Raw genomic sequence first — 57671 nt, 5'->3', positions numbered from 1 at the left:
CGCGGTCGACGACGGTGGCGACGCCCACCGCGACCGCGACGAAGATCACCAGCATCACCAGGTTGCGCGGCTCGGCGATGGTGAACCGGTGCACCGGCGGCGTGAACCACCAGTTCAGGTGCGCGAAGCCCGCCAGGGCCGCGACCACGGCGGGCCATCGCCCGCCGACCATCGCGACCAGGACGGTCGCGGCCAGCAGGAGCATGCTGGCCAGCGGGAGCTGGCCGGAGATGGGGCCCTCGATGCCGTCGTTGTGCAGCAGCCACACCAGGCCCACCGGCACCAGGAGGGCACTGATCCAGCCCAGGGCCTGCCGGGTGCGGCTGAGCGGTGAGCCGAGGCCGCCCCGGACCCGTGCGCCACGGGCGATCTCGTCGTGGGTCACCAGATGGACGTCGATCGAACCGGCCGCGGTCGCGATCCGGTCACCCGTGGTGCCGGTGAAGAATCTCCGCAGGCGTCCGTGACGGGAGACGCCGACGATGATCATGGTGGCGTTGGCGCCGGTCGCGAAGTCGACGACGGCGGACGCCGCATCTTCGCCGACGACGCTGTGGAAGGTCCCGCCCAGCGACGCCGTCAGCGCCTGCACGCGTTCGATCGACCCGGCCTCCGGCCGGGTCAGCCCGTCGGCGGTGACCACGTGCACCGCCAGCAGCTCGGACCCCTTCGCCCGCTGGCACAGCCGGGCCGCTCGCCGCAGCAGCGTCTCCGACTCCGGGCCGCCGGTGACCGCGACGACGATCCGCTCCTTGGTCGGCCAGGGGTGCTCGATCTGATGCTCGCGCCGGTAGTCGCCGAGCGCGTCGTCGACCCGGTCGGCCAGCCACAGCAGGGCCAGCTCACGCAGCGCGGTCAGGTTGCCGACCCGGAAGTAGGAGGTCAGGCTCGCGTCGATGTTCTCCGGCTTGTAGACGTTGCCGTGGGCCATCCGCCGCCGCAGCGCGTCGGGCGCCATGTCGACGAGCTGGATCTGGTCGGCGGTGCGGACCACCTCGTCCGGTACGGTCTCCCGCTGGCGTACGCCGGTGATCCGCTCGACCTCGTCGTTGAGCGACTCCAGGTGCTGGATGTTGACGGTCGTGATCACGTCGATGCCCGCCGCCCGGATCTGCTCGACGTCCTGGGCCCGCTTGGTGTGGCGGCTGCCGGGGACGTTGGTGTGTGCGAGCTCGTCGATGCAGACGACCTTCGGGTCACGGGCGATCACCGCCTCCACGTCCAGCTCGGTGAAGGTCGTCCCGCGATAGCGGAGCTCCCGGCGCGGGATCAGCTCGAGTCCGTCCAGCATCTCCGCGGTGTGCACGCGGTCGTGGGTCTCCACGAACCCGACGACCACGTCGGTCCCGCGGGCCACCCGCCGCCTCGCCTCGCCCAGCATCGCGTACGTCTTCCCGACCCCCGGCGCCGCGCCGAGGTACACGGTGAGCCGGCCGCGCCTGGGCACGGCCGGCTTCTCCGTCCTGCGATCGATGCTCACGAGGATCAGTGTGCCGCCTGCTTCACCGCGATGTTGAGCAGGAGCACGTTGACGCGCGCCTCGCCGAGCACGCCCCACGTACGTCCCTCGGTGCTCTCCTCGACGAGCTCACGCACCTTCGCCTCGGGGAGGTCGTTGGCCTTGGCCACCCGTGCGACCTGGAGGGAGGCGTACGCCGGGGAGATGTGCGGGTCGAGGCCGGAGCCGGAGGCGGTCACCGCGTCGGCGGGCACCTCGTCGGCCGTGACGCCCTCGCGCGCGGCGATCTCGGCCTTGCGCTCCTTGATGGCGTCGATCAGCGCGGGCTCCTCGGGACCGAGGTTGGAGCCGTAGGAGGACATCGTGTCGTAGCCGTCACCGGCGGCCGAGGGCCGCGGGTAGAACAGCGCCGAGTCGTCGCTGACCTGCCCGAGCAGGGCAGAACCGGTGGCCTCGGAAGGGTCGGTCGTGTGGCTCCCCTCGGCCGTCACCAGCGAGCCGTTGGCCTGCCAGGGGAAGGCGACCTGGGCGACGCCGGTGACGAGGAGCGGATAGCCGAGACCGAGCAGGAGGGTGGCCGCGAGGAGCACCCGGAGCCCTGCCCAGGAGTGCCGCAGAAGGGCGTAGATGTCGTTCATGGCAGTGATCACAGTCCTGGGATGAGAGAGAGGACGAGGTCGAGGAGCTTGATGCCCACGAAGGGAGCGATCAGGCCGCCGACGCCGTAGAGGAGGATGTTGCGACGCAGCAGCTCGACCGCCGACGAGGGCCGGTAGCGCACGCCGCGCAGCGCCAGCGGGATCAGCGCGATGATGATCAGTGCGTTGAAGACGACCGCCGAGACGATGGCGGACTCCGGCGTGGAGAGCCGCATGACGTTGAGCACCTCGAGCTGCGGGAAGGCGACCACGAACATCGCCGGCAGGATCGCGAAGTACTTCGCGATGTCGTTGGCCACCGAGAAGGTGGTCAGCGCGCCTCGGGTGATGAGCAGCTGCTTGCCGATCTCGACCACGTCGATGAGCTTGGTCGGGTCGGAGTCGAGGTCCACCATGTTGCCGGCCTCCTTGGCCGCGGTGGTGCCGGTGTTCATCGCCACCCCGACGTCGGCCTGGGCGAGCGCGGGAGCGTCGTTGGTGCCGTCGCCGCACATCGCGACCATCCGGCCGCCACGCTGCTCCTTCCGGATCAGCGCCAGCTTGTCCTCCGGGGTCGCCTCGGCGAGGAAGTCGTCGACCCCCGCCTCCTTGGCGATGGCCGCGGCGGTGGCGGCGTTGTCGCCGGTGATCATCACCGTGCGGATGCCCATGGCGCGCATCTCGTCGAACCGCTCGCGGATGCCGTCCTTGACGACGTCCTTGAGGTGCACGATGCCAAGCACCCGCGCCCGCTCGCGGTCGCGCTGCTCGGCGACGACGAGCGGCGTACCGCCCTCGGCGCTGATGTCCCCCGCGATCACGTACGTCTCGGGCGGAACGGTGCCGCCGTTCTCCTCGACCCAGGCGGCCACGGCCGAGGCAGCGCCCTTGCGGATCTTGAGGTCGGGCGCGTCCAGGCCGCTCATCCGGGTGGTCGCGGAGAACTCGACCATCGTGGCGCCGGCCGGGCCGGCGGCGCTGCGCCCGACGAGGTGCAGGATGCTGCGCCCCTCCGGGGTCAGGTCCGCGAGGCTCGCCTGCACCGCGGCGTTCTCGACGGCGGTCAGGGTGACCCCGGTGACCGGGAGGATCTCGGTGGCCTGCCGGTTGCCGTAGGTGATCGTGCCCGTCTTGTCGAGCAGGAGGACGTCGACGTCACCGGCCGCCTCGACCGCCCTTCCTGACATCGCCAGGACGTTGCGGCGTACGAGCCGGTCCATGCCGGCGATGCCGATGGCGCTCAGCAGGGCGCCGATGGTGGTCGGGATCAGGCAGACCAGCAGGGCGATCAGCACCAGCCACGACTGGTGGGCACCGGAGTAGTCGGCGAGGAAGTAGAGCGTCCCGCAGACGACCACGAAGATCACCGTCAGGGTCGAGAGCAGCACGTTGAGCGCCATCTCGTTGGGCGTACGCTGCCGCTCCGAGCCCTCGACCAGCGCGATCATCCGGTCGACGAAGGAGTGACCGGGATCGGAGGTGATCCGCACGACGATCCGGTCGGAGAGCACCGTGGTGCCGCCGGTGACCGCGGACCGGTCGCCGCCCGACTCCCGGATCACCGGTGCGCTCTCGCCGGTGACCGCCGACTCGTCGACCGAGGCGACCCCCTCGATGATGTCGCCGTCGCCGGGGATCCGCTCCCCTGCGCTGACGACGACCGTGTCACCGGCCCTCAGCGACGTGGAGGGGACGGCCTCCTCGCTGCCGTCCGGGCGCAGCCTCCGGGCGGAGGTCTCGGTCTGCAGGGCGCGCAGGCTGGCCGCCTGGGCCTTGCCGCGGCCCTCGGCCACCGACTCGGCCAGGTTGCCGAAGACCACGGTCAGCCACAGCCAGGCCGTGACCAGCCAGCCCATGACGCTCGGGTCGAGGATCGACAGCACGGTGGTCACCGCGGCACCGATCTCGACCACCAGCATGACCGGGGTGGCGATCAGCAGGCGCGGGTCGAGCTTGCGGAAGGCGCCCGGCACCGCCTCCTTGATCTGGGCGAGCGAGAGCACCCCGCTCGCCGCCGGCACCGGGTGCCGCTCGTGGTGGTGCTCCTGGGCCTCGTCGGTGTCAGGAGTGGGGGAAAGAACGTTGAACTGGGTCATGACAGCGACTCCACGATCGGACCGAGGGCAAGAGCAGGGACGTACGTCAGGCCGACCACGACCAGCGCGACGCCGGTGAGCAGCGCGACGAAGAGCGGCCGGTGGGTGGGCAGCGTGCCGGCGCCGGCGGGCAGGTGCTGCGCGGTGGCGAAGCGACCGGCCAGGCCGAGCACGAAGACGATCGGCAGGAACCGCCCGAAGAGCATCAGCAGCCCGAGCAGGGTGTTCCAGAACGGGGTGCCCGCGGTCAGCCCACCGAAGGCGGAGCCGTTGTTGTTGGCGGCCGAGGTCACGGCGTACAGCGCCTCGGAGAAGCCGTGGGCGCCCGAGTTGAGCATGCCCGCCGGTCCGGCCGGAAAGCTGACCGCGATCGCGGCCCCGCCCAGCACGAGGATCGGCGTGGCCAGGATGTAGAGGGCGACCAGCACGATCTCGGGTCGACCGATCTTCTTGCCCAGGTACTCCGGCGTACGTCCCACCATCAGGCCGCACAGGAAGACCGTGACGACGGCCAGCATGAGCATCCCGTAGAGCCCGGAGCCGACGCCGCCGGGCGCCACCTCGCCGAGCATCATGTTGAACATCGCGATCCCGCCGCCCGGCGCGGTGAGGCTGTCGTGCATCGCGTTGACCGCGCCGGTCGAGGTGCCGGTCGTCGAGGACGCGAAGAGCGCCGAGGCGGCCTCGCCGAAGCGGGTCTCCTTGCCCTCCATCGCGCCACCGGCGAGCTGCGGGGCGGTGCCGGGTCCGGCCATCTCGGCCCAGGTCAGCAGGGCGACCGCACCGAGCCACAGCGTCGCCATCGTGGCGAGCACCGCGCCGCCCTGACGCCGGTCCTTCACGATCAGCCCGAACGCCCAGGCCATCGCGAACGGGATCACCAGGAGCAGGAAGATCTCGAGCAGGTTGGTGAACGGGGTCGGGTTCTCGAACGGGTGCGCCGAGTTCACGTTGTAGGGGCCGCCACCGTTGGTACCGAGCTCCTTGATCACCTCCTGGCTGGCGATCGCACCGGAGGTGAGGATCTGCTGCCCGCCGTCCAGCGTGGTCATCGCGAGGTCGGCGCGGAGGTTCTGGATCGCCCCGAAGCCCACGAGCACGAGCGCCCCGACGAACGAGATCGGCAGCAGGACGCGCAGGGTGGTGCGGACGAGGTCTGCCCAGAAGTTGCCGACGCGGCCGTTGCCGCGCCCACGGGCGAGCCCGCGCGCGAAGGCTGCCGCGACCGACATGCCGACGGCGGCGGAGACGAAGTTCTGCACGGTCAGGCCGGCCATCTGGAGCAGGTTGCCCGCGGCGGCCTCACCGGAGTACCACTGCCAGTTGGTGTTCGTCACGAACGAGACCGCGGTGTTCCAGGCGCCGTCGCTGGGGAACGGGTCGAAGCCGAGGCTCAACGGCAGCCACTGCTGCGTCCGCGTGAGGAGGTAGAGGAACAGCACCCCGACCAGGGAGAACCCGAGCACCGCGAGCGCGTACGAGCGCCAGCGCTGGTCCGCGTCGGGGTCGACGCGCAGCACCCGGTAGACCAGCGTCTCGACGCGCAGGTGCTTCTCGGATGTGTAGATGTGGGCGAGGTACCTGCCCAGGAACGGGACCGCGAGAGCCAGCGCGGCGATCAGGGCGACGATCTGCAGGACGGCGGCGGTGACGGCGTTCATCGGCCCACCGTCCGCGGCTCTGTCTCAGTGGGGGCGACGTCGGTGTCGGAGGGTTCGCCCAGTCGTCGGTCGATGACTCCGACCAACGCGGCGAGCCCGGCGAAGGACACCAGCGTGATGAGGATGTAGACGAGATCTAGCACGGCTCCATTGCATCCCCGCGCGTGGGCGTGGAGGCCCCGCCTTGACGGTTCCCTGACGGCGTACGCCGCGCGATTGACGCATCCTTGACCCGGTCGTCCCGGAACGAGCCGAGCGCCGGACATACCCGAGTACGTCCGGCGCTCGCGAGCTCTACGGCCTAGAGGACGACCAGCCGCATGAGCACGCTCAAGGCGGTGGCGACCAGTGCGGCGAGGGCGACCATCAGGGCTCCGCCGTACCCGGGCCCGGCGGTCATGCGGAGACCTTCTCGACGAGGGCGGCGGGCGAGCCGGGACGGCGGCGGGAGGCTGCGTGAGCCCCGCCGCCGTCCGGCCCTCCTCGGGTTCTTCGTGAGCGGTCGGCCGGTGCATCGTGGAACGGGACTCGTAGAGACACACCTGCGACGCTAGGCGCGGTGGGGCGCCGGATCCGTTCCGCTGACGCATCGCTGACGGTGACGGCGTCCGTGTTGATGGTTCCCTGATGCCTCCACGACTACCTGAGCCGAGCGTGCTGGACCTACGATGTCCCGGTGCGGACGTGGATCCGTACGAACGAGGCATCCGGGCTGCAGCCCCGCGAGCGAGGAAGAGAGAGGAGGTGGCCGGCATGGACGGTCAACCTCCGAGTACCACCTCGCCCTGACCGGTCCGGACACCTGGAGAACGTGCCCGGGCCGGCGCGACGCGTCTGTTCGTCGCCGTCCCGCTCGCTCGCAGCATCCAGGAGGCCACCATGTCCGAGCGCCCGTTCAAGTCCCTGCGCGCCCTCACCAAGCAGCGCCGCTCCGACCCGCCGAAGGTCCCGCCGACGACCTCGCCGCAGGGCGGAGGCGGTCGGTCCTCGATGCCGACGCCGGTGACTCGCGGCAGCATGATCGACAGCGCCGTCTACGTCGGCGGCGACCGCGTCGACTCACCCTCGACGTTGGCCGACACCTACCGCTCGCTCCACGAGCACGACGACGCGATGGCCTGGATCGGTCTCTACCAGCCCAACCAGCACGAGCTGGCCTCGCTGGCCGACGAGTTCGGCCTGCACGAGCTCGCCGTCGAGGATGCGATCCTGGCCCACCAGCGGCCGAAGATCGAGCGCTACGACGACACCCTGTTCGTGGTGCTGCGGGCGGCCTGGTACGTCGACGAGACCGAGGACATCGACTTCGGTGAGCTGCACCTCTTCGTCGGCCCCGACTTCGTGCTCACCGTGCGCCACGGCGCCCAGCCCGACCTCTCCCCCGTACGCCGCCGGATGGAGAGCAACCCGGATCTGCTCCGGCTCGGCCCGGAGGCGGTGCTGTACGCCATCCTCGACCGCGTCGTCGACGGCTACGCGCCGGTCGTGGCCGGGCTCGCCAACGACATCGACGAGATCGAGACCGAGATGTTCCGCGGCGACACCCAGGTCTCCCGCCGCATCTACGAGCTCTCCCGCGAGGTCGTCGAGTTCCAGCGGGCGACCCGTCCCCTGCTGGGCGTCGTACGCTCCCTGGCCGCCGGATTCTCCAAGTACCGCACCGACGAGGAGCTCCAGCGCTACCTGCGCGACGTCGAGGACCACGTGATCGGCACCGTCGAGCAGATCGACGAGTTCCGCAACCTGCTGCGCGACATCCTCACCGTCAACGCCACCCTGGTCGCCCAGCAGCAGAACGAGGAGATGAAGGCGCTCAGCGAGCTCAGCGTGCAGCAGAACGACGAGGTCAAGAAGATCTCCGGCTGGGCGGCCATCCTGTTCGCTCCCACGCTGGTCGGCACGGTCTACGGGATGAACTTCGACTTCATGCCCGAGCTGCAGTGGCGCTACGGCTACTTCATGGCGCTCGGGCTGATGCTGACCGTCAACGTCGTCCTCTATATCCTCTTTCGCCGCCGCAACTGGATCTGAGGAGAGGCTCCCCCACACATGTTGGTCTACGCCCTGCGCCCGACCGGTCTCACCGAACACCAGCCGAAGGAGGTGCCCGACCTGCTCGAGGAGGCGGACACCGTGGTGTGGATCGACGTGCCGGAGTGCGACGAAGCGGCATCCGAGCAGCTCGGACGTTGGTTTCCGTTCCACACTCTTGCCCTGGGCGACTGCCGGGCCCGCAACCACATCTCGAAGTTCCACTTCTACGACGACCACGTCTTCACCGTGCTGCACGCTCCGAAGCTCGGCACCGGCGGGCACGTGCACTACGTCGAGCTCGACCAGTTCATCGGTGCCGACTACCTGGTCACCGTGCACGGACCGGTCAACCCGGTCGTCGCACCCGAGGTGGCACACATCGACACCGACCATGTCCGTCGGCGGATCCTGAAGGGCGAGGTCGACATCCGTACGTCCTGGGACCTGTCCCACGCCATCGCCTCCTCGATGATCCGGCGCGAGACGCAGCTGGTCGCCGACCTCGCCCGCGAGTCGGGGCGGATCGAGCAGCAGGTCACCGACGACGACCCCGACGACGATCCCGCGACGCTGCTGGAGGAGCTGTTCCAGGTCGGGCACGCGCTGTTGGCCGTACGCACCATCGCCACGCACAGCGCGGAAACCTGCCGAGCGCTGGCCCGACGGCGTGATGCCGGGCCGGTCGTCGGCCTGGCAGCTCGCGCGGCCGAGCTGGCCGACCGGTTCGACATGGTGCGCACCATGGCCGACGGGCAGGGCGAGTTCGTCCGCGGGGTGATCGACTTCTACCAGGCACGCACCAGCACCCATCTGGCGTTGGCGACCGAGGAGCTGGCCGCCACCTCGGTACGGCAGAACGACGACATGCGGCGGATCTCGGCGTGGGTCGCGATCATCGCCGTGCCCACCCTGGTCACCGGCTTCTTCGGGCAGAACATCCCCTACCCCGGCTTCGGGCAGCTCAGCGGCTTCATCGTCTCCAGCGGCGTCATCGTGGTCGCCGTGGTCGTCCTGTACATGCTGCTCAAGGCGCGCCGCTGGCTGTGAACCGGGGTCGGGATCCGGCAGCGAGCGCGTAGGCAACAATGTGCCCCATGCTGAAGCTGCGGATCACCTCGCCGACGCACCTGACACCCTCGGTCCTCGAGATCCTCACCGCCGATCCCGCGGTCAGCGAGCTCTCGTCGCTGCCGGGGGCCTCGCTGCGCCCGGAGGGCGACGTGGTGCTCGCCGCGGTCGCCCGGGAGGCGGCCAACGACATCATCGACCGGCTCCGCGGGCTCGGCATCCCCCGGGAGGGCAGCCTTCACGTCGAGCCGGTGCAGACCTGGATGTCCGAGGCCGGCCTGGCCGCCGACCACCTCGCTCCGGGAAGCAGCGCCGACTCGGTGGTGTGGGCGGACGTGACCCAGCGGGCCTACGACGACACCGAGGCCAACTGGTCCTTCCTCAGCCTGATCAGCCTGGCCACGATGCTGGCGGGCATCGCGATCGTCCTCGACTCCCAGATCCTGGTCATCGGGGCGATGGTCATCGGGCCGGAGTTCGGCGCGATCGCCGCACTCGGGGTCGCCCTGGTACGCCGGCGCTTCGGGTTGCTCGGCCGGTCGCTGCGTACGTTGCTGGTGGGGTTCGCGGTCGGCATCGCCATGACCACGGCGGCCGCGCTCGTCGCCCGCGCACTGGGCTGGGTCACGGCCGCGCACGTCACCGCGGAGCGGCCCGGCACGGCCTTCATCTACACCCCCGACAAGTGGTCCTTCATCGTCGCGCTGATCGCGGCGGCCGCGGGCGTGCTCGCGGTGACCTCGGCCCGGGCCGGCAACCTGTCCGGGGTGTTCATCTCGGTGACCACGATCCCCGCGGCCGCCAACGTCGCGCTCGGGATCGCCTTCGGGCTCGGCGAGGAGATCTGGGGCAGCGCCCTGCAGCTCGTCGTCAACATCGCCGGGATGGCGCTCGCCGGATGGCTGACGCTCCTGATCCAGCAGTTCGTGTGGCAGCGCATCTCCGAACGTCGCGCGCTGCTGACGGCGCGGCTCAGGAAACGCTGACAAAGGTCCCGTTTCTCGACAACTGCCGCAAGCACTGAGAGGCTACTGGACTCAAGCACAACATTCTGCCGATCAGAGCCATCTCGGAGGGCGCATGCGGGCAATTCAGCGGGCCATCGTCGGAGTCGGGCTTGTCCTCGTCGCCGTGGTCGCGATGGCACTGCTCATCCCACGTCTGGCGGGACCGGACCCGTCCAGCCAACCCCCGGCGCAGGCCACCGGCCCGCAGGTTCCGCTCGCGGACGGACCCGCCGGACCGCCGGAGCCCGTCGACGCCGCCGAGGACACCTCGGTCGGGACGCTGCCTCCCCCGGACACCTCGCGCGCCACCGAGCTGGTCTCCCGTGACCTCCTCGCGCCGCCCGCCCCCGCTCAGGACTCGCGGGACGCCCAAGCGCCGAGCGACGACGAGTCGCTGAGCGCGCGGAAGGCGCGCCCGGCCGAGAAGCCGGCCGAGACCTCCGCCCCGGCGTTCCCCCAGCACGACTTCACGATCAGCCAGGACGGCTGGGAGTGGGGCGACTGGGACGGCCACGAGCGCGACGACAGCGACTGCCGGCGCGAGGACCGCTACGACCGCTACGACCGGTACGACCGCCGCTACGACTGCGACGACCACGACTGGCGCGACTGAGGCCTACAGCACGCTCTCGATGGCCGCGCGCACCTCGGCGCTCGGCTCGACGGCCTTCCCGGACGCCAGGTCGTAGAAGACCAGCGTGACCTGACCGCGGGCGAGCCTGAGGTCGCCGTCGGCGATCTCGGACTCGATCGTCATCGACTTGGTGCCCAGCCGGGAGACGTGGCTCCACACGTCGTACGGCTCGGAGCGGGCGAGGATCGGCGCGTGGTAGGAGACGTCGGTCTGGGCGACGACGACGGACGGCCAGGTGTCGAGGCCGTGGTGCGACCTGAGCCGCTGCATCAGCGCCACCCGCGACTCCTGGAAGTACTCGAAGTACTTCACGTTGTTCACGTGCCCGTAGGCGTCGACGTCGGAGAACCGGACGAAGAGCGGGAAGCGGCCCTGCTCGAGGCGCTTCGGCTCACCCAGGGCCAGCGGCTTCGGCGTCCAGCCGTCCGGATCGGTCTCGAGGTAGGGCTCGAGGTTGGCCTTCTCCTCCGGCTTGAGCCGGCGCGGCGACTCGGTGGAGAAGACGTACGGCGCCAGGACCGTGCTCGCCCGCAGGAAGACCGTGCGGGTGCCGTCCGGCGCGGTGCGGAAGATCTCGTAGGCCATCGTGAAGCTCGCCGCCCGGATCTCGGTCACCCAGGACTCCACGTAGACCGGCGTGAAGTCGAAGAGCAGCGGGGCGACGTACGTGACCTGGTGACTGGCCACCACGACACCCTCGGCCAGCCCCTGGGTCTGCGGGCTTCGGGCATGCGTGCGCAGCATGTCCACGCGCGCCTCTTGGAGGTAGTCGACGTAGACGACGTTGTTGACGTGGCCGAGCATGTCGAGGTCGGCCCAGCGCATGGGGCATTCGTAGAGGTGGCGCACGTGGCCGATCCTTCCAGACCATCTTGGGCACTGGGCCTGGTCACCACGGAGCGGGCGGGCGAGTATGGTGTCGACCACAGTCCTCTACTCATCAGTAACCGGGAGTCTTCATGCCTGAGGCAGTCATCGTCGCCGCCGCCCGCACCCCGATCGGGCGAGCCAACAAGGGATCTCTGAAGGACTTCCGTCCCGACGACCTCGCCGCCCTGATCACCAAGGAAGCCGTCGGGAAGGTAGAGGGTCTCGACCCCAACGACATCGACGACCTGCTGCTGGGCTGTGGTCTGCCGGGCGGTGAGTCCGGCAACAACATGGGCCGCGTGGTCTCCGTGCTCAACGGCTGGGACAAGGTGCCCAGTGCGACCATCACCCGCTACTGCTCCTCCTCGGTGCAGACGTCGCGGATGGCGCTGCACGCGATCAAGGCCGGCGAGGCCGACATCATCGTCTCGGCCGGTGTCGAGACCGTGTCCCGCTTCGTCAAGGGCACCTCCGACCACCTGCCCGACACCGTCAACCACCTCTTCGACGACGCCCAGTCGCGGACCGCCGCGACCGCCGCCTCCAACGAGAAGTGGCACGACCCGCGCGAGGACGGCCTGCTGCCCGACGTCTACATCGCCATGGGCCAGACCGCGGAGAACCTCGCCACCTCCCGCGGTATCTCCCGCCAGGAGATGGACGAGTTCGGCGTACGTTCGCAGAACCTCGCCGAGAAGGCCATCGCCGACGGCTTCTGGGCCCGCGAGATCACCCCGGTCACCACCCCCGACGGCACCGTCGTCTCGGCCGACGACGGCCCCCGCGCCGGCGTCACCCTGGAGGCCATCTCCGGGCTCAAGCCGGTCTTCCGCGAGGACGGCACCGTCACCGCCGGCAACTGCTGCGCCCTCAACGACGGCGCCGCCGCCGTCGTGGTCATGTCCGACACCAAGGCCGCCGAGCTCGGCGTCACCCCGCTGGCCCGGATCGTCTCCACCGGCGTCTCCGGCCTGTCCCCCGAGATCATGGGCCTCGGCCCGGTCGAGGCGACCCGCAACGCGCTGAAGTACGCCGGCATGTCGATCGGCGACATCGACCTGGTCGAGATCAACGAGGCCTTCGCGGCTCAGGTGATCCCGTCCTACCAGGACCTCGGCATCGACATCGACCGCCTCAACATCAACGGTGGCGCCATCGCCGTCGGTCACCCCTTCGGCATGACCGGCGCGCGCCTGCAGAACACCATGCTCAACAGCCTCGACTGGCACGACAAGACCACCGGTCTCATCACCATGTGCGTCGGCGGCGGCCAGGGCATGGCGATGATCCTCGAGCGCATCTGACAACCACGCCGACTCGGCGCGTCTGCCCCAGGCAAGCGCGCCGAGTCGGCGCGTCTGTCCCGGTTGTCAGCGCATCTCGATGCCGGGACGGTCGCTGATGAGGTGGTCCGAGACGGCGTTCATCACGCGCCCCAGCGCGGCGAAGTCCTCCGGGCTGACCAGATCGATGAGGTACTCGCGTACGCCGGTGACGTGGACGTGGGCCGCCTCTCGCAGCAGCGCGAAGCCACGGTCGCTCAGCGTGGCGACCACGCCCCGGCCGTCCTCGGCCGAGTTGCGGCGCTCGACCAGCCCCGCACGCTCCATCCGGGTGATCGTGTGGGTGACCCGGGAGCGCGAGTGAGCCAGGGAGTCGGCGAGCTGAGCCATCCGCATGGCACCGTCGTTCTCGGAGAGACGTACGAGGATCTCGTACTCCGGGAGCGAGATGTCGAAGCGGGCGCGTAGATCGGCATCCAGGCGGTCATCGAGCAGGGTCATCCCCATCATCAGCGCACGCCAGGAGCGCTGTTGCTCTTCGTCCAGCCACCGAGTCTCATCACCCACGGGGCATTACGTTAGCCCGGCGTCCGCACCGATCCATGCACTGGCACCCATTTAAGGGTCACGAAATCGTCACCGGACGCCCGATCGACACCTGGGACGAGAGCCCCGTCACGGTTGGGACCAAGGCCAGAACTCAGCCAGGACCTTAGCCCGCCCCAGCGGACGCGAGGCGCACTAAACAATTCGCCACCGATTCAGGTAAAGGCGAAGATTGTGCGGTGTCGACTCCCCCTGCTCTCGGACTCCGTGACTTTCTAGCCGCCCTTCCGCGCGAGGGCCGCTGGCTCCTGGCGACGGTCGCGATCCAGCTTCTCGGCCGCGGCATGACACTGCCGTTCACGATCATCTACCTGCACGAGGTACGCGGCTTCGACCTCGGCCTCGCCGGCACCTTGATGGGCCTGATCGCCATCGTCGGCTTCGTGGTCACCGGCCCGGCCGGCTCGCTGATCGACCGCTACGGAGCCCGTCCGGTGATCCTCGGCGGCCTGGTCTGCGCGATCGCCGGCGACATCATCCTCGCCTTCGCCGCCACACCGGTGCTCGCCGCGGCGGCGCTGGGCCTGCTGGGCGTCCAGGCCGGGGTGTCGTGGCCGGCCGCCAACGCGCTGGTCGCCACGGTGGTCGAGGGTGAGCTCCGACAGCGCTACTACGGCGTGAACTTCGCCCTGATCAACCTCGGCATCGGCGTCGGCGGCGTGATCGGTGGCCTCTTCATCGACGTGACCCAGCCCGAGACGTTCACCTACGCCTTCCTTGGCAACGCCGCCACCTTCACGATCCCGGCCCTCGTCCTGCTCGGTCCGCTGCGTCACCTGCACGGCCGCGCCGCGCGGCCCGCCGCCGACGAGCCCCACGCGACCGCGTCGTACGCCACGATCCTGCGCCGCCCCGAGGTCATCTGGCTGGTGGTGATCGGGGTGCTGCTCTCGACCCTCGGCTACGGCCAGATCGAGAGCGGGTTCCCGGCCTACTCGCGGCAGATCTCCGAGGTCTCCACGCGGGTCGTCGGGTTCGCGTTCGTGGTGAACTGCGCGGTGATCGTGCTCGCCCAGTTCTGGGTGATGAACCGGGTCAGCGGCCGGCGCCGCACCCGGGTGCTGATCGCCACCGCGGCAATCTGGGGCGTCGCCTGGGCGGTGTTCGGGGCGACCGGCCTGGTGCCGGGCTCGGTGGCCGCCATCGTCGGCGTCGTCGCCTTCCAGGGCCTGTTCTTCGCGCTGGGCGAGACGCTGATGCAGTCGGCGTTCCCGGCGCTGACCAACGAGATGGCTCCCGACCATCTGCGTGGGCGCTACAACGCGATCAACTCGGCGTCGTTCCAGACCGGGGCGATCGTCGGCCCGATCCTGGCCGGGTTCCTGCTCGAGCACGGCCAGTCGACGGTGTTCATCGCACTGATGGTGGTCGGCTGCCTCGGGATCGTCGCCGGCTCGCTGCGACTCGAGCGCCGGATCACTCCCGCCGTGAACGGCGTACGTCCCGCCCTGATCGCCGAGTCGGCTCGAACCGAACCCGACGCCGGCCGAGTCGGCTCGTCATAACGCGCCGACTCGGCACGGGGTTCGGTCACAACGCGTCGACTCGGCGCGTCCGTACGAGACAGACGCGCCGAGTCGGCAGGGATTTGATCAGTCGCGGGTGAGGCGACGGTGGGTGACGCGGTGGGGACGGGCGGCCTCAGGACCGAGACGCTCGATCTTGTTGGCCTCGTAGGACTCGAAGTTGCCCTCGAACCAGAACCACTCGCCCTCCTTCTCCTCGGTGCCTTCCCAGGCGAGGATGTGGGTGGCGACGCGGTCGAGGAACCACCGGTCGTGGGAGGTGACCACGGCGCAGCCGGGGAAGTCGAGCAGCGCGTCCTCGAGCGAGGAGAGCGTCTCGACGTCGAGGTCGTTGGTCGGCTCGTCGAGCAGCAGCATGTTGCCGCCCTGCTTCAGGGTGAGCGCCAGGTTGAGACGGTTGCGCTCACCACCGGAGAGCACGCCGGCCTTCTTCTGCTGGTCGGGACCCTTGAAGCCGAACGAGGCGACGTAGGCCCGCGAGTTCATCTCGAAGTTGGCGACCTTGATGAAGTCCAGGCCGTCGGAGACGACCTCCCAGACGTTCTTGTTGGGGTCGATGCCGCCGCGGCTCTGGTCGACGTAGGAGATCTTCACCGTCTGGCCGACGTTGAGCTCGCCGGCGTCGGGCGTCTCGGAGCCGGTGATCATCCGGAACAGGGTGGTCTTGCCGACACCGTTCGGGCCGACGACGCCGACGATGCCGGCGCGCGGGAGCGAGAACGAGATGTCGTCCCACAGCGTGCGACCTTCGAAGCCCTTGGTCAGGCCCTTGGCCTCCATCACCACGTCACCCAGGCGCGGGCCCGGCGGGATGTTGATGTCGGCGGTGTCGATCTTGCGGGCCTTGTCGGCCTCGGCGGCCAGCTCCTCGTAGCGAGCCAGACGCGACTTCGACTTGGTCTGGCGAGCCTTGGCGTTGGAGCGGACCCACTCCAGCTCCTTCTCGAGCATCCTGGCGCGCTTGGCGTCCTTGAGGCCCTCGACCTTGAGACGCTCCTTCTTGGTCTCCAGGTAGGTGGAGTAGTTGCCCTCGTAGCCGTGGATCGAGCCGCGGTCGACCTCGGCGATCCACTCGGCGACGTTGTCGAGGAAGTAGCGGTCGTGGGTGACGGCCAGGACGGCACCCTTGTAGGTCTTCAGGTGACCCTCCAGCCACTGCACCGACTCGGCGTCGAGGTGGTTGGTGGGCTCGTCGAGCAGCAGCAGGTCGGGCTCCTGCAGGAGCAGCTTGCACAGGGCGACCCGGCGGCGCTCACCACCGGAGAGGTTGTCGACGATCGCGTCGCCCGGAGGGCAGCGGAGCGCGTCCATCGCCTGCTCCAGCTTGGAGTCGATGTCCCACGCGTTGATGTTGTCCAGGTAGGTCTGGAGCTCACCCGTCTCCGCCATCAGGGCGTCCTGGTCGGCGTCGGGGTCGCCCATCTCCATGTAGGCGTCCTCGAGGCGCTTCATCTTCGACTTGATCTCGCCGACCGCCTCCTCCACGTTCTCGAGGACGGTCTTGCCCTCGGTCAGCGGCGGCTCCTGCTGGAGCATCCCGACGGTCGCGTCCTGGTCGCGGACGATGTCGCCGTTGTTGGGGTGGTCGAGCCCCGCCATCAGCTTGAGCAGCGAGGACTTACCCATGCCGTTCGGGCCGACGACGCCGATCTTGGCACCGTGCAGGAACGAGAGAGTGACGTTGTCGAGGACGACCTTGTCGCCATGGGCCTTGCGCACATTGCGCAGGGAGAGGATGTAGTCGGCCATGGGGCCCACCCTAATGAGGGAGAGGCACGCCGGTACAACCGGCGCACCCCGCCGCCGACCCGGCACGCGGCCCGACCCACCTCAGGCCGCCACGGAGCTTTCCGTCTCGGCGGTCTCCTCTGCGTCGTCGGCGGTCGCAGGCTTCTCCTCCCACGGGTCCGATCCGGGCGCACGCCAGTCGGCGATCGGGTCGTGCTCGGGGTCGTCGCCGGCTTCGGGGGCCGGAGCGGCGACCGCGGCCAACGAACGCGGGTTGCGCGAGAGGCTGGTCATGCCGCGGTTGAGATCGTGGCCGACGACGTTCGCCTCGACTTCGAAGGTGTTGACCTCGAGACCGTCCTTGTTGACGTAGCTGCGGGCCGTCAGCCGGCCCTGGACGACGACGGGGTCGCCCTTGCGCAGGGAGCGACCGACGTTCTCCCCCAGCTGGCGCCAGGCACTCACCGTGAACCATTGGGTCACGCCGTCGCTCCACTCCCCGGACGCCCGGTTGAACTTCCGCGGGGTGCACGCGATCCGGAAGTTGGCCACCGACACCTCACCGACGCTGCGCACGATGGGGTCGGCGCCGACGTAGCCGCGCAGGGTGATGATCGAGTCGTTCATCGTTGTCTCCTCAGTGTTCGCGCCCGCCTGGTGCGGGCCTCGGAGACAACCCTGCGCTCGACCACCGACAGTTCCGGGCGGCGTACGTCTGTCTGTGGACAACCCCGGATCGAACCGTCCCTGTGGACGGTGATCGGCCCGAACAAGAGGTCAGGCGGACCTACCCGCCCGACCTCCAGGTCAGCGCAGCGCCTTGGCCACCCCGTGCCGGAGCGCGGTGTAGGCCGCCAGCTCGGTCTCGATCGGGTCGACGACGAGCTCGCGAGAGACCTCGGCGACCGCCGTACGCAGCCGCGCATCGGCCACCCGCGCCCGCCGCCGGGCGGTGCTGATCACCAGCAGGTGACACACCCACCACAGCAGCACCCCGAGCCCGACGCCTCCGATGAGCATCACGTAGGGCAGCTCGACCCCGGCGACCGAAGGCGTCACCTCTCCGACCTGGGCGGCCCCGGAGAGCAGCAGCGCCACCGACCACACCAGCCCGACGCCGGCGACGATGATCAGCAGCCACTGGAGCGCCTTGACCAGCCCGGTCCACAGCGGCAGTCGCTCGGCGTTGAGGTCGACACCGCCGACCGAGGCGTCGAGCCTGTCGGCGAGGTCGCCCATCCGCGAGACCGAGGCCCGCCGGATCGCGTCGCGCCACGGCGAGGCGAGGCCGGCACCGGCCTCGTCGGCCAGCTGACGCACCTCGGTGTCGACCCTCGCCCGCTCGACCGCGGTGGTCTGCGGCAGCGAGGTCCGGGCGCGCCCGGCCAGCTGGGTCGCCTCCTCGCCCAGCGCGAGGTGAAGCCGCTTCAGCGGGTCCGGCTTCAGCCGGGAGACCCACGAGACCAGCGGCCATCCGGTGGCCGCACGGGCCCGGGTGCGTACGGAACGCTCGACCGCGTCGACCACGGTCGGCACTCCCGCGGCCTCCGCGATGGCGTCCTCGAGCGCCTCGACGCGCGGCTTGGCCAGGGAGCGCGGCTTGGCGTCGCCGGAGGCCTTGGCGAGCTTGACCGCGGCGGACCTGATGTCGGCCGAGAGCCGGGACTTGTTGGCGCGCTTCGCCGCGGCCCGCTGGGCGATCTCGGTCTTGAGCTGCGGGATCCCCCAGCCGAGCTTGGCCGAGACCGGGATCACCGGGACGTTGCGCAGCCCGTCCTGGTCCAGCAGCCGGCGTACGTCACCCAGCATCGACTCGCGACGGTCCTCGGGAACACGGTCGATGTGGTTGAGCACCACGACCATGATCTCGGAGTGGGTGCGGAGCGGCTGCAGGTAGCGGTCGTGGATGGCCGCGTCGGCGTACTTCTGCGGGTCGAGCACCCACACCAGCATGTCGGCGAGCTCGACCAGGCGGTCGACCTCGAGATGGTGGGAGACCTCGGTGGAGTCGTGGTCGGGGAGGTCGAGCAGCACGACGCCGTCGAGCTCGTGCCCCTCGCGGCGGGTGTCGAGCATCGAGTCGCGGGTGGTCTGGTGACGCTCGGGGATGCCCAGCCACTCGAGCAGCTCCTGAGCGCCCTCCGAACCCCACACGCACGCGGTCGCCCACGACGTGGTCGGCCGGCGGACGCCGACGGCGGAGAGCTCCAGCCCGGTCAGGGCGTTGAACGTGGACGACTTGCCCGACCCGGTCGCCCCGGCCACCCCGACGACCGTGTGGTCGGCGGAGAGCTTCAGGCGTCCCTGCGCCTTGTTGACCACGGTGCGCGCCTCCTCGACGAGCCCGTCGTCGAGGCGTCCCGTCGCGGCGGTGGTCGCAGCGGTCAGTCCGTCCAGTCGATCACCGAGGTCTCCACCCCGGCTGACCAGGTTCTTCGCACCTTCGAGCAGGCCGCTCAATGATCCCCCTTAAGTCCCTGACAAGTCTCAGTCGTCGCCGCGCTGGCTGGCGAACCGGGCGTCGCCGACCTTACGCGCGGCGTGCCGCAGTCGCTCCGGTGCACCCTGATCGATCTGCAGCGCGTCGACCTGTCCTGTGTAGCGCGCACGCTCCTCGTCGACGAGCCCCACGATGCGTACCTCCAGCGCCTTGCGCGCCTTGGAGGCCAGCCCGCGCACGGCCTGATCGCCGAAGACCGCCTCCAGCAGCTTCTGACCGAGGAGGAGCGTGCCGCCGGCGATGCCCACCTCGGCACCGACGAGCGCTCCTCCGGTCGAGGCGAAGACGACCACCATCAGCGCGACGCCGAGGCCGTTGACCCCGTAGGAGAGGAACTTCGCAGTCGTACGCTTGTCCTGGCCCTCGCTGCGGACCATGTCGAGCACGTCCTGCTGCCAGTCGCGCACCGCGCGCTCGGCCTTGGGCCGCAGCGCGCGCGAGGCCCGGCCGAGGTCGGCGGGGCCGGCTGCCAGGAGCCCGCGTCCCGCCGGGCTCATCTGCCAGGCGGCCTCGGCCCTCTCGGCGGCCGCCTCGCACTGCTCCAGGATCAGCATCTCCAGGCCACCCTGCACGGCCGCGGTCACCCGCTCGGCCTGCTGGGGCTTGCCCTTGATCGAGCCCAGGATCCGGTCGCGGATCATCCCGACCCGGCTCTCGAGCGCCTTGAGGATCTCGCCGGTGCCGACGAACTCCTGCCAGCGGGCGAGCACCTCGCCGCGCAGCAGCGTGCCGTCGGCGGTCGCCGCCATGATCGACCTGAGCGCCTCGTCGTAGGCCATGTCCGCATCCGTACGCAGCCGCCGCGCCGCCTCTCCCTGACCGTCCGCGGTGTCGGCGATCGGGTGGACCTCGAGGGTCAGCGCCCGCACCGCACCGTCGAGCGTCTGGGTGACGACCTGATGTCGGGCGGTGGCGTCGTCGGCGAGCATGTCGAGCCAGGCGCGTACCTCGGCGACGTGCTCGGCCGGCAGCAGCCCCTTCTCGGAGACCTCGCCCTCGTGGACGATGAAGAGCGGGGAGTCCTTGAGGCCGCGCGAGGCGAGCATCCGGGCCAGGTGGCCGGCGACGGTCTGGACGGCTTCGGTCGGGGTGCGGTCGAGCACCACGGCCACCGCGGTGGAGCGGTTGGCAGCGAGCTGCAGGAACTCCCACGGCACCTGGTCGGCGTAGCGCGCGGCCGAGGTGACGAAGATCCACAGGTCGGCCGCGGCGAGCAGCTCGGCCGCGAGCACCCGGTTGGCCTCCTCGACCGAGTCGACGTCGGGCGCGTCCAGGATCGCCAGGCCGGGGTGGAGCCGGTCGCTGGCGACCAGCTGCAGGGCACCGGGGTCGTTGGTCGGGTGGTCGACCCGCTCCAGCTCGGGAAGCAGGCGGTCCTGACCGAACCAGCGGCCGTCCTCCGGGTTGTGCACCAGCACCGGCGAGCGCGTCGTCGGCCGCAGCAGCCCCGGCGTGGTCACCTTGGCACCGACCAGCGAGTTGACCAGCGTGGACTTGCCGGCACCGGTGGAGCCACCCACGACCGCGAGCATGGGCGCGTCGATGGTCATCATCCGCGGGATGATGTAGTCCTCGAGCTGCTCGACCATGGTCTGCCGGGCCGCGCGCTGCTCCTCGGCGCCGGGCAGGTCCAGCGGGAGGGTGACCTCGGTCAGCGCCTGGTGGAGCTTCACCAGCGCGGTGACCATCCGATTGCTCTCGCCGCCGGCGGCCAGGATCGCCGCCCGGGCGGCCTCGAACTCGGTGGTCGGCTTCTCGGCGAGCATCCCCGCCGTCTGCGCCTCGTAGGCGGTCGGCCCCAGCCCCGGAGCGATGTCCGGAGCGATGTCCGGAGCGATGTCGTCGTGTGCCTGGTCCTCGGTCATCCTGTCATCACCTGTCCGCTCGGGAACGCGATGTGCGGACGTACCTCACTGATGCGGTCAACGTATGCCCTCCCCCGGGCGGCGAAGTCTGGCGGCGGGTTGCCGCGCAGGAATCGCCAGTGCAAGTATCCGAGCTCGATGGCAGCCTGCTGGTATTCACGCATCGCCGCAACCCCCTGAGCCCCTCCGTGGGTCGACGCGAACCTCCGCGCCTGCTCCCGCCGCCGCAGATCGACCACCCAGCCGATGTCGGTGTAGGGGATCAGCCCCCGCTGGGCCGCATCGGTCAGCGACCGGGTCAGCACGATGCGCTCGGACTTCCGGCGCCAGATCGCGAAGACCACCATCGACACGAACGCGGGCACCATCAGCACGACGTACGCCAGCAGGAAGCCGGCCCCGTCGAAGAGCAGCGTCGAGCCGTTCCAGGTGCCGTGGGTGAGCACCGCGACGGCGTAGCCCAGGAGCGGCGCGACCACCTTCAGCCAGCGCTTGCGGGTCACCACCGCGACGCCGATGCCGATGCCGGTGAAGGCGGTGAAGAGCGGGTGGGCGAACGGGCTGAACAGGCAGCGCATCACGAAGACGACGGTGAACTCACCGATGTGTCCGGCCGAGCTGTCGCCCATGCCGGGCGTGCCGTTGTAGGTGCCGCCGAGATAGAGGATGTTCTCGGTGAAGGCGAAGCCGATGCCGACCATGCCGGCGTAGACGATCCCGTCCAGCACGCCGTCGAGGAGATGGCGTCGCCAGAACAGCAGCACGAAGAGGAACAGCCCCTTGGCCGCCTCCTCGGTGACCGGCGCGACGATCGCCAGCTGGGTAGCCTCGCTCCACCCGGCGAGCAGCGCCCCGACGCTCTGCACGATCAGCGCCGCTGCCACCGCGATGAAGGCGCCCCACCCCAGGCCGAGCGCCAGCAGCGACTTCGGCTCGGGTTCGTAGCGGTCCAGCCACAGGAAGGCGTAGACCAGCGGCACCACCGGGACGGCCGCGAAGAGCACCCCGAGGATGGCGCCGGTCGGAGCGAGCTGGTCGTCGACCACGCTCGTGCTCAGCAGAACGACCCCGAGCACGGGCAACGAGGTCAGCACGACAAGCACGCCCACCACGATGGTGAACGTGCGGCTGCTTCTTGTCGGATCCTTCGGGATCGCCCCCATGCGCGCCAGACTATCGGGCGTCCGGCCCGCACGTGCGACCAGACACCGTTCGGACACCCTCACGGGCCCCGTGGCCAGGGAACTCACGAGCGTCGTCGGCACGGCGCGGCGTACGATTCCCATATGACGGACAACGGCGCCCCCACCCCTGCAGAAGACCACACCGAGAGCCACGACCAGCCGGTTCCGGAAGCTTGGTCCAACTTCATGAGGGAGGGCTGGGACGACCGCGAGGTCGAGGTTCCCGAGCATCCGATCACGCCGTGGGCGGCCGCGCGCCGGGAGCGGCTCGCGGGCATCTTCCCGGGCGAGCGCCTGGTCGTTCCGGCCGGCACCTACAAGGTCCGCGCCAACGACACCGACTACCGCTTCCGCGCCGACACCGCCCACGTGCACCTGACCGGCAACCAGACCTCCGACGCCGTCGTGGTGATCGAGCCCGACGGCAGCTCGGTGCTGTACGCCCGCCCGCGCAGCGGTCGCGACACCGACGAGTTCTTCCGCGACCGTCAGTACGGCGCGCTCTGGGCCGGTGCGCGTCCCTCGGCCCGTGAGCTCTCCGACTCGCTGGGCATCGAGGTACGCCACGTCGACCAGCTCGAGTCCGCGCTCTCCGGCAGCACCCCGACCCGAGTGCTCCGGGGCGTCTCGGCCGACGTCGACAAGCTGGTCGGCCCGGCCGGGGGCGGCCGCGACGAGGAGTTCGCCAAGGCGCTCTCCGAGCTGCGCCTGATCAAGGACGAGTGGGAGCTCGGCGAGCTGCAGGAGGCCTGCGACATCACCGTGCGCGGCTTCACCGACGCGGTCCGCGAGTGGGACCAGGTGCTGAAGCACGGCGAGCGCTGGATCGAGGGCACCTTCTTCCGCCGCGCGCGCGCCGAGGGCAACGACCTCGGCTACGACTCGATCGTCGGCGGCGGGTCGCACGCCACCACGCTCCACTGGATCGACAACGACGGCCCGATCGTCCCCGGCGAGCTGGTGCTGCTCGACATGGGTGTGGAGGGCCACAACCTCTACACCGCCGACATCACCCGCACGCTCCCCATCTCCGGGAAGTTCACGCCGCTGCAGCGCAACCTCTACGAGCTCGTCTACCAGGCCCAGCAGGCCGGCATCGAGGCGATCCGCCCCGGCGTGACCTTCCGGGCCGGCCACTTCGCCGCGATGGAGATCCTCGCCCACGGCCTCGACGACCTCGGTCTGCTGCCCGTCTCGGTCGACGAGGCGCTCTCCGAGGACAACAAGACCTACTCCCGCTGGACCCTGCACGGCGTCTCCCACATGCTCGGCCTCGACGTCCACGACTGCGCCTCCGCGTCGAAGGAGGCCTACATCGAGGGACCGCTGCAGGAGGGCATGGTCCTCACCGTCGAGCCGGGCCTCTACTTCCAGAAGGAGGACAAGCTCGTCCCCGAGGAGCTGCGCGGCATCGGCATCCGCATCGAGGACGACATCGTCGTCACCGCCGACGGTTCGGTGAACCTGTCCAAGGGCCTGCCCCGGACCGCCGACGACGTCGAGGCGTGGATGGGCCAGTATCTGTGACGTGAATGCTGACCGAGGCAACTCAGTCGAGCAGCACTGCCCTCGTGGAGTTCCACGAGGGCAGCGACTGCTCACCGAGGTGACTCGGTCAGCGGCCGCCGTGGCCGGCTGCATCGTCCTGGCATCGGCCCTGACGGCCTGCGGCCCCGGACGTACGCCACGACAGCAACCCGCCGCATCGGGGACGCCCAGCGCGTCGGCGTCCGAGTCCGCGTCCTCGGCTCCGGACGACGTCTTCGACGGCGCCGTGGTCGGGATCGACCCGGGCCACAACGGCGGCAACGCGAGCGCCCCCGAGGTGATCAACGAGCCGGTGTGGAACGGTCGCTCGAAGAGCCCGTGCAACACGACCGGCACCGCGACCGCGGACGGCTATCCGGAGACCGACTTCACCTGGGCCGTGGCGACCAAGCTCGCCGCCGACCTGCGCGAGTCCGGCGCGAAGGTGGTCATGACCCGGAACAGCAACGACGGGGTCGGGCCGTGCATCGACGAGCGGGCGAAGATCATCAACGACGCGAAGGCCGACGTCGCGATCGACATCCACGCCGACGGCGCTGCCGAGACCGAGCGCGGCTACTCGCTGCTGATCCCGGTGCCCTCCGGCACCAACGACGAGGTCGTCCAGCCGTCGCGGCGCTACGCCGAGCTGCTGCGTACCGAGATGCGGAGGACCGGGATGCCGCTGGCCTCCTACCTCGGCGAGGGCGGCTTCGTGGAGCGCGACGACCTGGCCGGGCTCAACCTCACCACGGTGCCGCAGGTGCTGCTCGAGACGGGCAACATGCGCAACGCCGAGGATGCGCGGCTGCTGAAGTCCGACCGGTTCCAGGAGCGGACGGCCGCCGCCATCAAACGGGCGATGGCGGCGTACCTCCGCTCACGCTGAGCTCCGCGCGGTCACGCCTTCGCTCGGCTCAGAGCTTCTTCCACTCGACGGGCTCGAGCCCGTACTCCTCCGCGATCGGGCCCCAGGCCTTGGCCGCCGCCTTCTTCGGGTCGTGGCTGGCCAGGCTGAGCGTGGTCGCCTTCTCCAGCTTGCCCTTGCCGCCGATGCACTCCCCGTCGGCGTTGATCCGGCGCTTCTCGCCCCAGGCGGCGAAGGCGAGATCGGCGTTCTGGGCCGTCATCCAGGCGGACTCGAGGTTCTTCACGAGCTTCCGCGAGCCCGGGAGGACGGCGGTGTCGATCTCGGCGACCTTCGTCGCCAGCTCCTTGCGGGACGCCGCGGCGTCCTCGAAGGTCTGGATCGCCTCCTCGATGTTCTCGCAGGCCTGGAGATCGGCCTGCGCGGCACCGATGGCCGCCTTGTCCTTGGCCGAGGTCTTGATGAGCTCGTCGATCTTCTTGGCCTCGGCGGCGGCACCGCCCTCGGTGGTGGTCGCGCCCTTCGTGGTGCCGGTCTCGGCGTTGGCGTCGCCGTTGCTGTTGATCAGGCCGATGACGAAGGCGATGATCGCGACCACGACGGCCAGCGCCACGACGATGATGCCCCAGCGCTTCAGGTTCAGGCCGGAGCCCTTGCCCTGACCCTGGCCGCGCTGCGGCTCGTAGCGGGCGTCGAAGGCGTTCCCGTAGGGGTCATAGCCCTGGGGCGCCATCGGAGGCGGCGCGGGCGTGTTCGGCCCACCACCGACCGGCGGCTGCCCCACGAGGGTGGCGTCGGAGTAGACGTTCTCGTAGGGGTCACCGTAAGGCTGGCCGAACTGGTCCTGGGACGGGTCCTGCGGCTGCCCGTAGGGCTGCTCGAACGCCTGGTCGTAGGACTGGTCGTAAGGCTGGTCGTAGGACTGCTCGTGAGGCTGGTCGTAGGACCCCTCGTAGGACGGCGACCACTGAGCCTGGTCCGGCTCCAGCTGCGGCGCGAGCGGGGCGTAGGAGGGATCGCCGTACGCCGGCGGCTGCTGACCCTGGTCGGCCTGACCGTCGTCGTAGCGCGCCTCGGGCGCGGGGGCGTCGAACTGACCCTGCGGCGGCGCGAACTGCTCGAACTCCTCGCGCGGCCGGGTGCCGCCCGCGGCCTCCTCCACGCCGTCGAACCGGGGGCTCATCGCGACCTGGGTGTTGTCCTGAGCCTGCCGGAAGGTCTCCTCCTGCTGGGGCGGCGCCGGCTGGCGTCGCTCGACCGGAGGCATCGCCTCGTGGGTCATCTCGGAGGCCGGGCCGCCCATCTGCGGCGCGGAGTCCACGAACGCCGGGTGCTCCGTGCTCTGGCTGTGTGCCGCAGCCGGGCGCTCGGGAAGCGGTGCCAACGGCTCGGTCGGACGCTCCGGCGCCTGCCGCTCCGGGAGCGGTGCCAGCGGCTCGGACACGGCGCGCTCGGGCGCCTGACGCTCCGGCAGCGGTGCCAACGGCTCGGACACGACGCGCTCCGGCGCCTGACGCTCCGGCAGCGGCGCCAGCGGCTCGGACACCGCGCGCTCGGGCGCCTGGCGCTCCGGCAGCGGCGCCAGCGGCTCTGAGTTCTGCGGCGGCTCGGGCCGCTGCGGCTCCGGCGCGGGCGCCTCAGGCGCCGGCCGCTCGGGCGCGGGCGCCTCGGCAGCAGGCTCCGGGGCCGGCTCGGCCTCCGCGACCTTCCTGCGCTTGGGCAGGAAGAGCGACTGCGACTGGGAGGCGAGCTCGGGCTCGAACTTCGGCGTACGCGCCGCCAGCCCGAACAGGCCACCACCGTCCGACCCGGCCGGCGGCGGAGCCATGCCGCCACCGAAGGCGGGCTGCTCACCGCTGGGCGCGGTCATGTTGAGCTGGGGCGCCATCGAGGCCCCCGGCGTACGTCGGACCTGCTCGAGCGGCAACGGGGCCGGCTCCGTGTCGGCCTCGGGCGCGGGCACAGAGGTTCCTTGCCCACGCCTCGGCAACGACAGACCACCCTGCTCAGGATCGGCACCCCTCTGCGGCAGTCGCGGGGGTGCGACCGGCTCCGGTGCACCCTGCGACGGCGGCTGATGAGCGCTTCTGACGGGGGTCCCACAACCTGTGCAGAAGCGCATACCGGTGACGGCTGCACCGCACGAGGTGCACATGGACTCCATAGTCATGACCGGGGACCTTACCGATGATCCGGTCGAGTCTCGAACCCTCGTAGTCCGCCCATCGGACACGCACGTCGACAGTGTGGGGACAGTGCACCCAAATACCCCCCACACCTTGGTAACACTCCGGTCAGCGTTTCGGATTCCGATGCACACATGGGATACGGGCACCGGTAAGATCGGCCGCGGCCTGCGCAAACCCCCTTCCGGCGGGGTGCTCCAGCGGGCCACGCCTCCGTAGCTCAGCTGGATAGAGCATCGGCCTTCTAATCCGACGGTCACAGGTTCGAATCCTGTCGGGGGCGCCCCAGTAATTTTGTGTGGGTTAAATCATGCGCCCGCGCGTGTTTCGGCGGGGACGGCGGTCGCGGCCGCCCTCCCGGCGTACACGGTCCGGAAGAACGGCAGGGTGCGGTGCACCATCGGACCGATGAGGAGTGCCTCGGCGACGGTGCCGATCCCGACGATCCCACCGAGGAGCCAGCCCGCCGCGAGCACGGTGATCTCGACGCCCGCACGGCAGATCCAGACCGGCGCGCCGGTCCGCTGGTGAAGACCGGTCATCAGGCCGTCGCGCGGACCGGGACCGAGGCCCGGCGCGATGTAGATCCCCGTCGCCGCGGCCAGCAGCAACAGGCCGCCTGCGAAGACCGCGACCTGCACGAACACACCGGAGACCGGCGGGATGAGCCACAGGCCGATGTCGGCCGAGGTGCCGACCAGGAGCACGTTGAGCACCGTCCCGATCCCGGGCCGCTGGCGCAGCGGGATCCAGATCAGCAGCACGCCCAGCCCGAGCAGATTGGTCATCAGGCCGAACGAGATGCCGGTGACCTCGACCAGACCCGAGGCCAGCACGTTCCACGGCCCGACGCCGAGCGAGGCACGCAGAAGCAGGGCGAGTGCGATGCCGTAGAGGAAGAGTCCAGTTATCAACCAGGAGAGCGACTTCACAGAGAGATCCTTCACGATTGCAAAGCCAATCACGGGTCCAATCGAAGGTAAAGAAGCCAATCAGCGTAAGGTGGCCTCATGCCTCGCGGAAGAATCGGTGCCACTGCGCTCGCTGGCCTGCTCGGTCAGTGGCAGGGAGAAGGCCCCGCCTACGAGAACCTCGCCGAGCGGATCCAGCTGCTGCTGATCGACGGGCGGCTCTCTGCCGACGTACGTCTCCCCTCCGAGCGCGAGCTCTCCGAACGGCTGATGCTGAGCCGCACCACGATCACCGCCGCCTACCGCCGCCTGCGGGAGCACGGCTACGCACTGAGCGTCCAGGGCTCGGGCACGACGACGAAGCTCCCGCCCACGGCGCCCGACTCCTTCACCGAGGGCGGCGAGATCGACCTGGTCAGGGCCACCCTGCCAGCCACCCGGCGACTCCCCGAGGCCGCCGTCGAGGCGACCCGGCGGCTGGCCGACCACATGACCGGTCCCGGCTACACGCTGTGGGGCATCGAGGAGCTCCGCGCGGAGATCGCGGCGCGCTACACCGACCGTGGCCTGCCGACGGACCCCGACCAGATCATGGTGACCACCGGCGGCCAGAGCGCGATCGCCCTGCTCGCCCGCACCGTGATCAGCCGCGGCGACCGGGCCTACGCCGAGAGCCCGTCCTACCCCAACGCGTACGACGCCCTGAGCCTCGCCGGAGCCCGGATCATCACCAGCCCGGTCACCACCGACGCCGGCTGGGACATGCCGGCGATGCAGGCGGCCATCGCCCGCACCACCCCGGTGATGGCGTACGTCATGCCCGACTTCCACAACCCGACGTCCCGCTCGATGTCGACCGAGGACCGGCTCCGCCTGCTGCACTCCGCCGCGAAGGTCGACACCCTCGTGGTGGCCGACGACACCACCGCCGAGCTGGACATCGACCGCCGCCAGAGCCACCCGCCGCTGGCAGCGATGGCCGGTGAGCACCAGGCCCGGGTCGTCCACATCGGCTCGGCGAGCAAGATGCTGTGGGGCGGGCTGCGGGTCGGCTGGATCCGGGCCGACCCGGTGCTGCTGACCCAGATCGCCAGCGGGCGCTCGGCGACCGACCTCGGCACCCCGATCTGGGAGCAGCTGGTCACCACCATCCTGTTCCAGCATCTTCCCGAGATCCTCGAGGAGCGCGCCGCACAGCTGGCCGCCGGCCGCGCCGCCCTCTACCAGGCGATGCGCGAGCACCTGCCCGACTGGGAGCTCCCGCCGCGCATCGACGGTGGTCTCTCCGCCTGGGTCGGCCTGCCCGCGCCGGTCAGCTCCCAGCTCACCCTCGCCGCCCGGCCCCACGGCCTGCTCGTCACCGCTGGCCCGCGGTTCGGCGTCGACGGCGCCTACGAGCGTCATCTGCGGCTGGCGATCACGCCGCGACCCGACCTCGTCCGGCGCGGCGTCGAGATCCTCGCCGAGGTCTGGCCCCGCGCCGCCTCCACCCCTGCCCTGGCCCTCACCACCTCGGAAGCGGTCGTCTGAGCCGCAAGAAGTTCGGGTGAACTCGTTGTGACGCGCGCCACGTTGGGTCACGATGTGCAGCATGCAAGGACTGATCCAGGACGCACCGCTGACCATCGACACGATCATCCGGCGCGCCGAGCGCGTCTTCCCGACGCGGGAGATCGTCACCAAGACCGCAACCGGTCTGGAACGCAGCACGTTCAAGGACCTGGCCGTGGAGGTACGCAAGCAGGCCGGTGTCCTCGACCGGCTCGGCATCTCCGAGGACGGCCGGGTGGCGAGCTTCGCGTGGAACACCCTGCGCCACCTGGCGCTCTACTACTCCGTCCCGTGCACCGGCCGGGTGCTGCACACCGGCAACATCCGCTACTTCCCCGAGCAGCTCGTCTACACGTTCAACCACGCCGAGGACGAGGCCGTCTTCATCGACCGCTCGCTGCTCGGCCTGCTGGCGCCGCTGCTCCCGCAGCTGACCACCCTCAAGCACGTCGTCGTGATGGACGACGGGGCGCCGACGCCGCTCCCGGACGACCCGCGGGTCGTCTCCTACGAGGAGCTGATGGCCGATGCCGAGGAGGCGGTGATCGACGGACGGGTCACCGACGAGCGCGCCGCCGCCGGGATCTGCTACACCTCCGGCACCACGGGAAACCCGAAGGGCGTCGTCTACACCCACCGCTCGCAGTACCTGCACGCGCTGGCTTCCCTGTCCGGCACCCTCTTCGGCACCAACGACCGTGACCGCGTGCTGCCGGTGGTGCCGTTCTTCCACGCCAACGGCTGGGGCTTCGCCCACTCCTCGCTGCTGGCCGGCGCCAACCTGATCCTGCCCGGCCCCGACCTCTCGCCCGCCGGCATCATCAAGCTCCTCGAGGCGGAGAAGGTGACGATCGCGGCCGGCGTACCGACGATCTGGATGGGCATGGTCCCGCTCCTCAAGGACGCCGACCTCTCCTCGCTGCGCGTGGTCATCTGCGGCGGCTCCGCGGTCCCGAAGTCGCTCTCGGAGGCCTGGCGCGAGGCGATCGGGCTGCCGATCACCCAGGCCTGGGGCATGACCGAGATGTCGCCGCTCGGCAGCGTCTTCAACGAGCGCGCCGAGATCGCCGACCTCTCCGAGGAGGAGAAGGCCGACTTCCGTACGTCGCCGGGCATCCCGGCCGTCGGTGTCGAGCTCCGCATCGTGGAGCCCGGCACCACCGACGAGCTCCCGTGGGACGGCGAGACCACGGGCGAGCTCGAGTGCCGCGGGCCGTGGATCGCGTCGGGCTACTACAAGGTCGACGCGGCCGGCTCGTTCTCGCCCGACGGCTGGCTGCGCACGGGTGACATCGCCGCGATCGAGCCGCTGGGCTACGTACGCATCGTCGACCGCACCAAGGACCTGGTGAAGTCCGGTGGCGAGTGGATCTCGACCGTCGCGATCGAGAACCTCATCATGGGCCACCCGAGCATCGCCGAGGCCGCGGTCGTCGCGGTGCCGCACCCGAAGTGGGGCGAGCGGCCGCTGGCGTTCGCCGTGGTGAAGGAGGGTGAGTCGGTGACCAAGGAGGAGCTGCTCGGCTACCTCGCCGACAACCTGGGCAAGTGGCAGGTGCCCGACGACGTGGTCTTCATCGACGAGGTGCCCAAGACCTCGGTCGGGAAGTTCTCCAAGAAGACCCTGCGCGAGGAGTACGCCGACTACAAGCTGCCCACGGTCTAGGCCGCGGATCAGCCCAGCTGCGCGAGGATCGAGTCGCACTCGACCCTCGCGCAGCGGGCGTCCTCGTGCTTGCCCAGGGCCGTACGCGTCTCGGCCAGGTGGCCGAGGGCGTCGGCCAGTCCTGGTAGGTCGCCGGCGGCACGCAGCTTGGTCACGGCCTCCTCGAAGTGGCCGGCCGCCTCGTCGAACGAGCCGAGCTGCTGGTGGATCCAGCCGATCGTGGCGACGACGTTGCCCTCGCTGCGGTTTCCGGGCGCCACCCGGCGCAGCCCGGCGAGCGCCGCCTTGCAATGCCGGAGCCCCGACGCGTAGTCGCCGTCGAGGGCCTCGTAGAGACCCAGCCGCCCGGTCGTCCAGGCCGCGCGGATGGGGTCGCCCGCCCGGGCGAAGACCTCCGCCGCCCGAGCAGCGTACGCAGCAGCCCCGGCGTGGTCGCCGGAGGCCGTGGCCACGGTGGCCAGCCGGTGCAGGGTCTTTCCCTCCGCCGCCAGGTCGGCCGACTCCATCGCCAGGTCGAGGGCGCGGCCGAGGTGGTCGAGGGCGTCCTCGACCCGCCCGAGCCGCCCACAGGCCGCCCCGGCGGCACGGTGCAGGACGCCGAGCCCGGCCGGGTCGCCACCCTGCGAGACGCTGCGGCGGATCCCTGGCAGCGCGGCCTCGGCCAGCGCGGCGAGCTCGATCCAGCGTCCCTGGAGGTCGAGCAGGCGCTCGAGGGCCGCGACGAGCAGGACGATCCGGTCGAGCGCGATGCTCCTGGCGACGGCCGCGTCGATCACGCGTGACATCACCGGCAGCTGGGTGGCGATCCAGACCAGCGCCTCGGCACTGTCTCCGACGACCTCGACGGCCACCCCGTCGCGGATCGGCTCGGTGGGATCGATGTGGCTCTGGTGGGGGTCGTAGGCGCTGTGCACGGACCGCGCGCTGAACACGTAGTGGTCGATCATCCGCAGCTCGGCCTCACGACGGACGTCGTCGGGCTCGTGGCTCGCGAGGTCGGCGGCGTACTCCCGGAGCAGGTCGTGCAGCACGAACCGGCCCGGTGCCACCTCGGTCAGCAGGTTGGCCTCGGTGAGCTCGTCGAGCAGGCGGCGGGCCCGCACGCGCGGGACCCCGGCCAGGCTGGCCGCGGCCAGGACCGTGAGCGTCGGCCCCGGGTGCAGACCGATCAGCCGGAAGAGCCGCGCAGCCGCGTCGGACAGGTGCCGTACGGACCACGAGAAGGTCGCCCGGAGATCGCCGCGTCCTCCGCCGAACCCGTCCAGGCGGGACTCACCGAGCTCGTCGGCGAGGTCGGCCAGGGCATACGCCGGCCGGGTGGCTGCGCGGGCAGCCACGACCGACAGCGTCAGCGGCAGCGAGGCGCACAGCTCGATGATCCGCTCCACCGCCTCCGGCTCGGCCAGGAGACGGTCCTCGCCGAGGCGCCCGGCCAGCAGCTCGTAGGCCTCGACGTCGTCGAGCAGCCCCAGCTCCATCGGCTTCGCGCCGGCCTCCGCGACCAGACCGGAGAGCCTGTTGCGGCTGGTCACCAGGGTCACGCAGCCGGGGCTGCCGGGTAGCAGGCTGCGGACCTGCTCGCTGTCGCGGGCGTTGTCGAGGACGAGCAGCACCCGCTTGTCGGCGAGCCTGCTGCGCAGCAGCCCGGCCCGGCCGTCGATGTCCTGGGGCTGGCGGGATCGTTCGACCCCGAACGCCTCGAGCACCACCCCGAGCGCGTCCAACGGGTCCAGCGCGTCGCGCGGGTCGAAGCCGCGCAGGTTCACGAACACCTGCCCGTCCGGGAAGTGGTGGGCGCTGCGATGGGCCCAGTAGAGCGCCAGGGTCGTCTTGCCGATCCCCGCCGTGCCGGCGATCGCCGAGATCACCACGGCCCTGCCCTCGTCCTCGGCGGCCAGCTCGTCGAGCATCGTCAGATGGTCCTCGCGGCCGGCGAAGGCGGCGACGACCGGCGGCAGCTGGCGCGGCACGATCTGCTCGTGAGCCGGTTCGGGCGTGGGCTCGGGATCGTCGCCGTCGAGGATCCGCAGGTGCAGGTCGCGTACGTCCTTGGACGGCTCGACCCCGAGCTCGTCGCGCAGGAGCCGGAAGAGGCGCTGGTAGGCGTCGAGGGCCTCGGCGGTGCGGCCGGAGTGCCACAGCGCAGTCATCAGCAGCAGCCACAGGCGCTCGCGCAGCGGGTTGTCCTGGACGAACGGCCCCAGGTCGCCCACCACCGCGGCCTGCCGGCCGAGCGCCAGATCGGCGGCGGCGCGCGATTCGACGGCGACCAGGCGCAGCTCGTCGAGCCGGGCGGCCTCGGTCGCGATCATCTGGGACTCGCCGACCCCGCCGTACGCACCCCCGGTCCACAACCCCAGCGCAGCATCGAAGAGCATGCTGGCCCGCTCGTGGTCCCCGGCGTCGGCGGAGGCACAGCCCTGCTCGACCAGCTCCTCGAAGCGGACCTGGTCGACGTCCGCGCCGACCAGCGCATAGCCGTTCGCACGGCGCTCCAGGTGGTGGCGGTGCTCACCGAGCGCACGGCGCAGGTCCCGGATGCGCTGGTGCAGGAGGTTCACCCCCGTCGCCGGGGGTGAACCTCTCCACAGCTCCTCGACCAGCAGGTCGGAGGAGACCGGCGCTCCGCGCGCGGCCACCAGCAGGGCGAGCAGCGTCCGCCGCGTACGCGACAGCTTCTGCACCGTGCCGTCGTCACAGATCAGCTCGACGGCGCCAAGGACCCGGACCCGCACCACACCTCCTGTTGACCACGCAGCATTACGTCCGAGACGACCTATCGTCTCATCACCACGCAGATGGTGACGCGGAATGCCGCCAGACGGTTGCCTGGAGGTTGGCTAAAATTTCGAGTTTACGGAACCCGCCACAGGCCGCTCTCGCCGCCCTTGTCGATCTGGAAAGCGACCTGCTTGATGTTCACCCCGACCGGGACGACGAACGGCACCAGGGCCGTCCGCTGGTCTCGCGGCTGCAACCCGAACGGGTTGGGGAACACCTCGCCGCCGTCGACCGTCACCGTGCTGGGCGCGCTCTTGTACTTCTTGCCCGAGGCGTCGATGACCGTCGTACCGGTCGCCGGGGTGTCGTTGAACACCCGCGACCCGGCGTTGACGACCTGGATCTCGACGGCCATCACCCGCGACCCCGGCGGGGTCTCGCTGCCGTCGGTGAACGACGTCTCGAAGACGTCCTGCACAGTCACCCTCAACAGGATTCCGGGTGCCTCGCCCTTGATGGTGCCCTCTGCCGTCAACCCCAGCTGCTGGTTCTGCTGGATCCTCTCGGTGCTGTCGACGGTGATCACCTTCTTCTCCATCGCGGGGTTCTCGCCATGGTTGTTGCTGTAGAACCCGTAGTCGATGGAACTGTCCGAACCGCAGCCGACCCCGGCCGCCGCGACGGCTCCCCCGAGGATCAGCATGGCCACACGACGCACACGCACTCCTTATGAAATTTGTTGCCATGGAAGGGTAATTGTTCCCCTTGATTTACCATGGCAACATGCCGGAGTCCAAGCAGTCGGCCTAGGGTCTAAGGTCCCAATCCCAGCACAAGTCTTCGGGGATCATTTCCACAGAACGAAGCGGTGGACGGGCCTGTCATCACCGGCTCGACGAGAAACCAGGGCGTGACCAGCGAAAGCTCGTCGATCGGGCTCGCGCCGGCCATCGCGATGTGCACGAGCGGACCCTACTCCGTCCCCACGGCCGGACGCTCGACGAGAGCGGCCAGCTTCGCCGGAGCCTGGATGCAGTAGGAGTCGGTGAGGAGCTCGGCGATCTCGTCCCAGTCGGTGTCCTCGTCGACGATCATCCCGACCACGTTGCCGCCCCAGCCGGCCTTGAAGTAGGGGTGGCCGAGATGCTCGAAGGCGATCACCTCGTCAGGCTCGGCCCGGAACACGATCCGGAAGAGCTGGTCCTCGCCGCCGAAGACGTGCGCGACCGTCGCCTGGCCGACCCGCCAGCGCACGCCGACCCAGGCGTCGTCCTCGAGACACTTCGGGAACGCGGCGAGGATCTCCCTCAGCCGCGCCACCATCGCCTCGGGAACCGCAGGACGCTCAGCCATGCTGCCGATCCTGCCAGGGACCACCGACATCATTAATTGCTATACATGTTTATGATCAACATGTACCGTTTCTGCCATGAAGAAGCAGACGATCGGATACGTCGTGTGGCGCCTCGCCATGCGTCTGCGGGTGTCGATGGACCGAGCTCTCGCGCCGCTGGGCCTCACCCACGCGCAGTACTCGCTGATCGCCTCCCTCCACGGCCTCCGCTCCTCGGAGGCCCCCACCCAGAAGCAGCTGGCCGACATCACCGGCTTGGAGCCGATGTACGTCTCCAAGCTCGCCCGTCAGCTCGAGACCAAGGGCTGGGTCGAGCGCGTCCGGGACACGAAGGACACCCGGGCAGTACGTCTCGCCATCACGCCCGCGGGCACCGAGGTCACCAGCGAGGCGATCGCGGTGACCGGCCGGCTGCTCGACCAGCTCATCGCACCCCTCGGCGGCCGCGACAGCCGTCAGGCGGCCGAGGCGCAGGCCGCGCTCGAGGCGATGCTCGCCGCACCCATCGACACCGATCCCACACCTGGAGATTGATCATGACCACCGCCACTCCCCCTGTTCCGGGCCCCGTCACCGGCGCCAACCTCGGCGTCGCCTACTTCGCGATCCGCAAGAACCTGCTCGAGGTGCTCGACGACTACGACCTGACCTTCGAGCAGTCGCTCCTGCTCAACTACCTGAGCCGAGGCGACACGCCGCGGGACGATCTGGTCGCGACGACCGCCGGCAACATCAAGGTCTCCGCGGCCGAGGTCGAGTCCCACCTCGACGCCGCGATCGCCCGCGGCCTGATCGCCGACGGTCTCACCCTGACCGCGGAGGGCGAGCGCCTCCAGCAGCAGATCACGGAGCGCAGTCAGCCGCTGACCAGGACGTTCTTCGCCGACATCCCGGCCGAGGACCTCGCCGCGACTGCGCGCGTCCTGGCCACCCTCACCGAACGGGCCAACGCCGCACTAGCTGCCTCCTAGTATCGGGGCCATGGCACAGGAGAAGTACGACGTAGTGGTGGCCGGCGGCGGTCACAACGGCCTCACCGCCGCCGCCTATCTGAGCCGGGCGGGCCTCTCCGTCCTCGTGCTGGAGCGGCTCGACCACGTCGGCGGCGCGGCGATCTCGGCGCAGGCGTTCGAGGGCTTCCCGACCCGGCTCTCGCGCTACTCCTACCTGGTCTCCCTGCTGCCCGAGCAGATCCGCACCGACCTCGGGCTCGACATCGAGCTCGCGTCGCGGCAGACCGCGTCGTACTCCCCCTTCCTCGACGGCTCCCGCGCCACCGGCCTCCTCGTGGAGACGCCGGAGGGCGAGGCCACCGCGGCAAGCTTCCGGGCGGTGACCGGGTCGGACGAGGAGTACGCCGCGTGGCAGTCGTTCTACGCCGAGGTCGCCGATCTCGCCCGGGTCGTCGCACCCACCCTCACCTCCCCGCTGCCGACCGCTGCCGCGATCCGCTCGCAAGTGGCAGCGCCGATCTGGCGCGACCTCGTCGAGCGGCCCCTGGGCGAGGCGATCGAGCGCCGGTTCACTGACGACCTGGTCCGCGGCGTGGTCGCCACCGACGCCCTGATCGGCACGTTCGCCGGCCTCGGCGAGGAGAGCCTGATCCAGAACCGCTGCTTCCTCTACCACCTGATCGGCAACGGCACCGGCGAGTGGCGCGTCCCCGTCGGCGGCATGGGCGCGGTCACCGGGGCGATCACGAAGGCGGCGTACGCAGGTGGCGCGGAGGTCCTCACCGACGCGACCGTCACCTCGATCCGCGGCGGTGCGGCCGGGGAGGGCGCCGAGGTCACCTGGACCGACTCCTCCGGCTCCCACACGGTGGCAGCCGACTTCGTGCTCGCCGGCCTGGCTCCGTACGTCCTCGACGGCCTCCTCGGCCGCACGCCTTCCCCCGCGGTCAAGCCGGTGGGTGCTCAGCTCAAGATCAACATGCTGCTCCAGCGCCTCCCCCGGCTGCGCTCGGGCGAGGACCCGAACGTCGCCTTCGCTGGCACGCTCCACCTCGGTGAGTCCTACTCGGAGCTCGAGAAGGCGTACGCCGAGGCCGCCGCCGGCTCGGTGCCCACCGAGATGCCCGGCGAGGTCTACTGCCACTCGCTGACCGACCCCTCCATCCTCGGAGACGTGCCGCCCGGCACCCAGACGCTCACCTACTTCGGCCTGCACGCCCCGGCGACCCTCTTCGACGACCCGGCCACGCGCGAGGAGCGCAAGGCCCAGGCGGTCGAGCGCGCCATCGCCTCCCTCGACAAGCACCTGCTCGACCCGATCTCCTCCGTCGTCGCGCGGAACGCCGACGGTGAGCCCTGCATCGAGGCCAAGATCCCCCAGGAGATCGAGGCCGACCTCGCCATGCCCGGCGGCCACATCTTCCACGGCGACCTCGCCTGGCCCTGGGCACCCGACGACGCCGACCTCACCACCCCCGCCGCCCGCTGGGGCGTCGCCACCGACGTCGGCAGCGTCCTGCTGTGCGGCTCCGGCGCCCGCCGCGGCGGCGCCGTCTCCGGCCTCGGCGGTCACAACGCCGCCCAGGCCGTCCTGGAGCTCCGCTGACCCGCTCCTCGATTTGGGCCGCATCCGAGCCCGCTGCTAATGTTCTTCTCGTCGCCGAGCGCGCCTGACGCGCGAAGGACATGCGCCATTAGCTCAATTGGCAGAGCAGCTGACTCTTAATCAGCGGGTTGTAGGTTCAAGTCCTACATGGCGTACATCGAAATCGGCCCCTGACCTGGTCAAACAGGTAAGGGGCCGATTCTCGTTTTGCGGTCGAAAGTCGCCACTTAGGACGAATACAAGGATGAATGGCTACGCTGCGCCCGCATTCTCATCACCTTCGGCGTCCCCCTTGCGACCGACTTTGTGAGCGTCCGGGTTGAGAGCTTCGAGAGCATCGAGGTTGCCCGCGTTCTTGGCCTTGCGGCCAAGGTAGACGTCCTGCGTCATCGAGACACGTGAGTGCCCCAACTGGTCAGCGATCGCGCGGGCACTCCGGCCGCCTTCGTCCAGCATCGTCGCGACCGTCTTTCGGTAGGTGTGCGTCGTCAGCCACTCGAAGTCGGTACCCTCCCGCACCTGCCGAATAGAGCGCTGCACGGCGTTCCGGTCGCGCCAGGTGCCCGCGCCACTCGGGAACACCGGGCTGTCGTCGGCGCGACGGCGCTCATGGCGCTCCTTGAGCATCGCGATGCACCACTGCGGCAGGAACAACGGCCGCTCCGACGTCTCCGACTTCACCTTCTTGGCAACCAGCCCTTTCCCCTTGACACGGATGATCGTCCGCTCGACGCGGACCATGCCCTTGACCAGGTCGACGTCAGCCCAAGTGACCCCGACCGCCTCACCGACGCGCAGCCCGGTAGCGAGCATGAAGCGCGCCAACTGCGGCAGATCCTGGCGGCAGGCGTATTCGCTGGCGTCGAGAGCATCGATCCACTTGCGCAGCTCCTCTACGTCGAGCGCCCGTGCCTTCTTCGTCTTCGCGGTGATCGGCGTCAGCTCGCGCATCGGGTTGTACGTCATACCTCCCTGCCGAACGGCCCAGCCGCAGGTGTTCGACACCACGGTCTTGCAGACCTTCGCGGTGGCCGGGCCCTTGTCCTTGAGCACGCCCTGAACGAACCGGTCGAGCAACGGCGTACGCAGCTCCCCTAGCCGAAGATCACCGATCGCGGGCAGGATCACGCGTTCCGCTTCTCCCGTGTAGAGGTCGAGGGAGGACTGAGACCGCTCCCCTGCCTCGACCTGGTCGGCGAACGTAGCGAGCCAACCCGCGTACGCCTCTCGGAAGCGGGTCGTTCTGGAGCGACCCCTTTGCCATACCCGCAGCAGCCACCGCGACGAGAGCCCGAGTATCCGCCCGCGCCCTACGCGCCGCGCTCGGAAGCGACCCGGGCCTATCGCGCTGCCTACGATCTCGGCGTACGCCACTTCGGCACTATGAGTTGGGACATCATCTCCCGCTACGAGGCTAGGCCTACGGCCCGGTTCACCCGAACAACACGGCTACCGCGGCGGGGTAACTGCGGCTTGGCGACGCCTGCAGACGTTGAAGGCCTTCGGCCGCGAAGTGGCCTGCCGCGATTACGCCGAGAGCCGCGAACAGCTCCGCAGCGAGGCGCAAGATGACCGTCCGTACTGAGCTCCGCGGTAGGGCAGTCAGGACAACCGGGGTCCGGCCGATTGGCCGATCCGTACCCAGTCTGGGGGTTGTGACCACACGGAACCATCAACGCGCGAGCCGCCGTAGTTCGAGACTGCTGCACGTGACCTCCGAGGACCTACCCAGGGAACCCCCAGCCGATGAGACGGATCCGCGCCTGGCGGCGCTCAGGGAGAGGCTCAACGACACCTTCTTGGATGTGAGTCACGGAGAGTACTTCCGCTCCCGCGTCCACGGCTGGGCCGCCTATCGAAGCAACGCCAACCTGTCTCTGCCTGAAGGAGTTGCCGAGCGACTGCCCGCGACCCTCACGTTTGGTCGGACCAGCGATGCAGAAGACATCTCTTCACTCGATGCTTTCGTGATCGCCTATCACGCTGCCGAGACTTACTGGCGATACCTCTTCGCCTTGCTGGACGGGGACGGCCCAACGGGCATGCCAGCCGTCGAAATGATGGAAGTGCGGGCAGGAGACCCGTTGTTCGACCGGATTACGGAGTACATCAGCCTCGATGATGCATACCTCACGCCTCGTCTCGACTTCCTCTTTCTTCCGCCCGAGCTTGCCGCGAAGTGGTCAGACGACCGTCCAAGCATCGACGGGATCCAGGAGTATCTACGCCAGTGGTGCCGAGAGCTTGGACGATTCCTTAATGACTTCCGCCGGGCGAACAACTCGGTCAAACATGGATTGGCTGTCGTGTCCCGCCCGGGGCAGCTCGCTTTCGTCCCCGCCGACGCTGCATTCGGACCTCCCGTGGATCTCATCAACGGCCCGACCTTGTCCACCATCGAGACCGACTTGGTCCTAGACGAGGACGGCAAGCCTCGCAAGGGTGCCAACGGGAAGAACCTGCGTAACTGGTTCTGGGTGGACCGTGCAATCGACCCAGAAGAACTCATTGCGCAGGCCATCGTCACTGCCGACCTTCTCGATTGGCTCAGGGCGATCGCGCAGATTCGCCTGCTCCGACCTGAAGGACTGCAAGCGCGCGGCATCCAGGTTGGATTCATGGTGCGATCAGAGCCGACACCGACCAGCATTCGGAAATCCCGACTGCCCGGCCGTACCTTTCGGCTCCCCTTCAATGCTGAGCCACTCCCCCCAGAAGCCGCCGCCGAGGTGCTGCGTCGACTCGACCTGGGCGATGACAACGAGGATGCCTAACTCGCGCGACCCTCCGACCCGACCCCTGCACCCTGCGCGATTGCGCACACAAACGACCACACATGCCCCACTGGTCCAGCCGATCTCCGAGGCCTTCCACAGTTGGGTAAATCTTTGGAGGCCGCTGCGAGCAGTGGCGGAGAATAGCAATGTTCGGACCGCGCGGAGCGAATAGGAGGCGCAGGGTTGTCTGACGCAGGGTCGGTACCTGATGCAGGACCGGAGAAAAAGCCCAAGAAGTCGTCACCCAAGACGGTACGGCCTGGGAAAGCGCCAACTGACGGTAAGCACGATCTTAGGATCGCAGTCGTCGCGGCTGTTTCAGCATTAGCTGGTGCGGCAGTAGGGGCAGGCGCGAGTATTTGGATTGCGCATGCGCAGATAGACGAACAACGCGCTACCGAGGCTCGCGAAAGGAAGGCTCAGGTTTATTCCGATTATTTGAATGCGGCAAACAACTTTAGCGTGGCGGCCGGGCGACTAACTGAGGAATTGAAGACGTCAACGCAGGCGGAGCGAGACAAACTCACGCCGAACACGCCCATAATAAAGAACTACTACGACGCAAGGTCCAACTATCAGGATCAAGTCAATCGTGTCTACGTCTACGGGAGTGACGAGGCCTGGAAGAGACACCGCACGATGGCTGGGGTACTGCCTCCTTCGCTCCAGTCTTATGACATCGAAAAGGTCGATTCCACGAAATTCCTTGCAGCCTACCAAGGGTTTCAGGAGATCCTCTGCGAAGAAGTGCCCGCCCAGCCCCGCGATGGGTGCAAGGATCATTGACTCTCGATTCATAGCCAGCGTCCATGGGAATGGAGAGCTTTTGGTGTCCCTGCCGGTGCGACTCCCGGCGCGTGGCCCAGGATGAATGTGTGTGGATGACAGCCGTGTAGTCCTGATCTACCACATATTGGGAACAGGTCACGGAAACGCGACGCACATGACGGGAACTCCTGTAGTTTCCGTTGAATGCTAATCCAAATTGCGTTCCTACTAGCGGGAGCCATCCTTGGGGTTCTCGCAACCAATCTATCCGAAGGTTTTGGCCTCAGTCAGCGTGCAGCCAGGACGAACAGGCGACGCGCACTTCGAAGGATAGACAAGCTTCGAGCCGAACTGGCAAGAATTAGCGAGTTTCACGAAGAGCCGACAAAACTCGTCGCATACTTGGCAGCGCGGATGTTCCTCTTTCAGATTCTATGGTTAGCAATTGGATCGGTCGACGCAGCGATAGGCCTGATCTTAAACGGCGCCAACGCAATGTCGCTATTTGCCGTCGCTCGACTCCCTACGGAAGAATTATCTACTGTAGGATTTGCGATCGCATCAGCGGTCTATCTGCTGTCTTCTCTTACGATCGTCTCATTCGGCACTGCTTGGTATCGAAATTGGAGGCGTGCTCAGTCGTTCGCGTCGTACAAGTTGCGCGTCATGGCACAAATTGGCCAACTTGAGGAAGTCGCGTCACCGACGAATCAACAGACAACTCCGGGCAGCAGCTCATCGGACTAAGTCGCTGACCACCTGGCTAAATATCAGGCGGACCGACAGGGGAAACACTTGTTCTCAGGATCACGCTCGTTGTGAGGCGAAATGAAGCCTCGATGGCTCCGTTAATCACTTCGCTCCAACCGTCGATCACTCGACCAGCAATCGATTGAGGCGGCTGGCGCGCCCCGGTTTCATCCTTTGTCACGCGAACCTCCGTCGGAGATCTTCCGGACCCAGCGTGACGGAGCGCGGACGACTCCCCGTCGCCTCACCAATCTTGGGGATGTCACGCGTACAATGGCGCTCAGCGAGGGGTAGCCGGGCACCAGACCCGATGGCGCGCTACTCGTCCGGAGTGAGGACGAATGCTGGGATGAATGCGCCACGACCCCGTACGAACAACCATGAACAACCAGAACCGCAAGACAGGCCATTGAGCGGGTCTTCGAACGAAAGCCGTGTAGTCCTGATCTATCAGCGGGTTGTAGGTTCAAGTCCTACATGGCGTACCAAACAAGACTCCTGACCAGCACAAACGGTCGGGAGTTTCTTGCATTTCAAGGCCCTGATACCCGGTGCGTAAGGAATGCGGTTCACGAGCCCGTCTCCCCGCCCTCGTCATTCTGGCCGGTTTCAGAGTCCTCAGCGTTCGCTACGCAACTCCTGAGGAACTCGACTCCTACGTCTTCCTGCCACTCGTCCCAACTCCCCTGCAGTCGCAGCATGTGCGACCTCACGCTGAAAGCCCGCTCCGACCATTTTCCCAAGCCCCCGCGTTGGGCGCTCGCGCGTACGACCTACCTCGCCAACTTCTTCAAACGCGTCAGGGTCCACTTGTCCGCGTGGACTACCCCTACGGTCTTGTGGCGCGGAAAGACCGGGCCGCGCTCGACAAGACTCAGGGCAGTACGTGCTGCATGTTGCACGGTCACATCGTCGCCCAATGCCTCGGCTATGCGGATGAGCGCCAGGTGCCAGCGGAAGAGCACATTCGGAAACTGAGACGTGCCTCGTTCGAAGAAAGAGTTCAGGAGTGCTTGAGCCTCGTTCACACTGGCTGCGTCGCCCTTTTCGATCAACACTTCAGCGAGGGCAATCTCGACCGTGCACGACGTCCCGTTGAGCGTCGGATGTTCGGCTAGCAGCCTGCGAAAGTACGCCTCGGCAGTTGCCGGATCGTCGTCCGTGTACGAGTCGCCGAGGTGCTCCAAGGCTGCCGCCTTCTGGGTGACGGCCAACTCATCAGTGCTCTGGAGAACCCGTTCCCACAACTCTCGAGCCCCGCGGATCTCGCCTGCGTCGCTCAGCGCAAGTCCTTTGATGCGCATGTACTGAGCGCGGTTGTTGGGCCGCGCACGCAAGACGCGCGCCTCGAAGTCGGCCTGAGCCGCGAGTGACCAGTCGGGAGAGCGGAACCAGTCTTTGGGCACCGAAACAGTGTGGCAGCCTGGTCGTCCCTCATGGCCAATCGCCTAGGATCAGGAACATGCAAGGGCTCCGGACACCGGCACCCGGGCGCGGGACGCGCCTGGCGCTGGCCGCTGTCGCGGTGGCGCTGTTCGGGCTGATGTCGATGCACGGCTGGGGATCGCACGTCGGTGCTCATCCGATGGGTGCCCCGCCCGAGAGCGCCGGGGTCATGGTCGTGATGGACCAGGGCGGCCCGCATGCATCCGGCCCGGTGACCGCGGCCGACAGCTCGGCAGGTCATCAGACCCAGGTCCCAGGCGACGACGAGGAAGGCGGGGGTCTCCTCGGCCTCTGCCTCGCGATCCTCACCGGACTGATCGTGGGCATCGTGCTGACCCTGGCGCGACGAGGCATCCGGATCCTCCGCAGCCTGCTGCCCGCCTGGCCGAGTGCCGGCTTCTCCGGGCGGGACCGTGACCCACCCGATCTGCTCCGACTCTGCGTGATCCGCTGCTGACAGGTCGTCGCCACGAGGCACCCACCCGGGTGGCTCGGGCTTTCGCCTGCCCAGATCACGATCACGTAGATGGAGTAACTCTCATGCGCAAGACCCTGACGGCCGCCGTGCTCGCGGCCGCGCTGCTCACGCTCGCTGCCTGCGGCGGTGAGGACGACAGCGACACGACCGCTGGACACAACGACGCCGACGTCACGTTCGCCCAGCAGATGATCCCGCACCACCAGCGGGCCATCGACATGGCCGAGGCCGCCGAGACGCGGGCCGAGAGCCAGGAGGTCAAGGATCTCGCCGCCGACATCGAGGCCGCACAGGATCCCGAGATCGAGACCATGACCGGCTGGCTGGAGTCGTGGGGCGAGGACGTACCCGACGGCGGCATGTCCGACATGGACCACGGCGACATGTCGGACGACATGAGCGGGATGATGTCGGAGGAGGACATGACCGCGCTGGAGAACGCGAGCGGCGCCGAGTTCGACCAGATGTTCCTCACGATGATGATCGAGCACCACGAGGGTGCCATCGAGATGGCCAAGACCGAGCAGGCCGACGGTGAGTTCGCCGACGCCAAGGCCCTGGCCGAGGACATCGAGACCGCTCAGACCGAGGAGATCCAGACGATGCAGGAACTGCTGAAGTCCTGACCGTCGTCCACGTGTGTTGGGCAGGCCCGGTGCCTGCCCGACACCTCCCTCGATTTCCGGAGCAACCCCATGAACCGAACCTCCCCCGTTGCCTTGACCATCGTCGCGGCAACGGCCCTTCTCTCGACCGCCTGCGGCGCGGATCCGCAGTCTGATCGACCGGCCGCCGACGGCGACACCGAGGACGCCACCGAGGTGGGTCACATCCACGGCCTCGGGGTCGATCCCGCCGACGACACCCTCTACGTCGCGACCCACTTCGGTCTCTTCCGCGTCGACGACGCCGGCGAAGCGGAGCGGGTCGCCGACCGGTGGCAGGACACCATGGGCTTCACCGTCGTCGGTCCCGGTCACTTCCTCGGCAGCGGGCACCCCGACCTGACCGAGGACCTCCCGCCGCACCTGGGACTGATCGAGTCCACCGACGCCGGGGAGAGCTGGACGCCGCTGGCCCTCCAGGGTGAGGCCGACTTCCACATCCTCGAGCAGGCAGGTGAGCTCCTCTATGCGTACGACGCCACCACCGGCCGCCTGCTCCGCACCGAGGACCGGAAGCAGTTCGAGGAGATCCTCACCGGCGACCTCGTCAGCATCGCCGCCACCGATGAGGCCGAGCAGCTCTACGCAACCACCGGCGACGGACAGCTCGTCAGCATCGATGCGTCCACCGGTCAGGCCCGGGAGCTCGGCGGTCCGGTCACCGCGTACGTCGACATCACGGCCGACGGCGACCTCGTCGGCATCGGTCCGGACGGCGTCGTCCGGGTCAGCGACGACTCGGGCGAGAGCTGGCAGGAGGCCGGTTCCATCGGCGGCCGGCCAGCGGCCTTCACGGTCACCGAGCAGGGCTGGTACGCCGCCACGGCCGAGGAGGCGTACCGCTCGAGCGACGACGGCGAAAGCTGGAAGCGGGTGCTGTAGAGCTCCTAGGAGCGGATAGGCGAATCTGCACCCGTCCGGGACGGCTCGCCTGCGGTTGCCGGAGCCGGCAACCGCAGGCGCCGCAGCAGGAGCGCGTTGACCGCGACCAGGGAGCTCGAACCCGACATCGAGAGGGCCGCGATCTCCGGGCGGAGCATCAGCCCGAACGCCGGTACGAACACGCCGGCCGCGATGGGCAGCGCGACGGCGTTGTAGCCGACCGCCCAGCCCAGGTTCTGACGCATCTTGCGCAGGGTGCCGCGGCCGATGAGCAGGGCGACGGGGACGTCGAGCGGGTCGGATCGCATGAGGACGACGTCCGCCGCCTCGATGGCCACATCGGTCCCGGCCCCGACCGCGATACCGACATCGGCCTGGACGAGCGAGGGTGAGTCGTTCACTCCGTCGCCCACCATCGCGACGACCCGGCCCTCGGCCTGCAGCTTCTCGACCTGCTCGGCCTTGTCCTGCGGCAGCACCTCGGCGATCACCGTGTCGATGCCGAGCTCCGCGGCGATCCGCTCCGCCGTGGCCCGGTTGTCGCCGGTGAGCATGACCACGTGGATGCCGGCCTCGTGCAAAGCTGCCACGGCAGCCGTTGAGGTCTCCCTGATGGCGTCGGCGATGCCGACCACGGCGACCGCGCGGCCGTCGACGGCCACGAAGATCGCGGTGCGCCCACCGGCGGCGATCTCGTCGCGCCGGCGACCCAGATCTGCCTCGTCGATGCCCTCGGACTCGAGCAGCCGACGATTGCCGACCGCGACCCGGTGCCCGTCGACCTCGGCGACGGCGCCGATACCCGTGACGTTGCGGAAGCCGGTCGCCCGCAACCGCGGGACAGCGGCCTCGTCGACGTACCGGACGACGGCGCGGGCCAGCGGGTGCTCGGACTCGCGCTCGACGGCACCGGCCAGCGCCAGCAGCCGCGTACGGTCGATGTCGCCGAGGACGACATCGGTCACCTCCGGCTCCCCCTTGGTGAGGGTGCCGGTCTTGTCCATGACGACGGTGTCGATACGTGCCGAGGTCTCGATCGCGGTGGCGTTCTTGAACAGGATCCCGCGCTTCGCGCCCAGTCCGGAGCCGACCATGATGGCGGTCGGCGTCGCGAGCCCGAGCGCGTCGGGGCAGGTGATCACCACGACCGTGATCGCGAACAGGAGCGCTGTCGTGACCGCGGCGCCGGTGGCCCACCAGACCAGGAAGGTGGCGGCTCCGCCGATCAGCGCGACGAGCACGAGCCAGAACGCCGCCCGGTCGGCCAGCCGCTGGCCGGGGGCCTTGGAGTTCTGCGCCTGCTGCACGAGCGCCACGATCTGCGCGAGCGCGGTGTCCGCGCCGACCTTCGCGGCTCGCACCCGCAGCGTCCCGCTCGCGTTGACGGTGGCGCCGGTGACCGCGTCGCCGGGCGCCTTGTGGATCGGCAGGCTCTCCCCGGTCACCATGGACTCGTCGACCTCGGACTCGCCCTCCTCCACGATGCCGTCGGTGGCTATCTTCGCGCCGGGACGTACGAGCAGCAGATCTCCGACCCTGACCTCCGAGGTCGGCATGTCGACAAATTGACCGTCCCGGATCACCGTCGCCCGGGGCGGGGCGAGGTCGAGCAGCGTACGGATGGCGTCGTTCGCCCCGCCGCGGGCGCGCATCTCGAACCAGTGGCCGAGCAGCACGAACGCCGCCAGCACCGTGGCAGCCTCGTAGAAGACCTCGCCACCGCCGGTCAGGGTGACCCCGAGGGAGTAGAGCCAGCCGGCACCGATGGCGACCGCGACCAGCACCATCATGTCGAGCGTGCGCGCCTTGAGCGCGCGCCAGGCTCCGTCGAAGAAGATCCACGACGAGTAGAAGACGACCGGGATCGACAGGATCAGGCTGAACATGTCGTCGCGCAGCCCGAACGGCGCCGGGGCGTCGAAGCCCAGGACCTCGCGCCCGATCGGCGACCAGAGCAGGATCGGGATGGAGAGCACCAGGGCCACCAGGAACCGGTTGCGCATGTCGGTGACCATGTCGGCCATCGACATGCCCTCGTGACCCCCGTGCCCCATCGCCTCATGCGGCGACATCGTGGGAGCGTGCTCGTGGTCCGCATGGGCCGCGTGGTCGCCATGGGCCGCGTGGTCGCCGGGAGACGCGAGCGGGTCGCAGATGTGGCCGGGCACCGACTGCCCGGAGCAGTGATAGCCGCACTCGCGGACCCAGTCGCGCAGCTGCGTCACGTCGGTACGCTCCGGATCGAACGTGACGGTCGCCGTCTGAGCGACCGGGTTGGCCTCCACGCCGAGGACGCCCGGCTGCCGCCCGAGAACGGACTCGGCCACCGCCTTGCTCGATGCCCAATGGACTCCCGAGACCTCCAAGACGACCGTTTCTTCTCTGACCATCCCCAAAGGATACCCCCTAGGGGTACGTCGGCAAGGCTCGAACGTCCTCCGCGCGAGGGGACCTTGGGACCTGTGACGACGTCCGTATTGCTCTCCTGCTGCCCGGTCCCGCTTGTGACGATGACCGAGAACCTGGCGGAGAGGACGGGGTCATGGGACGGTACGACCCGACGATCACGCGCCGTACCCTCCTGCTCGGCTCCCTGGGCACCCTGGGCGCCGGAGCCACGAGCTCCTGCACCGACAGCAGTCCCACGACATCCCGGCTCATCGGGCCGCGGTCGGACGAGGTTCGGGCTGCCGAGCGGTTGCGCCGTACGTCGGGGCAGCGTGCCGTGACCCGGAGCATCACCGCTCGACCCGGATCCGTCGACCTGGGCGGCAGGACGGTGTCGACCTGGACGTACGACGACGCCCTACCCGGGCCCGAGCTGCGGACGAGAGCCGGTGACCTGCTGCGGGTCGAGCTCACCAACGACCTCCCGGACGAGACGAGCATCCACTGGCACGGGCTGGCGTTGAGCAACGACATGGACGGCGTGCCGGGCCTGACCCAGGACCCGATCGGCGCCGGATCGAGGTTCGTCTACGAGTTCACCACCCCCGACCCCGGGACGTACTTCTTCCACCCGCACACCGGGGTCCAGCTCGATCGTGGCCTGTACGGCGTGCTGATCGTCGACGACCCCGCTGAGCCGGGTGACTACGACCAGGAGTGGGTCGTCGTCCTCGACGACTGGATCGACGGCACCGGAAGGACACCCGACGATGTGCTGGAGCGCCTGGCATCGAGCACGGGGCACGGCCGGATGATGGGCCGGACGATGCAGTCCGCACTGCTGGGAAGCGCCGGAGACGTCGACTACCCGCTCTACCTGATCAACGGACGCACCCCTCGGGCGCCGGTGACCTTGACCGGCCGCCCCGGGCAGCGGGCCCGGATCCGGATCGTCAACGCCGGCTCCGACACCGCCTTCCGGGTCGCTCTCGGCGACCATCGGCTCACGGTCACCCACTCGGACGGGTTTCCGGTGAGACCGGTCGCCACCGATGCCCTGCTGATCGGCATGGGCGAGCGGTACGACGTGATCGTCGATCTCGCGGACGGGGTGTTCCCGCTGGTCGCGCAGGCTGAGGGCAAGACCGGTGCCGGTCTGGCGCTCGTGCGCACCGGCGCAGGCGCCGCGCCAACGGCGGGGACAACTGTTCGCGAGCTCGACCGGCAGGTCCTGCTGGGCACCGATCTGGCAGCGGCGGACGGTGTGCGGCTCGGTTCGCGGAGCATCGACAGGAAGCTGGACGCCGTGCTCGGCGGCGGGATGATGTCCTACCGGTGGACGATCAACGGTGCGGCGTTCCCCGACACCGATCCGCTGGAGGTGGCGCAGGGCGAACGAGTCAGGCTCCGCGTACGGAACACCTCGATGATGTTCCACCCGATGCATCTGCACGGGCACACCTTCGCGCTGGCCGGGAGCGGCGTCCGCAAGGACACGGTGGTCGTGCGCCCCCATCAGAGCCTCGAGGTCGATCTCCAGGCCGACAACCCCGGCCAGTGGGCACTGCACTGCCACAACGTCTACCACGCCGAGACCGGCATGATGACCGTGCTCTCCTACCAGCGATGACCCGGCTCGCGAGAGGCCCTGGCCGAGGTCACAGGGCGCCCACGGCGCGGAGGACGAACTCCTCGATCCGCTCGGCCGGGAGGTTGCGGGTGCCGAGGACGGCGTGGACGAGGGCGAGGGTGGCGTCGACGTCGGTGACGACGAAGATGCCCTGGTCGGCGCCCTGCTCGAGGATCTCGGCGAGGACCTGCTCGACGGCCACGATGTGATCGCGGATCTCCTGGCGGGCCTCCTCCGGGAGCCCGCCGTAGACCTGGGGTCCGAAGCCCATGTGGAACTTCTCGCCCAGCGCGAGGTGGTTGCGTACGTAGATCCGCAGCCGCTCCGCCGGATGCTCGCTCGCGGCGAGCTGTGCCTGCAGGGACGCGACGTACTCCGAGGTCTCGTGGGTCGCGAACGCGACCATCACCGCATCACGGTCCTTGAAGTGGTGGTAGATCGCGGTGCGCCCGATGTCGGCGCGCTGGGCCAGCTTCGACATGGTGACGGCGTCATAGCTGCCCTCGGCCATCAGCTCCGCGAACGCCGCGAAGATCCGCTCGCGCACCAGCCTGCGGTGCTCGGCGACGTTCTCGGCGGCGATACGGGGCACGAGAACGAACCCTAGTTCACGTGCGATAGGTGTCGAGGCGAGCGCCGAGCTCCTCGAAGAGCGCCTGGTTGAGACCGAAGGCGACCTGGACCTCCTCGACGATGCGCATCTTCTCCGCCGGGTCGAGGTCCAGGGCGTCGAGGCGGGCGCGGTAGCCGTCCTTGTAGGGCTTCGGCTTCGGGATCTCGGCGAACTCGTAGAACGCCACCCCTTCGCCGTCGAGCTCGAAGAACCGGTCGAGCAGCCGGCCGATCGCCTGGCCACCGGAGAGGTCGCCGAGGTAGCGGGTGTAGTGGTGGGCCGCGTAGAGACCACCCCAGGCCCGGGTGGCCTCGATCCGGTCGGCGTACGCATCGGCAGCCGCCGACTCCACGCCGTCGCGCTCGACACCCGGCGCCCACACGGCCAGGTCGGCGTCGATCGCGGCCAGGCGCTCCAGCGCGAGGTCGTGGACGGCCGCGGCGATGGGGTCGGTGGCGGCCAGGTCACGACCCACCGACTCGAGCGCGACGTAGACCTTGCGCAGGCGCAGCAGGTAGTCGGCGTACCCCTGCTTGTTGACCCGTCCGGCCAACAGCTCCCCCATGAAGGAGGACGTCTCGGCAGCGGTGTGCTGGACCCGGGAGCCCTCGCGCATCAGCGCGGAGAGCGGAGCTCCGGAGGTCTCGTCGACAAGGAGGGCAGACATGTGTGCTCCAGAGAGGTCGGGGCGTCGGGCGGGCGGCGTTCCGAACAAAGATATTGACACACTGTCAGAAAGTCATCAAGGCCTTGGTTAGGTTACCCTAAGTAGCACTCGATCGTGATTGAGAACGAGTTTTTACAATCCGGACGGAAAAGAACAGCCCGGGCACAAGATCCATACGGCCGATCCATATCGAAGGCGACTTCCGGGACATTGGTCATTTCTGCCTCGGAATCGGCCCCGAGCACGACGTGTTACCAGCGAAGTTACGGGGAAATTCTGTGACCTCGGGTCTGGATTGAGCGCTGGGCGACGGCGAATCGACGTGGCTAGACTCCCCGCTTCGTCACGGCGAGTCACAGCAACCGGGGGGCTGCAGAGGCTGACTTCTACTCGTCGTGCCCTGTCATCGACAGTTATCAACACCATTGGAGAAGTCACTTGCGCTCCCCACTCTCGGTCCGCGGAGCCGCCCTTGTTGCGGCGACCGCGATGATCGGTCTTTCCGTGACCGCGGCCCCGGCGACTGCGTCGGCGGAGAAGCCCCAGGCCAAGGCGTCGTCGGTCGCGCTGACCGTCAACGTGTCTGACAAGGTCAAGGCGGACACCGGCCGCTACACCGCCACCTACAACGGCAAGAAGACCGTCAACTCCGGCACCAACAAGCCGGCCCTTCCCCTCCTCGAGGGCGAGCAGCAGCTGCTCTCCGTCGGCGTGTTCGCCCAGGACGCTGCCGCCGCACTCCGCAACGGCACCGTCTACTCCGGCGCCTGCTCGGCCCTGGCCGGCAAGGGCGCGACCCTGGTCTCCATCGGCGACGGCTCCAGCTGCGTCAAGCCGGGCGAGGCCGTCACGGTGAACCTGGCCGAGCTCGACCTGCAGAAGCTGGGCGCGACCACCGACTACGTGCTCAACGACGAGAGCAAGGACTTCCACGTCAAGCTCGGCCCGGTCAACGACCTGGTGCAGAACGTCGTCTCCGGCGTGCTCACCAAGGTCGGTGGCCTCTCGGTCGGCGTCGACCTCGACGCCGCGGAGAGCACCTGCGTGGCGAAGGGCAGCACATTCAAGGGCGACACCCAGCTCAAGAACGCCGCCGTCACCGTCAACATCCCCGGCAAGGGTGACATCAAGGTCGCCGACCTCCCGGCGAACCCGAAGAAGAACACGACGGTCGTCCCGGACCTCTCCCCGGTGACCGACGCCGTTCTCGGCCGCGTCGACACGCTGCTGCAGTCGGGCCTGAAGAGCCAGGCCGCGGGCGGCCTGGACATCTCCATCCGCGTCGACCTGATCGAGCACATCAAGGAGCAGCTCGCCGTGCTGCTCAAGGGTCTCGAGACCGACCTGGTGAAGCTCACCCTGAACAAGCAGACTCTGAACAAGCAGGCCGGGACCGCCAAGTCGCTCGAGGTGTCCGCCCTGGACATCAAGGTGCTCGACGCCGTGAAGAAGGTCGGCGTCCCGACCGCCGCCAAGGTCGCCATCGGCACCAGCACCTGCGGCACCAACGGCCTCACCGCCGCCGAGGAGAAGGCTGCGGCCACCGGCGACAAGAAGAACGTCGACGTCGTCGTCTCCGGCGACAAGTCCGACCCGGACACCAGCGTTCAGGCCAAGCCCGACAACGCCCCGGCCAACGCCGAGCTCAACCTGCTCTCGTCACCGGCCGCCAAGGGCGGGTTCGCCGCCGGTGCGCTCGTGCTGCTCGTCGCCGCCGCTGCCGCCACCCGGTGGTTCCTGCTGCGCCGCGCACACGCCTGATCCACTGATCAGCACCCCGTCCCGGGCCAAGGCTTCCAGCCTTGGCCCGGGATTCTTCTTGGGGTGAGCGACCGGGCGGCGCGCCTGCGTGCCGACCGCTGCAGGATCCGACAAAGTTGCGCCGCCCCCGATGCTCCCCAGAGCTCTTCCCCAACTCTCTGGAGTCCCCCCATGCTGCGCCCGTTGGCGACCGTGCTCGCCGTCGTACTCCTCTGCGCCGGTTGTGCCGAGATCTCCCCGCCCGACACCGCGGTCCAAGCCGGATACGGCGCCGAGAGCGGTGAGGAGGTCAGCCTCCCTCTGACCGAGGCCATCGCGAAGCTCCCGGTCGCCAAGGAGGTCACCTCCGGCTACGAGCGGGAGAAGTTCAACCACTGGGTCGACGCCGACGGCGACTGTCAGGACGCCCGCAACGAGGTGCTCCTCGAGGAGTCGAGGAAGAAAGTACGCGGCAGGTGCGAGGTGAGCCGGGGCACCTGGCTCTCCACGTACGACGGCGTCACCCTCAAACGCCCCGGCGGCCTCGACATCGACCACATGGTCCCGCTCAAGGAGAGCTGGGAGTCCGGCGCCGACGCGTGGAGCGACGAGCAGCGGGAGGCGTACGCCAACGACCTCGGCGACCCGCGCGCCCTCATCGCCGTCACCGCCGCGACCAACCGCAGCAAGGGCGACCAGGACCCGGCCGACTGGATGCCCGACGCCACGAGCTACCACTGCACGTACGTCGCCGACTGGGTCGCCGTGAAGATCCGCTGGAGCCTCTTCGTGGACCGTGCGGAGAAGGCCACGCTGAAGCGGATCGCGGCAGGCTGCGACAACCCCGTGATCACCGTACGTCTCGCCCGGGCCGAGCAGCCCGAGGGCGACCCCGGCGAGGGCGAGGTGCCCGCAGGCGGCACCGGCGAGGACCCCCGCTTCGACACCTGCGCCAAGGCGGCCGCGAAGGGCTACGGGCCCTACCGGAAGGGACGCGACACCGAGTACGAGTGGTATCGCGACGGCGACGGCGATGGCACCGTCTGCGACAGCTGATTCCGCCCTGCAGAAGCGGGCTACTCGCCCGTAACCCCGGTTGTCCCACCCCGTTGAGTGTGACGAAGGTCAAAGGGAGGGGAGAAGTACGTGCGCACAACACTCATCGCGCGAGGAGCCGCAGTCGCGGCCGCAGCTGCCATGGTTGCCTTGTCAGCCGCACCCGCGAGCGCCGCGACGGTGTCGCAGGCGTCCGCAACCGCGCTGAGCCTGGAGCTCGCCGGCACCGGGGCGAGGGACACCGGCACCTATGCCGTCACCAACAACGGCTCCACCGAGTCCGCCGAAGGCACCAACGAGCCGCTCATCACCGCGCTCGGCGGACAGAAGGCGATCCACGCCGGCACGCTGGCCCAGGACGCTGTTGCCACCAAGGACGCCACCTCGGCAGCCTGCTCGGGCCTGGCCGGAGACGGCGCGACCGTGGTCGCCGTGGGATCCGGCGACTGCCTCAGCGGCGGCGACAACATCTCGCTCGACGCGGCCAGCCTCGACTTCGCCGACGTCGAGCTCGTCTCGTCCGGTCTGTTCCAGGGCGTCGACCAGCAGCTGATCAGCGCGCTGAAGGAGGCGGGACTGAGCCAGACCGCGGTCACCGACCCGCTGTCGAAGGCGCTCAAGGATCTCCTCGCGGCGATGGGTGACCCCGGGCTGCACCTCGACCTCGGCGCCGTGCAGAGCAGCTGCACCGCCGACAAGGACAAGGCCTCCGGCGACAGCAGCCTGGCGAACAGCCGGGCCTACATCACCGTCCCGACGGTCGGCGACGTCACCCTGGTCGACCTTCCGGTCGACCCCGACGTCAACCAGAAGGTCGTCACCGACCTGACCGGGGTGACCGACGCGATTCTGGATGCCTTGCGCACCCAGTTCACCAAGGCCCTGAACGGCGCCCTGGCACCGGCCAACGGTGGGCTCGACCAGCTTCAGACGCAGGTGCTCGACACGGCCCTCGGCCAGATCGAGTCGCAGCTCGCGCCGCTGGAGGAGAACGTCCTCGACATCACCCTCAACGCCCAGACCACCTCGCCGGGCGCGATCACGGTGACCGCGCTCGACGCGAAGGTCCTCCCGGCCGCCCAGGAGTTCGTCGATGGCAGCCTGGCCCACCTGACCATCGGCACCAGCAGCTGCGGCCCGAACAGCCCGATCGCCAAGACGGTCAAGAACCCGCCGAAGGCGGACAACCCGCCGGCTTCGGTCCCGACCGTCGTGACCGCCGGGATGGAGAGCTACGACGACGGCAGCGCCGGTCGTATCGCCCTCGTCACCCTGCTGCTCCTCGCGGCCGCGGGCGCCGGCGTGGCGACGTACGTCCGCATGTTGCGGCGTGGCTGAGACTCACACCGACTCGTCGCCGCGGCTTGCCGCGGCGACGAGCAGCCTGTGGACCTCGCTGGTCGTACTCGCCGTGGCGATGGTGCTGGCCGGACTGGTGTGGCCCAGCGGCAGCGCCGCGGTGGAGGTGCCACCCGGCGCCCCGCAGCGCCTCGAGCTGCCCGGGCTGAACACGAAGGCCAAGGTCGTCCCGATCCGTCTCGACGGCGAGGTGCTCGACCCGCCGCGCAACCCGCGCGAGATCGGCTGGTGGGTCGGCAGCGCCAAGCCCGGCTCGGCACAGGGTCAGACGGTGGTCACCGGCCACACCGTGCACACCGGTGGCGGCAGCCTCAACAAGCTCGACCACATCGAGGAGGGGCAGGAGGTCGACATCGTCACCAAGGACGGGACCTTCCAGCACCAGGTCGACTCCGTCGAGGTGCTCAGCCGCAAGGAGCTCGCCGAGCAGGCCCAGCGGATCTTCGGCCAGGACCACGGCGACGGCCGGCTGGTGATCATCACCTGCACCGACTGGAACGGCTCGTCCTACGACAGCAACATCGTCGTGATGGCGCACCGGTTCAACGCATTGCCCAAGGCGCAGAGGAAGAGCTAGAGGTAGAGGCCCGTCGACTCGTCGGCGATCCGCTCGGCAGCAACGGCGTGCACGTCACGCTCGCGCATCAGGACGTAGACCTCGCCGGCGACCTCGACCTCGGGCTTGTCGTCGGCGTCGAAGAGGACCCGGTCACCGATCTCGACGGCCCGCGCGTGCGGGCCGACCGCGACCACGCGTGACCAGGTGAGCCGCCGGGCCGCGCCCATGGCGGCCGTGGCCGGGATGACGATGCCGCCCGAGGAGCGACGCTCCCCGGCGTCGGACCCGACCTCGACCAGCACCCGGTCGTGGAGCATCTTGATAGGGGTCTTGTCGGTCACGTTCCGTCTTGCCTTGCCGGTGGGGGGATGGGTCAGTTGACCTTGGTGATCTTACGCAGCGTCGCCATGAGCAGGACGGTGCCCACCACTCCGCCCACGGTCTTGGCGATGTTGCCCATCCTCGGCTCGCCGGAGACCGGGTCGACGTAGACCGCCTTCACGGCCGCCACCTGGCGCTGAACGATCGTCTTCGGGCTGCCCCGGTAGATCAGCTCGTCGATGGTGCCCGCGAGCCGCTCGCGGATCTCTTCGATCTCGGACTCGAGCGAGGAAGTCTGGTCCTTGGACATGCCCAGACCTTAGCAACCGGCGTACGTCCACTGCGTGCTCCACCGCTGCGGTTCGCTCGATCTCTTGGGTAGGTTGTCGACATGACGCGTCTCGAGCCGGGCGATGTTGCCCCCGACTTCACTCTTCCCGACGACACCGGAGCGGAGGTCTCGCTCAGCAGCCTCCGCGGCCGCAAGGTGATCGTCTACTTCTACCCCGCCGCGATGACCCCCGGCTGCACCAAGCAGGCCTGCGACTTCACCGACTCGATCGACTCGTTGAAGGCCGCCGGTTACGAGGTCGTCGGCATCTCGAAGGACAAGCCCGCCAAGCTCGCGAAGTTCCGCGAGCGTGACGGGCTCACCATCACCCTGGCCTCCGACGAGGACCTCTCGGTGCACAAGGCGTACGACGCCTACGGCGAGAAGAAGCTCTACGGCAAGGTCGTCGAGGGCGTGATCCGCTCGACGTTCGTGGTCGACGAGGAGGGCAAGATCGAGGTCGCGCAGTACAACGTCAAGGCGACCGGTCACGTCGCCAAGCTCCGCCGCGACCTCAACCTGGTGGGGTAGGCCTACTGCTGGTCGTCGGGCTTCTGGAAGTCCGGCGGAGGAGGTACGTCCCCCGGGATCTCCTTGGGAGGATCGACGACCACGGGGCCGGTGCCGGCGCTCCACTTGGCACCGGTCTCCTTCAACCACTCGCCCGCGTGGGCGGCGACCTCGGTGGCGGCCGCGCCGACCTGGAGCAGGCCGGAGATCGCCTGGTTGCGCGGCGAGTCGGCGTCGGGAGCCGACGCCATCTCGGCCCGCTTGGCCTCGATCTGCGCCTTGAACTCGCCGGCCTTCTCGATGGTCTTCTCGCCGCCGGTGACAAGGTGAGGCGCCGACTTCACCTTGGCGTCCTCAACTGCGGGCTTGGCGCCTTCGACGCCCTTCTGGACGCCATCGCGCCAGTTGGACGCGCTGTCCTTGAACGACATGACTTCATCCCTCTCTGGATGGGGTGTTGTTCTTCCATCCTTGAGGGTCAGGTACCCGTTGTCCATGGGGATCGCCCCTGGTCTGCCCCGGGCCGTACCCGGACTCTGTGTGCCGAAGGCGGGACTTGAACCCGCACGCCCTGGGGCACAGCATCCTAAGTGCTGCGTGTCTGCCAATTCCACCACTTCGGCCGAGCGGCGATCAGTCTAGAGACTGATCGCCGCTCGTGGTTAGCCGCCGGTCAGGCGACGTTGTACTTGTCGCCCTCGGCATTCTCCGGGAGCGCCCAGAAGACGATCAGCACGATGACGCCGACGCAGGTCAGGTAGAGCAGCTGCCACCAGCCGGAGCGGCCGGTGTCGTGCAGGCGGCGGGCGCCGACGGAGAGCTGCGGGACCAGGATGGCGAGCGCGAAGAGCGACCCGACGATGGTGCCGGCGGTCGAGTCGGCGCCGAGGATCAGGTTGATCGCCATGTTCACGACAAAGGTGAACAGGATCGCCCACCAGAACTCGGACCGGCTGGCGCGGCCCTCGAAGGAGGCATACTTCTTGAAGAAGCGCACGATGGCGTCGCGGGGCGACGCGCCGCGGAGCGGCTGGCTCAGTGAAACTTCCCCCACGGGGCCAGCGCCGTACGGCTGCTGCGGGGGCGGGGGCGGCGGGTAATCCGTCACGTCGGATTTCTCCTCGTTGAGATGGGTTGGATGTGCGAAACCTAGTCGGGACGGACACCGAGGTAAAGGACCCTTACCCCTAGGGTGGAGCCATGACCACGCTGGTCCTCGCCTCCAAGTC

51 protein-coding genes and 4 tRNA genes (2 of these 55 cut by a window edge) are annotated in these 57671 nt (G+C 69.1%); 28 read left to right on the top strand and 27 right to left on the bottom strand.

What is annotated here, in order from left to right; translation table 11 throughout:
* The 4 genes in view from ACWZJV_RS19715 to kdpA are tightly spaced (at most 8 nt apart) and all read right to left on the bottom strand, a layout consistent with a single transcriptional unit that may run on beyond the window.
* On the bottom strand, positions 1-1480 hold the 5' portion of the coding sequence (locus tag ACWZJV_RS19715) for a DUF4118 domain-containing protein (protein ID WP_457178039.1). It extends 1070 nt beyond the left edge of the window; only the first 1480 of its 2550 coding nucleotides appear in the window; its start codon is at positions 1478-1480; the stop codon falls past the left edge of the window.
* Positions 1481-1485: 5 nt separating this feature from the next.
* Positions 1486-2097, bottom strand: a complete 612-nt coding sequence (gene kdpC / locus ACWZJV_RS19710; protein WP_457178037.1) for a potassium-transporting ATPase subunit KdpC — start codon at positions 2095-2097, stop codon at positions 1486-1488.
* 8 nt (positions 2098-2105) lie between these two features.
* Positions 2106-4193, bottom strand: coding sequence for a potassium-transporting ATPase subunit KdpB (gene kdpB / locus ACWZJV_RS19705; protein ID WP_231380398.1), 2088 nt, complete (start codon positions 4191-4193; stop codon positions 2106-2108).
* Entirely contained in the window at positions 4190-5854 is a 1665-nt protein-coding gene (gene kdpA, locus ACWZJV_RS19700) for a potassium-transporting ATPase subunit KdpA (RefSeq protein ID WP_196875380.1), read from the bottom strand. Before kdpA ends, kdpB begins: the two co-directional genes overlap by 4 nt.
* Positions 5855-6733: 879 nt before the next feature.
* Here kdpA and corA point away from each other — a divergent pair.
* From corA to ACWZJV_RS19680, 4 genes are all read left to right on the top strand, one after another.
* Complete coding sequence (gene corA, locus ACWZJV_RS19695; RefSeq protein ID WP_008363443.1) at positions 6734-7885, top strand: magnesium/cobalt transporter CorA; 1152 nt, start codon at positions 6734-6736, stop codon at positions 7883-7885.
* 18 nt (positions 7886-7903) lie between these two features.
* Complete coding sequence (locus ACWZJV_RS19690) at positions 7904-8935, top strand: CorA family divalent cation transporter (RefSeq protein ID WP_008363441.1); 1032 nt, start codon at positions 7904-7906, stop codon at positions 8933-8935.
* 47 nt (positions 8936-8982) lie between these two features.
* Positions 8983-9942, top strand: coding sequence for a DUF389 domain-containing protein (locus ACWZJV_RS19685; RefSeq protein ID WP_457178034.1), 960 nt, complete (start codon positions 8983-8985; stop codon positions 9940-9942).
* Between the two features lie 94 nt (positions 9943-10036).
* Positions 10037-10576: a hypothetical protein gene (locus ACWZJV_RS19680; protein WP_457178032.1), complete on the top strand. Its 540-nt coding sequence runs from the start codon at positions 10037-10039 to the stop codon at positions 10574-10576.
* A gap of 3 nt (positions 10577-10579) precedes the next feature.
* Here ACWZJV_RS19680 and ACWZJV_RS19675 read toward each other — a convergent pair whose 3' ends face one another.
* A complete protein-coding gene (locus ACWZJV_RS19675) occupies positions 10580-11422 on the bottom strand; it encodes an acyl-CoA thioesterase (protein WP_457178030.1) in 843 nt (280 codons plus the stop codon).
* A gap of 134 nt (positions 11423-11556) precedes the next feature.
* Here ACWZJV_RS19675 and ACWZJV_RS19670 point away from each other — a divergent pair, with 134 nt between their 5' ends.
* Complete coding sequence (locus ACWZJV_RS19670; protein WP_457178028.1) at positions 11557-12771, top strand: acetyl-CoA C-acetyltransferase; 1215 nt, start codon at positions 11557-11559, stop codon at positions 12769-12771.
* Between the two features lie 66 nt (positions 12772-12837).
* On the opposite strand, the gene ACWZJV_RS19665 is transcribed toward ACWZJV_RS19670, so the two are convergent.
* Entirely contained in the window at positions 12838-13317 is a 480-nt protein-coding gene (locus ACWZJV_RS19665) for a MarR family winged helix-turn-helix transcriptional regulator (RefSeq protein WP_008363436.1), read from the bottom strand.
* 218 nt (positions 13318-13535) lie between these two features.
* Between ACWZJV_RS19665 and ACWZJV_RS19660 the strand changes: the two genes are divergently transcribed.
* Positions 13536-14861 (top strand): MFS transporter, encoded by a 1326-nt coding sequence (locus tag ACWZJV_RS19660; RefSeq protein ID WP_457178026.1) that lies wholly within the window; start codon positions 13536-13538, stop codon positions 14859-14861.
* 87 nt (positions 14862-14948) lie between these two features.
* Here the strand turns inward: ACWZJV_RS19660 and ettA are convergent, their stop codons facing one another.
* From ettA to ACWZJV_RS19635, 5 genes are all read right to left on the bottom strand, one after another.
* Positions 14949-16631, bottom strand: coding sequence for an energy-dependent translational throttle protein EttA (ettA, locus tag ACWZJV_RS19655; protein ID WP_196875386.1), 1683 nt, complete (start codon positions 16629-16631; stop codon positions 14949-14951).
* A gap of 81 nt (positions 16632-16712) precedes the next feature.
* On the bottom strand, positions 16713-17237 hold the full coding sequence (ssb, locus tag ACWZJV_RS19650) for a single-stranded DNA-binding protein (protein WP_457178023.1): 525 nt from the start codon (positions 17235-17237) through the stop codon (positions 16713-16715).
* Between the two features lie 180 nt (positions 17238-17417).
* Positions 17418-19070 (bottom strand): GTPase family protein, encoded by a 1653-nt coding sequence (locus ACWZJV_RS19645; RefSeq protein ID WP_008363432.1) that lies wholly within the window; start codon positions 19068-19070, stop codon positions 17418-17420.
* 27 nt (positions 19071-19097) lie between these two features.
* Positions 19098-20975, bottom strand: a complete 1878-nt coding sequence (locus ACWZJV_RS19640) for an ABC transporter (RefSeq protein ID WP_457178021.1) — start codon at positions 20973-20975, stop codon at positions 19098-19100.
* Positions 20972-22138: a PrsW family intramembrane metalloprotease gene (locus ACWZJV_RS19635; RefSeq protein WP_457178019.1), complete on the bottom strand. Its 1167-nt coding sequence runs from the start codon at positions 22136-22138 to the stop codon at positions 20972-20974. Before ACWZJV_RS19635 ends, ACWZJV_RS19640 begins: the two co-directional genes overlap by 4 nt.
* Before the next feature lie 123 nt (positions 22139-22261).
* On the opposite strand from ACWZJV_RS19635, the gene ACWZJV_RS19630 reads away from it, so the two are divergent.
* Positions 22262-23686, top strand: coding sequence for an aminopeptidase P family protein (locus tag ACWZJV_RS19630; RefSeq protein ID WP_457178018.1), 1425 nt, complete (start codon positions 22262-22264; stop codon positions 23684-23686).
* A 79-nt stretch (positions 23687-23765) separates the two neighbouring features.
* The gene (locus ACWZJV_RS19625) at positions 23766-24575 is read left to right on the top strand and encodes an N-acetylmuramoyl-L-alanine amidase (RefSeq protein ID WP_457178016.1); all 810 of its coding nucleotides are present in this window, start codon (positions 23766-23768) and stop codon (positions 24573-24575) included.
* 28 nt (positions 24576-24603) lie between these two features.
* Here the strand turns inward: ACWZJV_RS19625 and ACWZJV_RS19620 are convergent, their stop codons facing one another.
* Entirely contained in the window at positions 24604-26517 is a 1914-nt protein-coding gene (locus ACWZJV_RS19620; protein WP_457178014.1) for a hypothetical protein, read from the bottom strand.
* 432 nt (positions 26518-26949) lie between these two features.
* Here ACWZJV_RS19620 and ACWZJV_RS19615 point away from each other — a divergent pair.
* A tRNA-Arg gene (locus ACWZJV_RS19615) sits at positions 26950-27023 on the top strand.
* A gap of 25 nt (positions 27024-27048) precedes the next feature.
* On the opposite strand, the gene yczE is transcribed toward ACWZJV_RS19615, so the two are convergent.
* Complete coding sequence (yczE, locus tag ACWZJV_RS19610) at positions 27049-27672, bottom strand: membrane protein YczE (RefSeq protein ID WP_008363419.1); 624 nt, start codon at positions 27670-27672, stop codon at positions 27049-27051.
* A gap of 78 nt (positions 27673-27750) precedes the next feature.
* On the opposite strand from yczE, the gene yczR reads away from it, so the two are divergent.
* Entirely contained in the window at positions 27751-29181 is a 1431-nt protein-coding gene (gene yczR, locus ACWZJV_RS19605) for a MocR-like transcription factor YczR (RefSeq protein WP_457178012.1), read from the top strand.
* A gap of 61 nt (positions 29182-29242) precedes the next feature.
* Positions 29243-30868 (top strand): long-chain fatty acid--CoA ligase, encoded by a 1626-nt coding sequence (locus ACWZJV_RS19600; RefSeq protein ID WP_457178010.1) that lies wholly within the window; start codon positions 29243-29245, stop codon positions 30866-30868.
* Positions 30869-30876: 8 nt separating this feature from the next.
* On the opposite strand, the gene ACWZJV_RS19595 is transcribed toward ACWZJV_RS19600, so the two are convergent.
* The 4 genes from ACWZJV_RS19595 to ACWZJV_RS19580 all read right to left on the bottom strand — a co-directional run bounded on the left by ACWZJV_RS19595 (position 30877) and on the right by ACWZJV_RS19580 (position 34942).
* Positions 30877-33603 (bottom strand): BTAD domain-containing putative transcriptional regulator, encoded by a 2727-nt coding sequence (locus tag ACWZJV_RS19595; RefSeq protein WP_457178008.1) that lies wholly within the window; start codon positions 33601-33603, stop codon positions 30877-30879.
* 119 nt (positions 33604-33722) lie between these two features.
* On the bottom strand, positions 33723-34307 hold the full coding sequence (locus tag ACWZJV_RS19590) for a hypothetical protein (protein WP_008363411.1): 585 nt from the start codon (positions 34305-34307) through the stop codon (positions 33723-33725).
* A 95-nt stretch (positions 34308-34402) separates the two neighbouring features.
* Positions 34403-34552 (bottom strand): hypothetical protein, encoded by a 150-nt coding sequence (locus ACWZJV_RS19585; RefSeq protein ID WP_457178006.1) that lies wholly within the window; start codon positions 34550-34552, stop codon positions 34403-34405.
* 9 nt (positions 34553-34561) lie between these two features.
* On the bottom strand, positions 34562-34942 hold the full coding sequence (locus ACWZJV_RS19580; protein WP_457178004.1) for an MmcQ/YjbR family DNA-binding protein: 381 nt from the start codon (positions 34940-34942) through the stop codon (positions 34562-34564).
* Positions 34943-35018: 76 nt separating this feature from the next.
* On the opposite strand from ACWZJV_RS19580, the gene ACWZJV_RS19575 reads away from it, so the two are divergent.
* The 4 genes from ACWZJV_RS19575 to ACWZJV_RS19560 all read left to right on the top strand — a co-directional run bounded on the left by ACWZJV_RS19575 (position 35019) and on the right by ACWZJV_RS19560 (position 37657).
* On the top strand, positions 35019-35477 hold the full coding sequence (locus ACWZJV_RS19575) for a MarR family winged helix-turn-helix transcriptional regulator (protein WP_457178002.1): 459 nt from the start codon (positions 35019-35021) through the stop codon (positions 35475-35477).
* Between the two features lie 2 nt (positions 35478-35479).
* The gene (locus ACWZJV_RS19570) at positions 35480-35914 is read left to right on the top strand and encodes a MarR family winged helix-turn-helix transcriptional regulator (protein WP_457178000.1); all 435 of its coding nucleotides are present in this window, start codon (positions 35480-35482) and stop codon (positions 35912-35914) included.
* A 10-nt stretch (positions 35915-35924) separates the two neighbouring features.
* Complete coding sequence (locus tag ACWZJV_RS19565) at positions 35925-37502, top strand: phytoene desaturase family protein (RefSeq protein WP_457177998.1); 1578 nt, start codon at positions 35925-35927, stop codon at positions 37500-37502.
* Positions 37503-37584: 82 nt separating this feature from the next.
* Positions 37585-37657, top strand: a tRNA-Lys gene (locus ACWZJV_RS19560).
* Positions 37658-37754: 97 nt separating this feature from the next.
* Here ACWZJV_RS19560 and ACWZJV_RS19555 read toward each other — a convergent pair.
* Positions 37755-38630, bottom strand: coding sequence for a tyrosine-type recombinase/integrase (locus ACWZJV_RS19555; RefSeq protein ID WP_457177996.1), 876 nt, complete (start codon positions 38628-38630; stop codon positions 37755-37757).
* Positions 38631-39211: 581 nt separating this feature from the next.
* On the opposite strand from ACWZJV_RS19555, the gene ACWZJV_RS19550 reads away from it, so the two are divergent.
* From ACWZJV_RS19550 to ACWZJV_RS19540, 3 genes are all read left to right on the top strand, one after another.
* The gene (locus ACWZJV_RS19550; protein WP_457177995.1) at positions 39212-40276 is read left to right on the top strand and encodes a hypothetical protein; all 1065 of its coding nucleotides are present in this window, start codon (positions 39212-39214) and stop codon (positions 40274-40276) included.
* Positions 40277-40462: 186 nt separating this feature from the next.
* Positions 40463-41065 (top strand): hypothetical protein, encoded by a 603-nt coding sequence (locus ACWZJV_RS19545; RefSeq protein ID WP_457177993.1) that lies wholly within the window; start codon positions 40463-40465, stop codon positions 41063-41065.
* 1135 nt (positions 41066-42200) lie between these two features.
* Positions 42201-42285: transfer RNA gene (locus ACWZJV_RS19540), tRNA-Leu, on the top strand.
* Between the two features lie 285 nt (positions 42286-42570).
* On the opposite strand, the gene ACWZJV_RS19535 is transcribed toward ACWZJV_RS19540, so the two are convergent.
* Positions 42571-43203 (bottom strand): hypothetical protein, encoded by a 633-nt coding sequence (locus ACWZJV_RS19535; protein ID WP_008363398.1) that lies wholly within the window; start codon positions 43201-43203, stop codon positions 42571-42573.
* 56 nt (positions 43204-43259) lie between these two features.
* On the opposite strand from ACWZJV_RS19535, the gene ACWZJV_RS19530 reads away from it, so the two are divergent.
* The 3 genes from ACWZJV_RS19530 to ACWZJV_RS19520 all read left to right on the top strand — a co-directional run bounded on the left by ACWZJV_RS19530 (position 43260) and on the right by ACWZJV_RS19520 (position 45268).
* Positions 43260-43700, top strand: coding sequence for a DUF6153 family protein (locus ACWZJV_RS19530; protein ID WP_457177991.1), 441 nt, complete (start codon positions 43260-43262; stop codon positions 43698-43700).
* An 83-nt stretch (positions 43701-43783) separates the two neighbouring features.
* Positions 43784-44347 carry a DUF305 domain-containing protein gene (locus ACWZJV_RS19525; protein ID WP_457177989.1) on the top strand — a complete coding sequence of 188 codons (564 nt, stop codon included), beginning with the start codon at positions 43784-43786 and terminating at the stop codon, positions 44345-44347.
* Positions 44348-44416: 69 nt separating this feature from the next.
* Positions 44417-45268, top strand: a complete 852-nt coding sequence (locus ACWZJV_RS19520; protein ID WP_457177987.1) for a F510_1955 family glycosylhydrolase — start codon at positions 44417-44419, stop codon at positions 45266-45268.
* Positions 45269-45273: 5 nt separating this feature from the next.
* Here the strand turns inward: ACWZJV_RS19520 and ACWZJV_RS19515 are convergent, their stop codons facing one another.
* Complete coding sequence (locus tag ACWZJV_RS19515) at positions 45274-47658, bottom strand: heavy metal translocating P-type ATPase (protein WP_457177985.1); 2385 nt, start codon at positions 47656-47658, stop codon at positions 45274-45276.
* A gap of 152 nt (positions 47659-47810) precedes the next feature.
* On the opposite strand from ACWZJV_RS19515, the gene ACWZJV_RS19510 reads away from it, so the two are divergent.
* Entirely contained in the window at positions 47811-49286 is a 1476-nt protein-coding gene (locus ACWZJV_RS19510; protein ID WP_457177984.1) for a multicopper oxidase family protein, read from the top strand.
* Between the two features lie 28 nt (positions 49287-49314).
* On the opposite strand, the gene ACWZJV_RS19505 is transcribed toward ACWZJV_RS19510, so the two are convergent.
* Both ACWZJV_RS19505 and ACWZJV_RS19500 read right to left on the bottom strand, forming a co-directional pair.
* Entirely contained in the window at positions 49315-49878 is a 564-nt protein-coding gene (locus tag ACWZJV_RS19505) for a TetR/AcrR family transcriptional regulator (RefSeq protein ID WP_457177982.1), read from the bottom strand.
* A 16-nt stretch (positions 49879-49894) separates the two neighbouring features.
* Positions 49895-50566, bottom strand: coding sequence for a biliverdin-producing heme oxygenase (locus ACWZJV_RS19500; RefSeq protein WP_457177980.1), 672 nt, complete (start codon positions 50564-50566; stop codon positions 49895-49897).
* A gap of 489 nt (positions 50567-51055) precedes the next feature.
* Between ACWZJV_RS19500 and ACWZJV_RS19495 the strand changes: the two genes are divergently transcribed.
* From ACWZJV_RS19495 to ACWZJV_RS19480, 4 genes are all read left to right on the top strand, one after another.
* Positions 51056-52327 (top strand): hypothetical protein, encoded by a 1272-nt coding sequence (locus ACWZJV_RS19495; RefSeq protein ID WP_457177979.1) that lies wholly within the window; start codon positions 51056-51058, stop codon positions 52325-52327.
* Between the two features lie 171 nt (positions 52328-52498).
* Positions 52499-53362, top strand: coding sequence for a GmrSD restriction endonuclease domain-containing protein (locus tag ACWZJV_RS19490; protein WP_457177978.1), 864 nt, complete (start codon positions 52499-52501; stop codon positions 53360-53362).
* Positions 53363-53512: 150 nt separating this feature from the next.
* The gene (locus ACWZJV_RS19485; protein ID WP_457177976.1) at positions 53513-54700 is read left to right on the top strand and encodes a hypothetical protein; all 1188 of its coding nucleotides are present in this window, start codon (positions 53513-53515) and stop codon (positions 54698-54700) included.
* Positions 54693-55298: a class F sortase gene (locus tag ACWZJV_RS19480; RefSeq protein ID WP_457177974.1), complete on the top strand. Its 606-nt coding sequence runs from the start codon at positions 54693-54695 to the stop codon at positions 55296-55298. Before ACWZJV_RS19485 ends, ACWZJV_RS19480 begins: the two co-directional genes overlap by 8 nt.
* Here ACWZJV_RS19480 and ACWZJV_RS19475 read toward each other — a convergent pair.
* Positions 55295-55621: a GroES family chaperonin gene (locus ACWZJV_RS19475; protein ID WP_008363372.1), complete on the bottom strand. Its 327-nt coding sequence runs from the start codon at positions 55619-55621 to the stop codon at positions 55295-55297. The two genes, ACWZJV_RS19480 and ACWZJV_RS19475, sit on opposite strands and share 4 nt — an antisense overlap.
* 32 nt (positions 55622-55653) lie before the next feature.
* Positions 55654-55911 carry a DUF3618 domain-containing protein gene (locus ACWZJV_RS19470; protein ID WP_008363370.1) on the bottom strand — a complete coding sequence of 86 codons (258 nt, stop codon included), beginning with the start codon at positions 55909-55911 and terminating at the stop codon, positions 55654-55656.
* Positions 55912-55992: 81 nt separating this feature from the next.
* On the opposite strand from ACWZJV_RS19470, the gene bcp reads away from it, so the two are divergent.
* Positions 55993-56463, top strand: coding sequence for a thioredoxin-dependent thiol peroxidase (gene bcp / locus ACWZJV_RS19465; RefSeq protein WP_196875425.1), 471 nt, complete (start codon positions 55993-55995; stop codon positions 56461-56463).
* A 2-nt stretch (positions 56464-56465) separates the two neighbouring features.
* On the opposite strand, the gene ACWZJV_RS19460 is transcribed toward bcp, so the two are convergent.
* From ACWZJV_RS19460 to ACWZJV_RS19450, 3 genes are all read right to left on the bottom strand, one after another.
* A complete protein-coding gene (locus tag ACWZJV_RS19460) occupies positions 56466-56873 on the bottom strand; it encodes a hypothetical protein (RefSeq protein ID WP_457177971.1) in 408 nt (135 codons plus the stop codon).
* A 110-nt stretch (positions 56874-56983) separates the two neighbouring features.
* A tRNA-Leu gene (locus ACWZJV_RS19455) sits at positions 56984-57065 on the bottom strand.
* Positions 57066-57115: 50 nt separating this feature from the next.
* Positions 57116-57550, bottom strand: coding sequence for a DUF805 domain-containing protein (locus ACWZJV_RS19450; RefSeq protein ID WP_196875427.1), 435 nt, complete (start codon positions 57548-57550; stop codon positions 57116-57118).
* A 92-nt stretch (positions 57551-57642) separates the two neighbouring features.
* Here ACWZJV_RS19450 and ACWZJV_RS19445 point away from each other — a divergent pair, with 92 nt between their 5' ends.
* Positions 57643-57671, top strand: partial view of a Maf family protein gene (locus tag ACWZJV_RS19445; RefSeq protein WP_008363361.1) — the 5' end (the start) only. It continues 571 nt past the right edge of the window; the window shows 29 of its 600 coding nt (coding positions 1-29); the start codon lies at positions 57643-57645; its stop codon lies off the right edge, out of view.

It is taken from the genome of Nocardioides sp. WG-D5 (assembly GCF_054031175.1).
Note: the sequence above shows the minus strand (reverse complement) of the source record. Positions and strands in the feature narration are given on the sequence as shown.

What these genes read in the sequence shown, in the direction of transcription:
- kdpC (WP_457178037.1), bottom strand. Translation starts at nt 2,097, where the DNA reads ATGAACGACATCTACGCCCTTCTGCGGCACTCCTGGGCAGGGCTCCGG.
- kdpB (WP_231380398.1), bottom strand. Translation starts at nt 4,193, where the DNA reads ATGACCCAGTTCAACGTTCTTTCCCCCACTCCTGACACCGACGAGGCC.
- kdpA (WP_196875380.1), bottom strand. Translation starts at nt 5,854, where the DNA reads ATGAACGCCGTCACCGCCGCCGTCCTGCAGATCGTCGCCCTGATCGCC.
- corA (WP_008363443.1), top strand. Translation starts at nt 6,734, where the DNA reads ATGTCCGAGCGCCCGTTCAAGTCCCTGCGCGCCCTCACCAAGCAGCGC.
- ACWZJV_RS19690 (WP_008363441.1), top strand. Translation starts at nt 7,904, where the DNA reads ATGTTGGTCTACGCCCTGCGCCCGACCGGTCTCACCGAACACCAGCCG.
- ACWZJV_RS19685 (WP_457178034.1), top strand. Translation starts at nt 8,983, where the DNA reads ATGCTGAAGCTGCGGATCACCTCGCCGACGCACCTGACACCCTCGGTC.
- ACWZJV_RS19680 (WP_457178032.1), top strand. Translation starts at nt 10,037, where the DNA reads ATGCGGGCAATTCAGCGGGCCATCGTCGGAGTCGGGCTTGTCCTCGTC.
- ACWZJV_RS19675 (WP_457178030.1), bottom strand. Translation starts at nt 11,422, where the DNA reads ATGCGCTGGGCCGACCTCGACATGCTCGGCCACGTCAACAACGTCGTC.
- ACWZJV_RS19670 (WP_457178028.1), top strand. Translation starts at nt 11,557, where the DNA reads ATGCCTGAGGCAGTCATCGTCGCCGCCGCCCGCACCCCGATCGGGCGA.
- ettA (WP_196875386.1), bottom strand. Translation starts at nt 16,631, where the DNA reads ATGGCCGACTACATCCTCTCCCTGCGCAATGTGCGCAAGGCCCATGGC.
- ssb (WP_457178023.1), bottom strand. Translation starts at nt 17,237, where the DNA reads ATGAACGACTCGATCATCACCCTGCGCGGCTACGTCGGCGCCGACCCC.
- ACWZJV_RS19640 (WP_457178021.1), bottom strand. Translation starts at nt 20,975, where the DNA reads ATGACCGAGGACCAGGCACACGACGACATCGCTCCGGACATCGCTCCG.
- ACWZJV_RS19635 (WP_457178019.1), bottom strand. Translation starts at nt 22,138, where the DNA reads ATGGGGGCGATCCCGAAGGATCCGACAAGAAGCAGCCGCACGTTCACC.
- ACWZJV_RS19630 (WP_457178018.1), top strand. Translation starts at nt 22,262, where the DNA reads ATGACGGACAACGGCGCCCCCACCCCTGCAGAAGACCACACCGAGAGC.
- yczR (WP_457178012.1), top strand. Translation starts at nt 27,751, where the DNA reads ATGCCTCGCGGAAGAATCGGTGCCACTGCGCTCGCTGGCCTGCTCGGT.
- ACWZJV_RS19600 (WP_457178010.1), top strand. Translation starts at nt 29,243, where the DNA reads ATGCAAGGACTGATCCAGGACGCACCGCTGACCATCGACACGATCATC.
- ACWZJV_RS19580 (WP_457178004.1), bottom strand. Translation starts at nt 34,942, where the DNA reads ATGGCTGAGCGTCCTGCGGTTCCCGAGGCGATGGTGGCGCGGCTGAGG.
- ACWZJV_RS19575 (WP_457178002.1), top strand. Translation starts at nt 35,019, where the DNA reads ATGAAGAAGCAGACGATCGGATACGTCGTGTGGCGCCTCGCCATGCGT.
- ACWZJV_RS19570 (WP_457178000.1), top strand. Translation starts at nt 35,480, where the DNA reads ATGACCACCGCCACTCCCCCTGTTCCGGGCCCCGTCACCGGCGCCAAC.
- ACWZJV_RS19565 (WP_457177998.1), top strand. Translation starts at nt 35,925, where the DNA reads ATGGCACAGGAGAAGTACGACGTAGTGGTGGCCGGCGGCGGTCACAAC.
- ACWZJV_RS19530 (WP_457177991.1), top strand. Translation starts at nt 43,260, where the DNA reads ATGCAAGGGCTCCGGACACCGGCACCCGGGCGCGGGACGCGCCTGGCG.
- ACWZJV_RS19525 (WP_457177989.1), top strand. Translation starts at nt 43,784, where the DNA reads ATGCGCAAGACCCTGACGGCCGCCGTGCTCGCGGCCGCGCTGCTCACG.
- ACWZJV_RS19520 (WP_457177987.1), top strand. Translation starts at nt 44,417, where the DNA reads ATGAACCGAACCTCCCCCGTTGCCTTGACCATCGTCGCGGCAACGGCC.
- ACWZJV_RS19515 (WP_457177985.1), bottom strand. Translation starts at nt 47,658, where the DNA reads ATGGTCAGAGAAGAAACGGTCGTCTTGGAGGTCTCGGGAGTCCATTGG.
- ACWZJV_RS19510 (WP_457177984.1), top strand. Translation starts at nt 47,811, where the DNA reads ATGGGACGGTACGACCCGACGATCACGCGCCGTACCCTCCTGCTCGGC.
- ACWZJV_RS19500 (WP_457177980.1), bottom strand. Translation starts at nt 50,566, where the DNA reads ATGTCTGCCCTCCTTGTCGACGAGACCTCCGGAGCTCCGCTCTCCGCG.
- ACWZJV_RS19495 (WP_457177979.1), top strand. Translation starts at nt 51,056, where the DNA reads ATGATCGGTCTTTCCGTGACCGCGGCCCCGGCGACTGCGTCGGCGGAG.
- ACWZJV_RS19490 (WP_457177978.1), top strand. Translation starts at nt 52,499, where the DNA reads ATGCTGCGCCCGTTGGCGACCGTGCTCGCCGTCGTACTCCTCTGCGCC.
- ACWZJV_RS19470 (WP_008363370.1), bottom strand. Translation starts at nt 55,911, where the DNA reads ATGTCCAAGGACCAGACTTCCTCGCTCGAGTCCGAGATCGAAGAGATC.
- bcp (WP_196875425.1), top strand. Translation starts at nt 55,993, where the DNA reads ATGACGCGTCTCGAGCCGGGCGATGTTGCCCCCGACTTCACTCTTCCC.
- ACWZJV_RS19460 (WP_457177971.1), bottom strand. Translation starts at nt 56,873, where the DNA reads ATGTCGTTCAAGGACAGCGCGTCCAACTGGCGCGATGGCGTCCAGAAG.